The organism is Streptomyces corchorusii (genome assembly GCF_001514055.1).
GTDB lineage: Bacteria > Actinomycetota > Actinomycetes > Streptomycetales > Streptomycetaceae > Streptomyces > Streptomyces olivaceoviridis.
In genome coordinates this window covers 308,775-365,797 of record NZ_KQ948359.1, presented here as the reverse complement: position 1 = coordinate 365,797, position 57,023 = coordinate 308,775, and the positions used below count along the sequence as shown (strand labels likewise).

Below are 57,023 nucleotides of genomic sequence, written 5' to 3'. Positions count from 1 at the left end.
GGACGAACTCGCCCTCGCCGAAGTAGCCGATGTTGGAGACGGTGCCGCCGGGTTTGGTGATCTTCACAGCGGTCTGGAAGGTGATGTCCGCGCCCAGTGCCTCGATGGCGGTGTCGACCCCTTCTCCTCCGGTCAGCTCGTGGACGCGCTCGACGACATCCTCGCTGGTGAAGTCCACGATCTCATCGGCGCCGTACTCGCGCGCCAGCTTCTGCCGGCTGGGGACCGACTCGACCCCGATGACCCGGCCTGCGCCGCGGAGCCTGGCCCCCACCGTGGCCATCAGGCCCACCGGTCCTTGCGCGAGGACGGCCACGGTCCCGCCGATCGGGATGTTGCCCTTCTCCGCTCCCACGAATCCCGTCGACAGCATGTCGGCGCAGTAGACCGCCATCTCGTCACCGATGGAGTCGGGAATCCTGGCGAGATTGGCGTCGGCGTCGTTGACGTGGAAGCAGTCGGCGAAGACCCCGTCCTTGCGGTTGGCGAACTTGAATCCGCCGAGCGGTCCGCCCGACTGCGAAGGGAACCCGTTCTGGGACGCCAGGTCGCCCCAGTCGGGGGTGATGGCACCGACCAGCACCCGGTCGCCGGGCCGGAAGTCCTTCACCTCGCTGCCCACTGCGTGCACGATGCCCACCGCTTCGTGGCCCAGCGTCAGGTCCTTCCTCGGGCCGATGCCGCCGTGGACGGTGTGGGAATCGGAGGTGCAGATCAGGGCACTGGTCGTCCGGACCACCGCGTCGCTCGGACCCGGCTTTGGAACAGGCTTGTCCATGAAGCCCACCCGTCCGATTTCCTTCATCACGAACGCCTTCATCCGCCTGTCCCTCCTCTTCCGACTCACTGGTTGACCGGACAACCGTGAGCCGGTCGAATCGACTCCGGCGCGCGACAGCAGCCCGTCACTCCTGCCACTGTCGCAAGGTCCGAGCCCGCTCGCGACTCGACCGGACGAGGGCCCCGGTCAGCGGATCGCGGGCGTGCGGGGGAGGTTCAGCAGGACGGCCCGGTTGAGGTCTGCCCCGGGTGACACGCTGTCCCGGCACTGGCCTCGGCGGCGAAGGCGCCCCTGTTAGCGTGGGGCCACGCGCAAGGGCGGAGGACGCTGTGGGTGATGGCAAGCGCACCGATCGAGCCTTCATCGGATCGTTCACGTCGTCGGGCGGCCGCGGCATCGTGGTGGCCGCCGTGGACCCGGCAACGGGGGCGCTGACCGAGATCGGCGTCATCGACAGCCTGCCGGACCCGTCCTACCTGACTGTCGATCACACTGGGCCGGGACCGGTCCTGTACGCCGTCTCCGAGACGGCACACGGCTCGGTCGCCGCCTACGACATCGCCGGTCCCGAGCCCAGACCGCTCGGCGCCCCCGTGGCCGTACGAGGGGATTCGCCCACCCATCTCTCGGTGGTGCGCGGACACGTGCTGACCGCCAACTACGCCTCCGGCAGCGTGACCGTGCTCCCCCTCGCCGCCGGCGGCGGCCCGCGGACCGCAGGCGACGTGCGGCACTACACGGGCAGCGGACCGGACCCCGCACGCCAGTCCGGCCCGCACGCGCACCAGGTGCTGCCCGATCCCTCAGGACGGTGGGTGCTCGGCGTCGACCTCGGCGCTGACAAGGTGTGGATCTTCTCCCTGGACGCGCAGGAGGGAAGGCTGGTGCCGAACGGCGAGACGTCCTTGCCGCCCGGCACGGGTCCGCGTCACCTCGTCTTCCACCCGTCCGGAAGCCACGCGTACGTTCTCGGGGAACTCGATCCGACCGTCACCGTGTGCCGCTGGGACGCCGTCGCCGGCGTGCTCGAACCGGTGTGGACGGCACCCCTGTTCCCGGACGGCACCGACGAGGCCGTCTCCCCCTCGGCGCCGGTCGTCTCGCCCGACGGGCGCCATCTGTGGGCGGCGGTCCGCGGCAGCGACACCATCACCGTCCTGGCGCTCGACGCGACCGGCGAGCACGCGGAGCCGGTCGCCTCTGTGCCTTGCGGAGGCCGATGGCCGCGCGATCTGGTCCTGCACCCGTCCGGCACGCGGCTGTACGCGGCCAACGAACGCTCGGGCGACGTCACATGGCTGGACCTGGACCCCGCAACCGGCGTCCCGCGACGCGCGGGTTCCCTGCCGGTACCGGCGGCGTCCAGCGTCGTCTTCGTCTGAGGCACGTGCACACGCCCCCGGTCACACCCTGCCGCGGACGACGGCGACCGGGCAGTGCGCGTGGTGCAACAACGCCTGGCTGACCGAACCCAGGAGCATCCCGGAGAACCCGCCGCGCCCCCTGGCGCCGGCAACCATCAACTGGGCGTTCCTGCTCGCCTGGACCAGGACCTCACGGGTCTCGCCACTCAGCACCTCCTGTCGGACCGTCACGTCCGGATATCTCTCCGCGCGTCCGGCGACCGCCTGGGCCAGCAGGCGCTCCGGGCTCTCCACGCCCGTACCGGCCGGTTCGTGATCCGGCAGCCACGCGTGCACGGCGACGAGCTCGGCTCCCCGCGACGCCGCCTCCGCAAAAGCGAATTCGACCGCCTTGTCGCCCTCGGGGGACCCGTCGACGGCCAACACGACGGGCCCGGCGCCGTCCGGTTCCTCGCGGACCACCAGCACCGGACAGTGGCTGTGGGCGGCCACGGACACCGCCGTCGAGCCCAGCAACATGCCGACGAAACCCCCGATGCCCCGGCGGCCGACGACCACGAGGTCCGCGGCGCGCGACTCGGCCACCAGTACCGACACCGCACCGCCGATCATCACGGCGTCGCCGACCTCCACCCTGGGCGCCACACGCCGGGCGTCCTGTGCGGCGTCGCGCGCCAGCGTGTTGAGCGGGGACGGATCCAGCGGCGCGTACATGGGCCCGACCGGCCAGCTGAAGGCGTGCACCACACGCAGCTCCGCACCGCGCCGCTCAGCCTCCAAGGCGGCCTGAACCACCGCGGCATGACTCGACGACGAGCCGTCCACCCCTACGACGACCATGCTGCCCACAACGTCTCCTCACACGTCAGTACCGCTGGCCCTGGGCGAGAGGGGCCGTCAGTGGGTCGGATACGGCGATGCCGGCCCGGGCGGCCTCGGCGTCTGACGGATGGCTCGAACTCCGTTGCTCGGTGTGGGGTGGGGTGACGAACCGGTGTTCCGACCGCCACGCGGCAGTCAACGGGACGGCTCGGTGACCGAAGCGACCGGAGCGGCCGGGAAACCTTGGGGACATGTGCCATCCTTTGCGCCTTACGCGTGCGCCTTACGCGGCCAAGCACACCCATCTTCCGCGCCGCGATCGCGTCCGGCGAGTCGACCGTGGCCATTCGGCGACGCGGAGCTTTCGACGCCTTCCGGAGCTTTCGCCGCCTTCGGTGAGGGCCGTTCCGCATGCACAAGATCGCAGTCGCGCTACGGAACGTATGCGGCGATCCTGGCAGGGAGGCACGGCTGGCTTCGCATACTCCATTGTGCGTCGCCGACCGCGCCGACAGGGAGGTGATGACCCATGACAGCGGTACCCACCAAGACACAACGCGGGCGCGACAGCGCAACGCTCGACGGCGCCTCCTTGGCCGCTGGGGGCATGCTGACGTTCAGCGGGTCGCTCAGCATCCTCATGGGCGTATCCGGTATCGCACAAGACAGCCTGTTCGCCACCTCGTCCCGCTACACCTACTGGTTCGACCTGACCACCTGGGGCGTACTCCACCTCGTCGTCGGTGTGCTGCTCGTCATCACCGGTCTGGCGGTCCTGGTACACAAGAGCTGGGGGCGTGGGGCCGGCGCAGCGGTGGCAGCAATCAGCCTGATCACCCAGTTCATGTTCGTCCCACACTATCCGGCATGGGCCATTCCCATGATGACGCTCGATCTCCTGATCCTGTTCGCACTCACGAGGTTCCATATCGAAACCAGCGGCAGCCGGTAGACCGAGTACGGAAATGTCATCAGAGAAGCGTCTGCGACTCGGCTGCGCGCTCTCAGTGCGGGCGGACCAGGATCTTGACGTTCTCCTCCTTGTTGTCCACCAGTTCGTCGAAGCCGCTCGTGACGATGTCGTCGAGACCGATCCGGCCGGTGATGAACTGGTACGGGTCGACCCGGCCGCTCGCGACCAGGGAAATGGTCGCCGGGTGGTCGTTCGCATATGCGAGGCTGCCGAGCACCTTGACCTCGCGGAACACCAGATCGTTCAGTGCGACCCTGGCCTCGTGTCCCCAGATGGCGACGTTCACGCAGGTGCCGCCCGCGCGTGTGGAAAGGATCGCGGACTTGAGCACCGCGTCGATGCCGGCGCATTCGAAGGTCACGTCGGCGTTGCGGCCCTTGGTCAGTTCCGACACCGCCGTAGCGATGTCCGTAGTGGTCGGATCGATTATGTGGTCGGCGCCGGCCACGACTGCTTTGGCCTTGCGTACGTCCGCGGGCTCCACGACGATGATCGACTCGGTGCCGACCGCACGCAGAACAGCCGTGGTCACCAGGCCGATCGGTCCCGCACCGAACACGATGGCGGTGTCGGCGGACCGGGCGCCGGACAGCCGTACGGCGTGGTAGGCGACCGCGAGTGGCTCGATGAGCGCCCCCACGTCCGTGCCGAGTTCGCCGAGCGGGTGGATCCAGCGGCGTTCGGCTACGACGAATTGTGAGAATCCGCCTCCTCCGCCGGAGAGGCCGACGAATCCCAGCGACTGGCAGACGTTGTACATGCCGCGCAGACAGGGGTCGCACCGGCCGCACACGACGTAGGGTTCGACAACGACCCGGTCGCCCACGCGCAGGTCACCGACACCGTCACCGAGTTCCCGGACCACTCCCGCGAACTCGTGACCCAAAGTGATGGGCACGGTCTCGCCCGTCAGGGGGTGCGGCCTGCCTTTGGCCGGCGCGAAAATGGGCCCTTCCAGATACTCGTGGAGGTCGGTGCCGCAGATGCCGCACCATTCGACCTCGACCTTGACGGTGCCCGGCCGTGTCGCTGGTTCCTGTACATCGTCGATCCGGATGTCGCCCGGACCGTAGAAGCGTGCTGCCTTCATTCTCAGCTCCCTTGCTGGCGGGTGGATTTTGCAGCGGCATGGCGAGGGGTGGCCTTTGGCTCGGAATCCCTTTTATCGGTCGGTTTCGGCGGACCGTAGGAGCAGAATGAGAGTCCTTGCGCCCGCCTGGCTGTAGATCCCAACTTCTTGTAGTGGGCACTGGAATCCTCTGCGAACGCCCTCGCAGAGACGGGGATCACCGGGTCGTCGCGCTGATTACACGGGCTCGCCGGCCGGGCTCGACAGGGTTGCACGGAATTGCATGGAGTTGTTGCACGGCAGTAGCGCTCGGTTGATACTGCGGATACGCTCCCCGGCTGGCGCGACAATGCGGGAGGTGCAGTCGTGAGCGTGCACAGTGCGGTCCCTGCGGGCAGGAGCTTGCCCGATTACGCTCGGGACCTGGTCCGGATGCATGAAGCTGTCATCGGCGGGAGCCGCCCACCGCTGGCGCCACGTCCCCTCGTCTCCCGGTCGTGGACGCGGATGCTGCGGATGGGCCTGGCGGTGGGGGGCGGGAACCCGCGCGTTTCCGTGACGGAGGAAGAGATCGCACGCCGGCGGTACGAATCGCCCATGCGGAGCGCTGTCCAGGAGTTCATACAGATATTCGAAGCGAATCCGGGCGCCTCTCACATGCTGCTCGTGGTCGCGGACGCGGATGGTGTCATCCTCTGGCGAGCAGGTGCGTCACCGGTGCGGCGCCGTGCCGACGCGCTCGGTTTCACCGAAGGCGCGGTCTGGACTGAGACACAGGTGGGTACCAATGCGATCGGCACCGCGCTCGCCGAGGCCGCGCCGGTGGAGCTGCTCTCCGGTGAACACTTCGAGCAGGACCAGCATGCCTGGTACTGCACCGCCTGCCCGGTCCACGATCCTCGCACCGGGGATCTGCTGGGCATAGTCGATATCAGCGGTCCCGCCCTCACACTGCACCCGGCGATCGGCGCGTTGACCGAGACCGGGCGCCGTCTCGTGGAGGCCCAGATCTGGAGGCGTCACCAGGAGCGTCTTGAGCGGCTCCGGCAGTCGGCCGCACCGCTCCTGGCCGCCACGTCGGGTCCGGCGCTCGTGGTCGACGATCACGGGTGGGTCGCGCACAGCTCTGGCGTCGCCGTGGGCGCACGGATTGCCGCACCAGCCGCCAGGCAGACCCTTGCTGTGCCCGGTTTCGGCGCATGCATGCCCGAGCGCCTACCGAACGGCTGGCTCGTCCGGCCATTCGCCCGCGGGCGAGAGGTGCTGCTCCGACTCGACCTGTCCAACTCCCCGATGCTCCAGGTGCAGGCGGGTGACACGGGATGGCGTCGGCTCATCACCAAACGGCATGCCGAAATACTTGCGCTCCTGCACCGTGCGGGTCCCGCCGGCATGTCCGCGGAGGCACTCAGTCAGGCGTTGTTCGGCGATGCGGGTCACCTTGTATCGGTGCGTGCCGAGGTGTCGCGTCTTCGCCGCCAGCTTGGAGGGATCGTGGCGACCCGGCCCTACCGCCTCGCCGACGGTGTCCGACTGACCATCACCAAGGACGCCGGCGCCTGGTGACGCGGCGAACAGCGGGCTTCCCGCGCACCTCGTTGCCTCGCAGGCGGCCGGGCTGTTGGGCCTGTATCGCCGGTGGGTGATGCCACCGACGATGGCGCTACGGCAGGTGTGACGCCTCGGAGCCTCGCGTGTCACGCTGACCAGGCTGCCCCCTGCGTAACAGGGCGTCGCGCAACGGATCCGCTCACCGCCTTGGAGGCCGACGACACGATCACCGTCGTGTGTCCAGGCCGGGGCCTGCGGCTGCCCGAGGCGTGCTCGCCCGAGAGCGTGCGCCGGCGAGAGCACCTGGGGCCGGGCGTGGCGCCCGGCCCCTCTCTCGCCGTCAGCCGTGGACCACCGGTCAGCCGTGTGTGTGCAACGGCTTTCCGGCAAGTGCGAGGTGCGCTTCGCCCAGCGCCTCGGACTGGGTCGGGTGCGCGTGGATGAGCGGCGCGATCTGTTCGGGCAGGAGTTCCAGGTTGTAGATCAACTGGGCCTCGCCGATCAGTTCCCCGACACGATCGCCGACCATATGGAGGCCGACCACGCGTCCGTCGGGTGCTTTGACCAGCTTGATCGCCCCTGTTGTCTTGAGGATCTGGCTTTTGCCGTTGCCCGCGAGGTCGTACGTGAGGGTCGTGACGCCGGTTGCGTACTTCTCGCCGGCGGCTGCCTCCGTCAGCCCCACCGAGGCGACCTCCGGACGGGAGAAGGTCACCCGGGGGATGCCGGCCTCGTCAATGGGAGGTGGGTTCAGCCCAGCGATCGCTTCGGCCACGAACACGCCCTGCGCGAAGCCGCGGTGTGCCAGTTGCGGGCCCTCCACGATGTCACCCACGGCGTACACGCCAGGCAGGTTGGTTCGCAGCCGTTCGTCGGTGGCGACGAATCCGCGCTCCAGTTCCAACCCGGACGCCTCGTAGCCATGGCCGGCGGTGTTCGGCCCACGGCCCACGGCCACCAGCAGAATGTCACATGCGAGCGTGTCACCGGATTCCAGTGCGACGCGCACGCCGTGCTCGTCCTGTCGGGCGCCGGTGAACTTCACCCCGGTTTTGACGCGAACCCCGCGGCGCCGCAACGCGCGTTCCAGTTGTCTGGAGGAGAACTCGTCCTCGGCGGGCAGGAGGCGCGGCAGTGCCTCGACGATGGTCACTTCGGCACCGAAGGACGCCCAGACGCTGGCGAATTCGACGCCGATGACGCCGCCGCCGAGCACGACGACCTTCTCAGGGAGGTAGTCCAGCCGCAGTGCCTCCTCGCTGGTGATGATCCTTTCGCCCAGCTCAAGGCCGGGCAGCGACTTGGAGTGGGAGCCGGTGGCGAGGACGAGGTCGCGGCCGGTGCAGCGCATGCCCCCGACGTCGACGGTGGTGCCACCGACGAAGGTGCCACGCCCCTCGATCACGGTGACATCGTGGGCCTCGGCCAAGCTCTGCAAGCCCCTGTGGAGGCGGGAGACGACCGAATCCTTGTACGCGTGGACTCTCGTGAGATCGACACCTTCGAAGGCGGCCCGCACACCGAACTGCCCTCCATTGCGCGCGGTGTCGGCGACCTCCGCCGCATGCAGGAGAGCCTTGGTGGGGATGCAGCCGCGGTGGAGGCAGGTCCCACCGAGCTTCTCCTTCTCGATGAGGATCACGGACCGGCCCAGCGCGGCCGCCCGGAAGGCCGCGGCGTAACCGCCGGATCCGCCACCGAGGATCACCAGGTCGGCAGTGGTCACTTCGCTTCTCCTTGCCCGGCTTCCGGCAGTGGTCACTTCGCTTCTCCTCGTCCGGCTTGCTGCGTCTGCCGGTAGAGCCGTCCGGCCCGGTAGGAGGAGCGCACCAGCGGGCCGGCCATCACTCCCGCGAACCCGATCTCACGTGCGCGGTCGCGGAGTCGGTCGAACTCCTCCGGCGGTACCCACCGTTGGACCGGGTGGTGCCGCACCGACGGTCGCAGGTACTGGGTGATGGTCAGCAGCCGGCATCCCGCCGCGTGAAGATCGTGCAGCGTCCGCACCACCTCTTCGCCGGTTTCGCCCAGTCCCAGGATCAGGTTCGACTTGGTCACCAGCCCGGCCTCCCGCGCCCGGGCCAGCACGCCGAGCGAGCGAAGGTAGTCGAAACCCGGACGGATTCGCCGGAAGATCCTGGGCACCGTCTCCACGTTGTGCGCCAGCACCTCTGGACATGCGCCGAATACCTCGCCAAGGAGATCCGGTGTGCCGTTGAAGTCCGGGATCAGCACCTCGACCGCGGTACCCGGGTTGCGCCGGTGGATCTGCCGCACGGTCTCCGCGTACAACCACACGCCGCCATCAGGCAGATCATCCCGCGCCACGCCGGTGACCGTGGCGTACCGGAGCTTCATCGCGCCTACCGACTCGGCGACGCGCAGCGGCTCCGCGGCATCCAGCTCCGCCGGTTTCCCCGTATCGATCTGGCAGAAATCGCACCGGCGGGTGCACCGGTCCCCGCCGATCAGGAAGGTGGCCTCCCGGTCTTCCCAGCACTCGAAGATGTTCGGACAGGCCGCCTCTTCGCACACGGTATGGAGTCCCTCGCGGCGCACGAGCTCCTGGAGCTCGGCGAATCCCGGCCCTGTCCGTATGCGGGTCCTGATCCAGGAAGGTTTCCGTTCGATCGGGACGGCGCTGTTGCGGACTTCCAACCGCAGGAGCCGCCGTCCGTCCGGTTGCACACTGGTCATCGGCCCACGGTCCGATCACCGCGCCGCGCTCACAAGGTGTTGCAGCCGATTGCATCCGCCGCCGCGTGCAATTTCCTGCAACCCTGTGCCGCCGGGCCGCTTGCGCAGTCCCATGACCCTCGTGGCCGGAGGACGCCGGTCACATCGGATCGTGGAAGGGCCCTGCGGCATGACTGCGGTGGGCATTGTGGCCAACCCTGCCTCCGGCCGGGACATCCGGCGGCTGGTATCCGGCGCATCGGCTTTCCCGACAGCCGAGAAGGCCAATATCGTGCAGCGCTTGCTCACGGCGCTGGGCACGGTCGGCGTCGAGACGGTGCTGGTGTCCGTCGATCTCGGAGGGATCTCCGCGGCCGTGTTGAGGGCCGTGCGGAACCGGCCGGCGAGGAGCACGCCATGGCCGCACGTCCGCTTCGTCGATGACGATGCCATCACCGACAGCGCCCAGGACACGGCCAACGCGGTCCGCCGCATGGTCGAGGCCGGCGCCAACGTGATCATCTGCCTGGGTGGCGACGGAACCGCACGCGTGGCCACGGCGGCGTTGCTGGCCGGCCCCGGGTACGACGTGCCGTTGTTGTCACTGTCCACCGGCACCAACAACGCCTTCCCGCAGATGCGTGAGGCCACCGTCGCCGGCCTGGCGGCCGGACTGGTGGCCACCGGCGCCGTCGACCGAGGCGTCGCCGCCGGCCGGGCTCGCGCGATCGAGGTACGCACCGGCGAGCGGACCGAGCTCGCACTGGTCGACGTCGCGGTGTCCACAGCGCCCTATGTCGGCTCCCGTGCGCTATGGCATCCCGACGCCCTCACCGAGTTGTACTGCGCCTTCGCCGAGCCGGACGCGACCGGCCTGTCCTCCATAGCGGGCCTGCTCTGTCCCAGCCCGCGGGACGAGCCCGAGGGCATCGCGGTGCGTCTGTGCCCGGCGGAGCGAGCACCCGTCGTGGTCAACGCGCCGATCGCCCCGGGCCTGGTGCTTCCCGTCGGGGTGGCTGCCTGGCGGCCCCTGCGCACTGGCGAGCAGGTGGAGATCAGCACCCCCCGCGGCGTGGTGGCCTTCGACGGCGAGCGCGAACTGGAACTGGCCGGCACGACGGGTGCCACGGTGCGGCTCAGGGAGGACGGGCCGCTCTGCGTCGACGTCACCGCCGTGATGAGCCAGGCGGCACGTGCCGGCCTGTTCCGCAGCGACCGCACCACGGTCTGAGGACGACCAGACCGACAAGAGCCCTAGAAGAAAGGACCGTCAACGATGACACCCACTCAACCGGCCCAGGCCACGTCGGGGCTCGACGAGAAGGCGCTGCTGGAGGCGTATCGCACCATGCGCACCATCCGCGAGTTCGAGGAGCGGCTGCACCTTGAGTTCGCCACTGGCGAGATTCCGGGGTTCGTGCACCTGTACGCGGGCGAGGAAGCCTCGGCCACCGCGGTGTGTGCCCACCTCGACGAGCGCGACTCGATCGCCAGCACGCACCGCGGCCACGGGCACTGCATCGCCAAGGGCGTGGACGTCAAGGAGATGATGGCCGAGATCTACGGTCGCGTCACGGGGTCCTGCCGGGGCAAGGGCGGCTCGATGCACATCGCGGACCTGTCCAAGGGCATGCTCGGCGCGAACGGCATCGTCGGCGGCGGTCCGCCCCTGATCTGCGGCACCGCTCTGGCAGCCAAGCAGCAGGGGACCGGTGGCGTCGGCGTGGCGTTCTTCGGTGACGGGGCGAGCAATCAGGGGACCACCCTGGAAGCGCTCAACCTCGCCTCGGTGTGGAACCTGCCCGCCATCTTCGTGGCGGAGAACAACGGCTACGCGGAGGCCACGGCGGCCACCTGGTCGGTGGCCTGCGACAACATCGCCGACCGCGCCGCCGGATTCGGCATGCCGGGCGTGATCGTGGACGGCTTCGACTTCTTCGCGGTGTACGAGGCCGCGGGCGAGGCGATCGAGCGGGCCCGTGAAGGCGGAGGTCCCACCCTGATCGAGGTCAAGTTCACCCGGTACTACGGCCACTTCGAGGGCGACCAGCAGACTTACCGCGCCGACGAGGTGGCACGGGCTCGCGCGTCACTGGACTGCCTCCAGCAGTTCCGTGAGCGTGTCACTGCTTCCGGCCAGCTCGACGCGGCCGCACTGGACGGTGTCGACGGGGAAGTGGCCGGTCTCATCGAGGCCGCGGTGACGGAGGCCAAGCAGGCCCCGACACCGACCGCGGACGACCTCACCACCGACGTCTACGTCACCTACTGACCCCGAACACTTCCAGGAGCACGATCATGGCACGCACGATCAGCTATCGCGAGGCGGTCAACGAGGCGCTCAGGCAGGAGATGGAGCGCGACCCGTCCGTCATCGTCATGGGCGAGGACAACGCGGGCGGCGCGGGCAGTCCCGGTGAGGACGACGCATGGGGCGGTGTCCTCGGCGTGACCAAGGGGCTGTACGAGCGGTTCCCGGGAAGAGTGCTGGACACACCGATCTCGGAATCGGCTTTCGTCGGCGCCGCGGTCGGCGCCGCGACACGTGGCCTGCGCCCGGTGGCCGAGCTGATGTTCATCGACTTCATGGGCGTCTGCTTCGACCAGATCTTCAACCAGGCCGCCAAGTTCCGCTACATGTTCGGCGGCAAGGCCGTCACACCCGTGGTGGTGCGGACCATGTACGGAGCCGGTCTCAACGCCGCCGCACAGCACTCCCAGTGCCTGTACCCGGTCTTCACCCACATCCCGGGCCTCAAGGTCGTCCTGCCCTCCAGCCCGTACGAGGCCAAGGGCCTGCTCATCCAGGCCATCCGCGACAACGACCCGGTCATCTTCTGTGAACACAAGGCGCTCTACGACATGACCGGCGAGGTACCCGAAGACAGCTACACCATCCCGTTCGGCGAGGCCAACGTGGTCCGTGACGGCGATGACGTCACCATCGTCGCCCTCGGCCGCATGGTCTCGGTGGCCGAGGAGGCGGCGGCCGAGCTGGCCCGGCAGGGCGTCCAGGCGGAGATCATCGATCCGCGCACGACCAGTCCCCTCGACAGCGACACGATCCTGGAGAGCGTCGAGAACACCGGCCGGCTCGTCGTGGTCGACGAGGCCACCCCGCGTTGCAGCATGGCCACCGACATCTCGGCGCTGGTGGCGCAGGAGGCGTTCGGCGCCTTGCGGGCGCCGATCGAGATGGTCACCGCCCCGCACACGCCGGTGCCCTTCGCGCAGCCTCTGGAGCAGCTCTACATCCCGGACGCGCAGAAGGTGGCCAACGCCGTCAAGAAGACCCTGGACTGGAAGAAGTGACGGGCCCTGTGAGCACCGAAGACGCCATCGCGAAGGTCACCATGCCCAAGTGGGGCCTGTCGATGAAGAGTGGCAAGATCACCGGCTGGCTCGTGGCCGAGGGCGACGAGGTGGCCGAAGGCGACGAACTGGCCGACATCGACACCGACAAGATCACCGGGGTGCTCGAATCGTCGGAGTCGGGTGTCGTGCGGCGGATCATCGCCGAGACGAACGAGGACGTCCCCGTCGGCGGCACGATCGCGCTGATCGCTCCGGCGCACGTGCCGGAGGAACTGGTCGACGAGGCGGCCCGCGCCGCGCGCGAGGAACTGGACTCCGGCGCGGTCGAGGAGGTCGCCGGACCAGCCCTCGGAACAGTGCAGGTGGACGGCCGTACCCTCTCCTACGCGACCCTCGGCACCGCGGAGGAGACCGTGCTGCTCGTACACGGTTACGGCGGCGACAAGAACTCCTGGCTCTTCGTCCAGGAACCACTGTCGACCCGTGCGACCGTCCACGCGATCGACTTGCCCGGCCACGGCGACTCCACCAAGGACGTCGGCGACGGTTCCCTCGACACCCTGGCCGGCGCGCTGCTCGGCTTCCTCCGACAGCAGGGCATCGAACGCGTCCACTTGGTCGGGCACTCACTCGGCGGCGCCGTGGTCACCGCCGCCGCCGCCCGCGAACCCGGTAAGATCGCGTCGCTGACCCTCGTCGCACCTGCCGGCTACGGCGACGCCATCAACGCCGGCTACCTGCGTGGATTCGCCACCGCCTCCTCACGGCGGGAACTCAAGCCCCACCTGGTCCACCTGTTCGCCGACCCGGGGCAGGTCACCCGCCAACTCGCCGACGACCTGATGAAGTTCAAGCGGCTCGACGGCGTACAACAGGCGCTCGACAGCCTGCTCGGCACGCTTCTCGACGGCGACCGCCCGGGCATCGACGCCGCCGGCCTGCTCCAGAAATTCGCAGGCCCGGTACGAGTGGTATGGGGTCGCGCGGACCAGGTCCTGCCGGCCGCCAACGCAGCTGCCCTGGAAGGCCGCGCCCAGGTCACCTATGTCGACGATGCGGGGCACATGGTCCACATGGAACAGCCCTCTGCCGTGGTCGACGCCGTGACCGGAGTCCTGGACGGCTGAGGACGCGAGTCATCGTCTGCCGGAGGACGGAAAGCAGGCCTCCGGCAGACCGATGAATCACTCTCGGTCCTCCGCGGCAGCGAGCCGCGGGTCCTCCGCCGGAGACGATCCGCACCACCGCGGTAACGTCCGACGAGCTTGGGGCAGTGTTCCGGGTCAACGTCTTCGGCGTCATCCACTGCCTGCGGGTCAGTCGCGGCCGTACCTCCGGGACCGCGTCGCCGGCCTCGCTCGACGGGCAGTCTTTTGCCCAGCCGTCCCCGCGCAGCCAGGTTCCCTCACTCCGTGGCGGTCGCGGTGAGTGCCACGTCGACCCGTCGGCCGAGTGGACCTTGGCGTACCCGGACCTCCAGGGCCAGGAGCTCGACGATGGTCAGCCCCCGGCCGTGTTCGTCGGGGTCGGCGTCCCGGGGACGCCGTGGCCGCCCCGGGGCGCCGGAGTCCGTCACCGAGATCCACAGGACTCCCTCGTGCAGGGACAGGCGGACGGTCATGTCGTGACGGCCGTGCTCGGCGGCGTTCGCGGCGAGTTCCCCGACGATGAGCTCGGCGGACTCCCGATCGGCGGACGGGAACCGCCACCGGGTCAGGACGGCGACGACGCAGCGGCGCGCCACCGGAACCCACCGGGCCTCCGCCGGCAGGGCCAGGACGGCCTCGTGCGCGGGGGCGGTCCTGGCCTCGGGGCGGGCGGCGGGCGGCGTCCTCCGGTCACGGGAGACGATGGGCTGAGCGGCGGGCCGTCGTTCCTCAAGGGATCCGGCGGGCGGCTTTCTCGTCTCTCCGAGGGTTGTGGTGCACATGGTCGGCCCTGAGTCTGGCGGAAGAAGGGGACGTCGTGGTCGCGGGCTTCCTGGCGGTCCGACAGCTCTGGAATCACCCCGGCCCTGTGATGAGAGCCGAAGGCCGGCGGCCCCTTCGGGTGGAACCCTGATCACCAGGCCGTTTCAGACGCTACGCGGTTGCCCGGCGCTCCGTAGCTGGGCGACGGGGCGCCTCCGCCCTCTCCGGAAGGAGGGGCGTCCCGGCCCGGGTGGGACGTCGCGGGGCCGGACGGGTGGGTGTCCGGCCCCGCTGCCGCCGCCGCACGCGCCGGCGCGGTGGTCGTCCGGTGTCCCCGTACCGGGGCGTAGACGGGTCAGCCGTCGGTGTCCGCCCCGGTCGGCAGGGGTGGTTCCGCGGCGAGGCGTTCCCACTCCTCGTCGGTGAGGACCCGGGAGCGGAGCAGGAAGCGCACGCCCTCGGGGGCTTCGAGGGAGAAGCCGCTGCCCCGGCCCGGGACCACGTCGACGGTGAGGTGGGTGTGCCGCCAGTACGCGTACTGGTCGGCGCTCATCCAGAAGGGGGTGTCTCCAGCGACGTGGCCGAGCAGGACGTCCGAGGCCCCGACCCGGAACTCACCGCGGGGGTAGCACATGGGCGCGCTGCCGTCGCAGCAGCCACCGGACTGGTGGAACATCAGCGGACCGTGTGTCCCGGCGAGCCGCCGCACCAGGTCCTCGGCGGCCGGTGTCAGCTCCACGCGCCCGGTGCGGGCGGCCATCAGAAGAACCCGAGCTTCTGTCCGGAGTAGCTGACCAGCAGGTTCTTGGTCTGCTGGTAGTGGTCGAGCATCATCTTGTGGGTCTCGCGGCCGATGCCGGACTTCTTGTAGCCGCCGAAGGCGGCGTGCGCCGGGTAGGCGTGGTAGCAGTTCGTCCACACGCGGCCGGCCTTGATCTCCCGGCCGAGGCGGTAGGCGGTGTTGCCGTCCCGCGTCCAGACACCGGCCCCGAGGCCGTACAGCGTGTCGTTCGCGATCTTCAGGGCCTCGTCGACCGAGTCGTAGGTGGTGACCGAGACGACGGGCCCGAAGATCTCCTCCTGGAAGATGCGCATGTCGTTGGTGCCGCGGAAGATGGTCGGCTCGATGTAGTAGCCGCCCTCCAGACCGGCGACGGCGCGGGGGTTGCCGCCGGTGAGGAGTTCGGCGCCCTCCTTCTTGCCGATGTCGATGTAGGAAAGGATCTTCTCGTACTGGTCGTTGCTGGCCTGGGCGCCGATCATGGTGGCCGGGTCCAGCGGGTCGCCGCTGACGATGGCCTTGGTGCGCTCGACGCAGCGGGCCATGAACTCGTCGTAGATCGACGAGTGGACCAGGGCGCGCGAGGGGCAGGTGCACACCTCGCCCTGGTTCAGCGCGAACATCACGAAACCTTCGACGGCCTTGTCCAGGAAGTCGTCGTCGGCGGCCATCACGTCCGGCAGGAAGATGTTCGGGCTCTTGCCGCCCAGCTCCAGCGTGACGGGAATGATGTTCTCGCTCGCGTACTGCATGATCAGGCGGCCCGTGGTGGTCTCACCGGTGAACGCCACCTTGGCCACCCGCGAGCTGGACGCGAGCGGCTTGCCCGCCTCGACGCCGAAGCCGTTGACGACGTTGAGCACGCCCGGCGGGAGCAGGTCGGCGATGAGTTCGACCACCAGCAGCAGGCTGACCGGGGTCTGTTCGGCGGGCTTGATGACCACGCAGTTGCCGGCGGCCAGCGCGGGCGCCAGCTTCCAGGCGGCCATCAGGATCGGGAAGTTCCACGGAATGATCTGGCCGACCACGCCCAGCGGCTCGTGGAAGTGGTAGGCGACCGTATCGGCGTCGATCTCGGCGATGCTGCCCTCCTGGGCGCGGACCACGCCCGCGAAGTAGCGGAAGTGGTCGATGGCCAGGGGGATGTCGGCGGCCAGCGTTTCCCGCACCGGCTTGCCGTTCTCCCAGGTCTCCGCGACCGCGAGCCTCTCCAGGTTCGCCTCCAGCCGATCGGCGATCTTGTTGAGGATGTTCGCCCGATCCGTCGTGGAGGTGCGGCCCCACCCGGGTGCGGCGGCGTGGGCGGCGTCCAGGGCGAGGTCGATGTCGGCGGCGGAGGAGCGGGCCACCTCGCAGAACGTCTTTCCGGTGACCGGCGTGGTGTTCTCGAAGTACCGGCCCTCCGCGGGGGCGGCCCAGTCACCGCCGATGAAGTTGTCGTATCGCCGGGCGAAGTTGACGATGCTGCCGTCTGTTCCTGGCTGCGCGTACACCATGGCGGCTCTCCTCGGGGGACGTTGGTGCATTACGACGGCCCGCGCCGTCGTGATGCGGTGCACTCTGAACCCCCGAGGTTGGCGGGAGGTTGGCGCGCTGAGGGCGAGGCGTCAGTCGCGCAGGGCCGCGCCGAGGCGGCCGGCCGCGATGGCGCGACGGGCGTCCCGCGGGCCGAGCAGGCTCAGAGCGTGCTCGTGTACCTCCGCGTCGTACGGGGCCCGTTCGCCGTACCGCAGCGCGTGCTCCGGACGGGCGCTGGCGAGCACCGCCTCGCGCATCGCCACCTCAAGATGGGTGCGCCACTCGGCGATGCCCGGCGCCTCGGACCAGGAGAGCAGCGGGCCCCGGTACAACCGCACGGCGGTGTCCGCGTCCCCCTTCTCCAGCGCCCGCAGCACATCGACGGCGTCGCAGGACACCGGTGTGGTCAGCGTGTAACGACGGGTGGCGACACCGCCGTCGAGGGCGCGCCGCAGATGGGAGATCTCCGCCTTGAACGTGGACGCCGTCACCGGCCGGTCGCCGTACACGGCCTCGCGGAGGCGTTCGGGGGAGTAGCCGTCGGGTTCCAGGGCGAGCAGTGTCAGGATCTCCAGCTGCCGGGGCCGCAGGGGGAGGGGAACGCCCTTGCGTACGGCATGTCCGGCACCGAGGCAGGTGAGGTTCACGGGGTCGTTGTTACCGCTGGGGCGCAAGGAGGGTTCTGTGCGGAGCCGGGCCTCGACCGTGGCGACCAGCGAGCGCACCGTGGACATCGCGAGAGGGTTGGAGCGGTCCCAGGTGGTGGACATGTCGAGAACGCCGAGGACGCGTCCGTCCGGGCCGTGCACGGGAGCGCAGTAGCAGACCCAGTCGTGCAGGGCCGTCACCAGGTGCTCGGCCGAGAAGACGGAGCTGGGGCGGCCCGTGCGCAGCGCGAGGGACAACGCGTTGGTGCCCATGGCCTGCTCGTCCCACCGACCGCCCGGCGCGAAGTTGACACGCTCGGCCCGTCGGCGCATGGTCCGCCCGCCGCACGTCCACAGAATCGTGCCGGACTCGTCGGTGAGCGCGGTGACGAAACCGGCGTCCTCCGCGATGCTGCGCAACTCGTCGGCGAGGCCGTCGACCGGCCGGCGCAGCGGTGAGCCGCTCCAGCGGTGCTGCACGGCGCCCTCGTCCGTGACCGGGGCGCTGTCCCGGCACGGATCCACGCTGCTCAGCGAGCGGACCCACGATTCGGTCACGTCGTCGCGCACCGCTTCCAGACCGCTCGGTTTCGATCCGGCGGTCCTCATCTCCGGCACCAGGCGGGACCACTCGCTCTCCAGCGCCGCCCTGCGCCGCCGGAGGTCACTGCGTTGTGACATGTGCTTTCCCCTGTCGTCGAACGGGGACGACCGATTATTGTACGCAGGAACCGCGCCGGCACACCTGTCCGAGCGGTCCGCACCACCTGTCCGATCGGACAGGTGCCGTACCCCGGCGCACGCGCCTAGCGTGGTCTTCAGTTGGACGACAGTGTTATCGACCAACGCGGCGGTAAAATCAAGGTTGCATGTGCGTTGCGGGCTTCCCGCCCTTTGGAGGTCGCATGTCGCTCACGTCCCACCTCATGGTGGCGGGCGGTAACGATCCGAGTGCCGAATGGAGCCGCGACGAGGGCCACTGCGAGCTTCTGGGACCGCAGCGGACGAGCACGCAGGCCGTGCGGCAGTCCGCCCGGCTGACCAAGTTCCATGTGCCGGAGGTCGTGTTCGGGCCCGGTTCGCTCACGGAGCTCGGGCACTGCGCGCTGCGCCTCGGCGGTCGCCGGCCCTTCCTGGTCACCGACGCCGGGCTGATGGAGGCGGGCTGGGTGGACGAGGCGGTCGGCCATCTGCGCCGGGCCGGTCTGCGCCCCGTCGTGTGGGGTGATGTGACGCCCAACCCCAAGGACCACGAGGTCCAGGCCGGCTTCGAGCGGTACGCCGCCAGTGGCTGCGACGTGATCGTGGGGGTCGGCGGCGGCTCGGTCATCGACGCGGCCAAGGGTGTGGCGATTCTGTCGGGCAACGGCGGGCACGTCCTCGACTACGAGGGTGTGGACCAGGTCGTGCAGCCCATCCCCCCGACGGTGATGGTGCCCTCCACGTCGGGCAGCGGCGCGGACGTCTCCCAGTTCGCCGTGATCACCGACACCACCGAGCACGTAAAGATCACCATTGTGAGCCGCACGCTGGTACCTGAGATCTCGGTGATCGACCCGCGGCTGCTGACCACGATGCCGGACTGGCTCAACGCGGCCACCGGCCTGGACGCGCTGACGCACGCCATCGAGGCGTTCGTCTCCCGGGCGCACAATCCGCTGACGGACAACCACGCCCTGCACGCGGTCGAGCTGATCACCGCGAACCTGGTGCGCACCCAGGTCGCCCCCAGGGACTTCGGAGCCCGGCTCGCCATGGCCCAGGCCGCGCTGGAGGCCGGCATGGCCTTCACCAACGCCATCCTCGGCGCGACGCACGCCATGAGCCACCAGGTCGGCGGTCTGCTGGACGCCCCGCACGGCGTGGTCAACGGCGTGCTCCTGCCGCACGTAATCCGGTTCAACGCCGAGGCGTGGCCGGAGCGCTTCGTCGCGCTGGGCGCGGCGGCCGGCCTTCCGGTCTCCGGTGTGCCGGCGCGGGAGGTGGCCGAACAGCTCGCGGATCTGGTGCGCGCACTGGCGGACGACGTCGGCGTGCCGAAGGGACTGGCGAGCCTCGGGGTCGCGGAGCGCGACGTGCCGGTCCTCGCCCGCACGACGCTCAAAGACGCGTGTATGGCCACCAACCCCAGGGACGTCGACGTGCGGGACATGGAGACACTGTTCCGCGAAGCGCTGTAAGGCGATCCCGGTGAGCACCCCCGAACGCACGAACCGGACCGCCGACCTGGGCGTCCTCACCGGACTGCGGTCCGGCAAACGGTCCTTCTACCCGGCGTACGTCCGCTCCACCGAGCGGCTGGAGAGGACCGTGGAGGCGCTCGACGGCATCTCCCGCGCCCTTGTGCGCACGGCGGAGGGCCCGCGCGCCCTGGTCGAGGCCGTCGTGCGCACCGCGGCCGAGCACCTGCGCGCCCGCTGGCTGCTGCTGGCCGTCGCCGACGGCGCGCTGCGGGCCGCCCGTCCGCGCTTCCTGCTGTACGCCGACGACGTGTTCATCGACGACGAGACCCGGATACCCGCTGAGGTGCGCCCGCATCTGAAGCTGCTGCGCACCCGCCCCTGGGAGGCCCAGGAGCCCGACCGGGGCCGGGGCTGGGTGCGCGCGCCGATGACCCTGGACGACGAGCCGGTCGGCGGCATCGCCGCTGAGCCCGGCGCCGGTGTCGAGGTCGCCGACACGGACCTGGCCATCCTGCGGGTCCTCGCCAATCAGGCCGCTGTGGCGCTGCACCACACGTTTCTGTTCCACGCGGCGACCACCCTGCGCGGACGCGCCGAGGAACTGTCCGAGGCGGCGGAGCGGCAGGCCCGGGACCTGGCCGCGCGCAGCGCCGAACTGGCCGAGACGCAGGCGCGGCTGCTGGACGCGATGCAGCGGCAGGCACTCGACGACGAGCGGCGTCGCATCGCGCGCGAACTGCACGACAGCGTCTCCCAATACGTGCTCAGCGCCGGGATGACCGTCGAAGTGTGCCGCGCGGAACTGGCGGGCCTGGGCGGACCGGCCGCGGAGATCGCCGGCCGGCTGGCCGACGCCAAGGACCTCAACCGGCAGGCCGTGGAGCGGCTGCGTGCCGCGATCTACGCCCTCCACCACACCTCGCAGGAGCCGGCGGGTCCGCTCCCGGTGATGGTGCAGAGGCTGTCCACGGTGCACCTGCCCACGGAACTCGACGTCCGGGTACGGGTGGCGGGCAGTCCGGTGCCGCTGCCGCCCGAGGCCGAGCAGTCGATACTCCGGATGACCGGCGAGGCCCTGTTCAACTCCGCCACGCACGGCAAGGCCGGTCGAGCACTGGTGCGCTTGCGGTATCTGCCCGGGATGCTCGTGCTGACCGTGTCCGACGACGGCGGCGGCGACCCCGCGCAGCTGCGCCGCGCCTTGCGGGTGTCCCGGGCGACCGATCTCGCCGGACGCCATCGGGGACTGGCGAACATGGTGGCCCGGGCGGAGGAACTGGGCGGCAGACTGTCGATCCGCCGGTCGGCGATGGGAGGCGTCCTGCTGCGGGTCGACGTCCCGCTGCCGGTGGCGCGCGTCGGGGAGGCAAGGGATGACCACTGAGCAGCGGACGCACGCACCCACGCGGGCCTTGCGGATCGTACTCGTCGACGACCACGCCATCGTCCGGCACGGACTGCGGTCGATCCTGGAACGCGAGAGCGACCTGGACGTGGTCGGCGAGGCGAGCACGGCCGCCGAGGCGGCCGCCGTCGTCGAACAGACGCGTCCGTCGATCGTGCTTCTCGATCTGAAGCTGTCCACGGCGGCCGACACCGAGGGCTTGGACCTGTGCGCCCGGCTGACGCAGCGCCACCCCGAGCTCGCGGTGCTGGTGCTCACCACCTTCCTCGACGACTCGCTGGTCGTGGAGGCGATCCGGCACGGTGCGCGCGGCTACGTGGTCAAGGACGTGGACACCACCGAACTGCTGCGCTCCATCCGCGCGGTGGCCCGTAACGAGAGCGCCTTCGACTCGCACGCGGCCGCGGCGATGGTGCGCTCGATGCGCGTGCAGCCGGAACGGCCGAAGTTCACCGAACGGGAGCTGAGAGTCCTTCAGTTGCTCGCCCATGGGCTGAGCAACCGGGAGATCGGCGGGGAGCTGTACATCTCGGAGACCACGGTGAAGTTCCACGTCCGCAACATCATGCGCAAGATGGATGCGAGCAGCCGGGCGGAGGTCGTGTACGAGGCGAGCAAGCTGGGCGTGATCTGACGGGCCTCCCGGCTCCGGCCTTCGCCGGCCGCCGCAGGGCGTGGACCGCCACGGGGTCGCCCCACTGCGGGCGGTCGGCAGCACGATCGTGACCATGGCGCGGTTCGTGGGGGAGCGGCTCAGCCGGGCTCGATGACCAGCCAGCCGCCGTGGAAGGTGCCGACCGAGAAGCGGTGGCCCGTGCGGCGGCCGAGATCGGCGAGTTGCTCCGGGGAGAAGCACCGCACGTGGCCGTACGCGGCGGTCGGCTCGTCCTCGTACGGCACGGCCACCACCACCCGCCGCCGGGCCAGCCGCAGCGCCTCGTGGACGACGGCGTCACCGTGCCCGGCGCCGAGGTGCTCCAGCACGTGGATGACGGTGACGGTGTCCACCGAGCGGTCGGGCAGCGGCACCCGGGAGGCGTCGCAGACCAGCGCGTCGAGCGTGCGGCCCCGGGCGCGGGCCACGGCGTCCAGCAGCTGCATGGTGCCCCGGGAGAGGTCGGAGGCGATCACCGTCCGCCGCTCCCGCTCGGCGAGCAGCAGCGGCAGGAAGCCGAAGCAGGAGCCCAGGTCCAGCACACTGCCCGGGGCGACCAGGTCCAGCGCGCGCCGGTACACGGGCGCGAACCCGGCGATCGAGGAGTGCCCGGACGGCTCCGGGGCCCGCCAGCACTGCCGGATGCGGGCCAGCGTGTTGTCGTAGAAGGTGGTCCAGGCGGGCAGTGGTCCGTCCACGCACGAGCGCACCACCCCGGTGAAGACCCGCTCGAAGACATCGCTGCCGGACAGCCAGCCGGGGGCGAACAGCTCCTCGGCGAGCAGCCCGGCGAGGTCGTTGTCCAACTGCTCGGGGCGCAGCGAGTGGCCCAGCTCGACGCGGCGGCCACGGCGGCGCAGCGCGAAGTGCTCGGTACGGACGATCGGCGGGGGGACCGCGCGCCCGGGAACGTGCCCGTCGCGGATCACGCGGACCACGGGGTCGGCATACAGGCCGGGCGCGCCCGGTGCCAGCGGGTCGATGCGGCGCGCGGCGATCGCGCCGCGCAGGCTCGGGACACTCATGGCTGTGCTTCCCCTGACGGTGGGTGCGGTGTGTTCATCGGCCGGTCGCCTCCGTGGCCATCCTGTGGGCGGTGCGCTCCAGCCCGGCGAGGTCGGCGACCACCTGGACGCGGTCGCAGTACTCGGCGTAGCGGGGGAGGTCACAGGCGCCCAGGCCCCAGGAGTACCGTGGCTCCGGGGTCAGCCAGATGGTCTGGCGCACCCGTCGCGTGATGTCCGCGAACGCCTCGGTCCGCGGCGGATTGCCGTTGCCGCGGCCGTCGCCCAGCACCAGGAGCGTGGTGCGGCGGCCCAGTGCCGGGGCGTGTTCGGTCAGCAGCGTCTCGAAGGTCCGGCCGTAGTCGGACGTCGCGTCCACGTCCAGCAGACCGCCGGCCGGCAGCCCGTCGAAGACCAGCCCCAGCGCCCGCTCCAGCGGGTGCTCGGCGAACAGCTCGGTGATCTCGGTGGGTTCGTCCACGAAGGCGTAGCTGCGGACCTGTCCGAACAGGGACTGCAGCCCGTGCACCAGGTGGAGGGTGAAGCGCGCCGTGGCCCGCACCGACAGCGAGACGTCCGCGAGGATCACCAGGCGGGGCCGGTCCTCGGCGCGGGTGACGGTGACGGGCCGGAACGGTACGCCGTCGTAGCGCATGTTGCGGCGCATGGTGCGGCCGGGATGGACACGGCCCGTCGGGGTGTTGCGCTTGCGGCTGGTCAGGGCGCCGTGCACGGTGCGGCCCACTCTGCGCAGTGCCTCCTCCAACTGGCCGCGCTCGTCCTCGTCCACCGTTTCCAGGCGAGCTCGTTCTGCGATCCGGGCGGGCTCGACGGCCACGGCCCGCAGTTCCGCCAGCCGGTCGAGATGCCGCTTCAGCAGCTCGGGCAGGTTCTCGACGACACCCGCCAACTGCCGCTTGAACGCGTCGAGTTCGTGACGGTCGTCGGTCTCCTGGGTGAGCCAGCCGAGCAGGGCGTCCTGCTGGGCGACGGTGAGGGTGGTGTCGACGGGCTGCCCGGTCGCCGGCGCGAGCCGTCCGGGAATCCCGGCGCCGTGCAGCCGCTCGGTCTCCAGCTGGACGGACGGGCCGTCGTCGCGCCCGACGGTCGCGCCGTCCTCGGACAGCACGATCTCGTCGGTCATCGACGCCAGATCGATCTTGTTGGCTTCCTGGTGCAGGTTGTACTGCTGGGCCAGGTCCTGTTGGTCGAAGAAGTCGCGGATGTCGGACGGCTTGCCGTGGCTGTGCCCCTGCTGAGGGGTCTCGGACGGCTCGTCGGAGACGGTGAACGACTCCAGTTCGCCGGTGTCGGTCAGGTCGTCGTGCGCATGAGTGTGGCCGTGGCCGGCGGGGTCGCCCGCCACCGGGCGCAGGGAGAAGAACGCGGTGAACAACTCGTCGAACAGCGCGTGGTCGCGCCGGTCCTTCACGAGCGTCATGCGCAGTGCCTCGCGCAGCGTCTCGGGCCGGGCGAGCATGCCGGGCTGGGCCGCCCCGCGCATGGCGTCCATCGCCTCCGACACGGAGACTCGCAGCCCGAACAGCCGCAGGACGCGGACGAATCGGTGCACGCCGGCTTCCATGCACGCCTCCCTGGTCAGTTCGTACGGCGCCGCGTGACGGCGGCGAACGCCCGGGCGCCCTGGCCGGCGCCGGAGGTGGTGCGGTGCGCCGGTCCGGCGCCCGGGGCGCCGTAGGAGCCCTCGTCGTGCCGGCCCTGCCGGTCCGTGGCGGCCCGTACCGCGTGCCCGTCGGCCTCCTCCGGTTCTCCGTGCGCGGGGCCGTGATGGTGACCGCCGGGGTGGTGATGGCCGTCGTGGTGATGGCCGTCGTGGTGAGGGTGGCCGGGTTCGGGCAGTGTGCGGTTGGGGTCGACCAGGCGCGGCAGGACCTCCAGCGCGCGGTGCAGGTCGCGCTCGTACTTCAGCACCACGTTGGCGGTGTCGGCGAGAACCTCCGGGCCGAGTTCGTCGACGCCCAGGACCGCGAGGGTGCGGGCCCAGTCGACGGTCTCGGAGATGCTGGGGCTCTTGCGCAGCGGTAGCTCGCGCAGACCCCGTACCACGTCCACCAGATGGCGGGCGGTCGCCTCGGCAAGTCCGGTGTCCTTGGCCCGTACGATCTCCAACTCCCGCTCGGCGTCGGGATAGTCGAGGAAGAGGTGCAGACAGCGGCGCTTCAGCGCGGCCGACAGGTCGCGGGTGTTGTTGGAGGTGAGGACGACGAACGGGGGGACCTTCGCGGTGTACGTGCCGATCTCCGGCACCGACACCTGGTACTCGGCCAGGCACTCCAGGAGCACCGCCTCCAGTGCCTCGTCCGCCCGGTCGACCTCGTCGATGAGCAGGACCGCCGGCTGCTCGCCGCGCACCGCGTCCAGCAGCGGGCGGGGCGCGAGGAACCGGTCGGAGAAGAAGACGCTGTCCTGCTCCTCGATCCGGTGGACGGCGGAGGCCAGGTCGGGGGCGTCGGCCGTGAGGTCGCCGATCTTGTCCCGGAGCATCTGGGTGTACAGCAGCTGCTTGCCGTAGTCCCACTCGTACAGGGCACGGCTCTCGTCCTGGCCCTCGTAGCACTGCAGGCGCAGCAGCCGGCGCCCGGTGGCGGCGGCCAGCGTCTTGGCCAGCTCGGTCTTGCCGACGCCGGCCGGGCCCTCCAGCAGCAGCGGCTTGTCGAGCCTGGCCTGTAGGAACACGGTGGTGGCGAGCCGCCGGTCGGTGATGTAGCCGTGGGCGGCGAACCGCTCGGCGACGTCCTCGACCGAGCCGAACGCGAAGTTCTCGGGTGTGGCGGGCACGGTTCCTCCGTCCGATGGGGCGGGAGCGGGGGCGGCGTCCCAGGGCGCCCCCGCTCCCGGGCACGAGGTGCTCAGCCGAGCAGGTCGTCCAGGTCGCCGGTCATGCAGTGCTCGACGACGGGGCGCACCGTGTCGAACGTGCACTCCTTGGCGTTGCCCGGGGTGCAGGCGTCGCCGAGGACGTGGTTCGTGATGCGGTCGACGTCACCGGCGTCGCCCTTGATCACCTTGGCCTGCTCGTAGAACTTCGTCGGGCCCTGCCCGAGTCGGTTCTTGGAGTAGGTGTCCTGCTGGACATCGGTGAACTTCTCGGGGATGCCGACGTCGCGCAGCAGCCGGATGCCCGCGGCGAGCGCCGCCTCGGCGGCCCGCACCTTCGTCATGCCGTGCGTGTCCACGCCCATGGCCTCGGCGATGTCCGCGAACCGCTCGTAGTGGGCCGGCATGTTGAACGCCCACACCCGGGGCAGCGCGATGGCGTTGTTCAGGCCGTGGTGGGTGTCGTAGAACGCGCTGACCGCGTGCGAGATGGAATGGATGATCCCCAGGCCACCGGAGTTGAACGCCTGCGCCGCGATGTACTGCGCGTACATCATGCCCTCGCGCCCGGCCAGGTCCTGGCCGTTCCACACCGCCTGCCGCAGGTGCCGGGCCGTCAGCCGGATCGCGTGCAGCGCGTTGCCCAGCGACGGCTGGAAGTCCAGCCGGGAGACGTACGGCTCCGAGGCGTGCGCGAGGACGTCGAAGCCGCACTGCGCGGTGTAGTCCAGCGGGCAGTCGTAGTACAGCGTGGGGTCGTCGATGGCGAGGCTGGCCACCGAGGCGTCGTCGAAGGCCACGTACTTGTGCGGGTTGTCCGGGTCCGTGGTCGTGTCGGTGATGACGTACGCCCACGACGTCTCCGAACCGGTCCCCGCTGTCGTGGACACGGCGATGTGGGGCGGGTTCTTCGGGTTCTCGGACTTGTTGAAGCCCTCGAAGTCGTTGACGCTACGGCCGTCGTGGGCGACGGAGACACGGGCGCCCTTGCACGCGTCGTGCGACGAGCCGCCGCCGATCGACACGAACGAGTCGCACTTGTTCTCCTGGTACAGCGCCACGGCGTCCATGACGTTGTAGTCCTTGGGGTTCGACTCGACCTTGTCGTACACCACGACCTCAAGACCGTGGTACTTCATCGACTCGACGATCTTGTGCACCGTGTCGCTGCCGCGCAGACCGGTGGTCATCACCAGGGTGCGCCGGAAGCCGAGCTTCTTGGCCTCCGGGCCGATCAGCTCATGGGCACCCGGGCCCATCAGCGCCCTGGGGAAGGGGTGGAATTCCTTGATCGGGAACGGCTTGAGAAGTTCTTCGACCTGCATGATCGCGACATTCCTCTCCGCGGGGGACCGCGCGTGACTGCGTCGACTGCTCCGGTGCCGGCGGCGCATGTCCGGTGGGAGCACGGACGTGCCGGAGTCCGTGGCGTGTCTCACCCTCCGGGAACTCGCCGCGGCACGACACCGGCCGCTCGGACGGCTGCGCGGCGCGGACGGACGGGTGGCGCCCCGTCCGATCGGAGAGGGGCTGCGGTGGGCCGGGGTACACCTGTCCGACCGGAGGGGGCGAGGGCGGCCGGAAGCAGGGCGAGGCGGGCGCCGGCCCGGCCGTAGCGTCGAGTACGCCCCGGTCACCGCGAACGGCGGGACCGGCACGCTCCCCGACTTCCCTTCCCCCTCCGGAGGTTTGCCGTGAACGAGGACCAGATCAGGGTCGAACAGGACACCCTCGACGCCGTCGAGGAGGTCGTCGAGGAAGTCCTCGTCGAAGACGTCTCGATCGACGGCATGTGCGGCGTCTACTGAGGCCGCCATGACGTCCCAGGCGTTCGACGCGGCGCGCCCCTACCGGCTGAACCCCTCCGTCGCGCTGCGGCCCGAGCCGTTCGGGGCGCTCGCCTACCACTTCGGCAACCGGCGGCTGTCCTTCCTGAAGGCGCCCGAACTCGTCGAACTGGTCCGGGGACTCGACCGCCACCCCAGCGTCGGGGCCGCCCTCGCCGGCGTACCCGACGCCCGGCGCGGCGCGTTCCTGCGGGCGTTGGCCTCCCTGGCCGCCGCCGACATGATCATTCCCCAGCGCAGTGGAACCGGAGCGCGGTCATGACCACCCTGCACGATCCCCCACCCGCCGAGCGCGTACCCGCCCTCGTCGAGCAGTTCAAGGGCGGACTGAACGCCCCGATCTGCCTGACCTGGGAATGGACGTACGCGTGCAACCTGTCCTGTGCGCACTGCCTCTCGTCCTCCGGGCGGCGCGACCCGCTGGAGCTGTCCACGGACGAGATCACGTCCGTGATCGACGAGCTCCAGCGCATGCAGGTCTTCTACGTCAACGTCGGCGGCGGCGAGCCCACGGTCCGCCCCGACTTCTGGGACCTGCTGGACTACGCGGTCACCCACCAGGTCGGCGTGAAGTTCTCCACCAACGGGCTGCGCCTGACCCCCGAGCGGGCCCGGCGGCTGGCCGCGACCGACTACGTCGACGTCCAGATCTCCCTCGACGGCGCCACCCGCGAGGTCAACGACGCGGTGCGCGGCCGGGGCTCGTACGACATGGCGGTCCGGGCCATGGAGAACCTCGCCGACGCCGGATTCCGGGACTTCAAGATCTCGGTGGTGATGACCCGTCAGAACGTGGCCCAGCTCGACGACTTCGCCGCGATCGCCGACCGCTACGGTGCCCAGCTGCGCATCACCCGGCTCCGGCCCTCCGGACGCGGCGCGGATGTGTGGGACGACCTGCACCCCACCGCCGAGCAGCAGTACGACATCTACTCCTGGCTGCTCGGCCACGGCGAGCGCGTGCTCACCGGGGACTCGTTCTTCCACCTCAACGCGCTCGGCTCGGAGCCCATCCCGGGCCTGAACCTGTGCGGGGCCGGCCGTGTGGTGTGCCTGATCGACCCGGTCGGCGACGTGTACGCCTGCCCGTTCGCCATCCACGACGCGTTCAAGGCGGGCAACGTCCGCGCCTTTGGCGGCTTCGACCGGGTGTGGCGGGAGTCGGCGCTCTTCACCGAGCTGCGCCGGCCCTCCACCGGGGGAGCCTGCTCGGGCTGCCCCGCCTACGACACCTGCCAGGGCGGCTGCATGGCCGCGAAGTTCTTCACCGGCTTGCCACTGGACGGCCCCGACCCCGAGTGCGTCAAGGGCCACGGTGCCGCCGCGCTCTCCGCCGTGGCACGGGACTCCCTCCCGCGCCAGGGCAAGGACCACTCGCACCGGACGGTGCCGCTGGGCATGCCGGCCGTGCCGACCGCCCGCCCGGACCGGATGTGCGACGAGAACCCGCTGGCCGGGATGCCGGCGAACCCGGCCGTGTGATCCCGCCCGCATGACGACGAACGAGGACGAAGCAGAAGGAGACTGGTGATGAGCGGGTGGTTCGAGACGGTCGCCGAGGCCCAGCGAAGGGCGGGCAAGCGGCTGCCGAAGTCGGTCTACGGCGCACTGCTCGCGGGTTCCGAGAAGGGCACGTCCTACGACGACAACACCAAGGCGTTCGCGGAACTCGGCTTCGCGCCCCACGTCGCCGGGCTGTCGGCCAAGCGGGACCAGTCGACGACGGTCCTGGGCGAGCAGATAGCGCTGCCGGTGATCATCTCCCCGACCGGTGTGCAGGCGGTGCACCCCGACGGCGAGGTGGCCGTCGCCCGCGCCGCCGCGGCCCGCGGCACGGCGATGGGCCTCAGCTCCTTCGCGAGCAAGCCGCTGACGGACGTGGTGGCCGCCAATCCGCGGACGTTCTTCCAGATGTACTGGATGGGCTCGAAGGACGTTATGCTGCGCCGCGTCCAGCACGCCCGCGACGCGGGCGCCAAGGCGCTGATCGTCACCCTCGACTGGTCCTTCTCGCATGGCCGCGACTGGGGCAGTCCCAAGATCCCGGAGCGGCTGGATCTCAAGGCCGTGGCCCGCTTCGCCCCGGAGGCGCTCGCCCGTCCGCGCTGGTTGCTGGACTTCCTCAGGTCCCGCGGCCTGCCCGACCTGACGGCGCCCAACCTCACCGACCCGGGGCAGGACGCACCCACGTTCTTCGGAGCGTACGGCGAATGGATGCAGACCCCGCCGCCCTCGTGGGAAGACGTCCGCTGGCTGCGCGCGCAGTGGGACGGGCCGTTCCTGCTCAAGGGCGTCTGCCGGGTGGACGACGCCCTGCGCGCGGTCGACGCCGGTGTCACCGCCATCTCGGTGTCCAACCACGGCGGGAACAACCTCGACAGCACCCCGGCCCCGATCCGCGCCCTGCCGGCCGTCGCGGAAGCGGTGGGCAACCAGGTCGAGGTCCTGCTGGACGGCGGAATCCGCCGGGGCAGCGACGTGGTCAAGGCGCTGGCGCTCGGTGCGAAGGCCGTGATGATCGGCCGTGCCTACCTGTGGGGTCTGGCCGCGGGAGGGCAGAGCGGTGTGGAGAACGTCCTCGACATCCTGCGCGGCGGCATCGACTCCGCCCTGCTGGGCCTCGGCCGCTCCTCCGTCCATGAGCTGACCCGCGACGACGTGGTGATCCCGCCCGGATTCACCCGCACCCTGGGCGGGGCCTGAGATGCCGGCCGAACCCGCCCGGCCCGCGGGGGCCACAGGAGCGGGAAACCCGGCGTCGGCGACGGCCGGGCCGGGGACCCGGCTCGCCGACCTCGCCTGGCCGGACCTCACCGACCGCGGCCCCCTGGTGCTGCTGCCCCTCGGCTCCTGCGAACAGCACGGCCCGCACCTGCCGTTGGACACCGACACCGCCGTGGCCGCGGCGGTCGCCGGGCGGGCCTGCGGTCTGCTGCGGGGCGAGCTGGACGTGCTGGTCGCGCCGGCCCAGCCGTACGGGGCCAGCGGCGAGCACGAGGGGTTCCCCGGCACGGTGTCCCTCGGCCACGACGCGCTGCGCCTGCTCGTCACCGAGATCGGCCGCTCGATGCTGTGCTGGGCGGGCCGACTGCTCGTGGTGAACGGGCACGGCGGCAACCTGGTGAGCCTGGCCGACGCGGTGACCGGGCTGCGCGGCGAGAGCCGGGACGTCGCCTGGTGGCCCTGTCTGCCGCCGGGGTCCGACGCCCACGCGGGCCGTACCGAGACCTCGATGATGCTGCGGCTGAGGCGTTCGGCCGTCCGCGAGGAGCGGGCCGTCGCCGGACCGACCGACCCCGTCCACCTGCTGATGGACCGGCTCGTCACCGAATCCGTCCGAGGAGTCAGCCCGTCCGGAGTCCTGGGCGACCCCTCCGGGGCCCGCGCGAGCGAGGGCGAACGCCTCCTCGACCGTATGGCGGAACGCCTCGCCGCCGACATCAGGGCCTGGCGGGTCTCGGGGCGGGGCCGGCTCGGCTCGGCCGAGCAGCGGCCCGCCCCCGTACCCGCGGGAGCCGGGCGATGACCGGCCCCAGGGTCGCCGTGGTCACCGGTGCCGCCCGGGGCATCGGGGCGGCGACCGTGGCCGGGCTGGCCCGCGCCGGCTGGGCGGTGGTCGCCGTGGACCGCTGCGCCGACGACCCCGACGTGCCCTATCCCCTGGCCGAGCCCGCGCAACTGGACGCCCTGGCCGACACGTTCCCGCTGGTCCGCACGGTGCGTGCCGACGTCCGCGACGAGGCCGCGCTGCACGCCGCCGTCGAGACGGCCGAGCACGAGTTCGGCGGTCTCGACGCCGCGGTGGCCGCGGCGGCCGTCATGCTCGGCGGCGGCCCCGTGTGGGAACAGACCGACACGCAGTGGCGCACGCTGCTCGACGTGGACGTCATGGGCGTGGCCCACCTCGCCCGCGCGGCCGTACCCGCCCTGCTGCGCCGGCCGCAGCCCCGCACCGGGCGGTTCGTCGCACTCGCCTCGGCCGCCGCGCACCGCGGGCTGTGGGGGCTCGGCGCCTACTGCGCCGCCAAGCACGCCGTGGTCGGCCTGGTCCGCGGCCTGGCCTGCGACCTGCGGGACACCGGCGTGAACGCGGTCGCGGTGTCACCGGGCTCCACGCGCACGGACATGCTGCGGGCCACGGCCGACCTCTACGAGCTGCCGGAAGTCGACAAGCTCGCCGAACAGCAGCTCACCGGACGCCCTCTGGAACCCGAGGAGGTGGCCGCCGTGGTCGCCTGGGCCTGCTCCGCCGACTCCTTCGCCGTCACCGGCTCCGTACTGCACGCGGACGGAGGTTTCACCGCATGACACTCGAAGGGCGCCCCCGGACGCCCGTGGCGTCCGCGCCGGGCAGCCGGCTCGCCGCCCCCGCGCACATCACGCTGCCCGACGGGTTCACGGTCGAACTGGCCGCCGGGACGCACCGGTCGAGGGACGGCCGGCTCATGGTCGGCGGATCACCACTGCGGCTGGTCAGACTGACCGCCGCGGCGGTCCGCCGGCTCGGTGACGGCCGGTTCACCGTGACCGACCCGGCGAGCGCCGCGCTCGCCCGGCGGCTCCTGGACGCCGGCCTCGCGCACCCGCGCCTCGCCCCGGTGCCGGTCGGCGACACCACTGTCGTGATTCCCGTCCGGGACCGAGCCGACCAGCTCGCCCGGCTGCTGAGCGCCCTGCGCGCCGATCCGGAGACCTCGGACCTGCCGGTGCTGGCCGTGGACGACGGCTCCGACGATCCCGCTGCCCTGTCCGCCGTGGCCGGCCGGTACGGCGCACGGCTGCTGACCCACCCGAGCAACCGGGGGCCGGCGGCGGCCCGCAACACCGGGCTGCGCCACGCCCGTACCCGCTACGTGGCGTTCTGCGACTCCGACGTCGTACCGGAACCCGGATGGCTCGCCGTCCTGCTGGCGCAGTTCGCGGACCCCGCCCTGGCGCTCGCCGCACCACGGGTGACCGCACTGCCCGTGTCCGCTCCCGGGCTGCTGGACCGGTACGAGGAGATCCGCTCGCCGCTGGACATGGGCGCGGCAGAAGGACCGGTCGTGCCCGTGTCCGCGCTCTCCTACGTGCCGAGCGCGACCATCGTGGTCCGGCGGGGGGCCGTCGGCCCCGGCTTCGAGGAGGCCATGCGCGTCGGCGAGGACGTCGACCTGTGCATGCGGTTGCACGAGGCCGGCTGGCGGCTGCGGTACGTGCCCTCCGCCCGTGTGGGCCACCGGCACCGCACCGACCTGCGCAGCTGGCTGGCGCAACGGGCTGGATACGGCACGGGCGCCGCCGACCTGGCACTGCGCCACCCCGGCCGCGTGCCGCCGCTGTACGCCGCCCCCTGGTCGCTGGCCGCCTGCGCCCTGCTGCTGCGCGGCAGGCCGGCCCCGGCGGCACTGGCCGCGGCCCTGACGGGACTGACCGCTGTGCGCGTGGCCCGCAGGATGCCCGACGCCGACCATCCGGCCCGCGCGGGCGCCCTGCTCTCGCTCGCCGCTCTGCGCGGCACCGCCGAACAACTGCTGCGCTGCGCCACCCGGCACCACTGGCCGCTCGCCGTCGCCGCCGCCGCCGTCGACCGCCGCGCCCGGTACGCCCTGGTCGTCGCGGCCGTGGCCGAGGGGCTGCTGGACCATCACCGCTCGGGCAGCCCGCTTCCCCCGCTCGCCCACACGATGCTCCGTCGCCTGGACGACCTGGCCTACGGCTGGGGCGTCTGGCAGGGCGCCGTACGCCGCAGGACCGCGGCACCGCTGAAGCCCCGTCTCGCGCTGCGCATGGTGAGCCGCTGGACCGCGGCGCGGCCGTAGCCGCACGCCGCCGCACCAACCTCACGCCAACCCCGTCCGGCCACCGTGGCCGCACTCACCCCCTGGAACCGTCCCGGCACCTTGGAGGACCCACATGTCTCCGCGCTCCGACCATCGCGTCCGCCCCGGCTTCCCGCCCACCGCGGCGGGCGAAGCGGCGCCCGGACCGCTCGGGCAGGCCGGTGACGACCGTCTGGCCTTCTGGGCGCGGCAGGCGGAGCGGCTGCACTGGGGCACCGGGTGGACCAGGGTGCTCGACTGGTCGGACGCCCCCGTCGCCCGCTGGTTCGTCGGAGGCCGGCTGAACGTGGCGTACAACTGCGTGGACCGGCACGTCGAGGCCGGCCACGGCGACCAGGTCGCCTTCCACTGGGAGGGCGAGCCGGGCGATACCCGCACGATCACCTACGCCGACCTCAGGCGCGAGGTCTGCAAGGCGGCCAACGCCCTGCTCTCCCTCGGCCTGCGGGCCGGAGACCGGGTCGCCATCCAGCTGCCGATGATCCCTGAGGCCGTCTTCGCCATGCTGGCCTGCGCGCGACTCGGGCTGCCGCACAGCGTCGTGTTCGGCGGGTTCTCCCCGGCCGCGCTCCAGTCCCGCATCGAGGACGCCGAGGCGCGGCTGCTGATCACCTCGGACGGCCAGTACCGCCGGGGCAGGGCCGAGCCGATGAAGGCCAACACCGACGAAGCCACCCGGAACACGCCCGGCGTCGAGCACGTCCTGGTGGTCCGCCGCACCGGCATCGACGTGCCCTGGACCGACGGCCGGGACCTGTGGTGGCACGAGCTGGTGGACGCTCAGCCCGATCAGCACACCCCCGAGGACTTCGACGCCGAGCACCCGTTGTTCATCCTCTACACCTCCGGCACGACCGGCAGGCCGAAGGGCATCCTGCACACCTCGGGCGGCTACCTCACGCAGGCCGCCTACACCCATGGCACGGTCTTCAACCTCGATCCCGACGCCGACGTCTACTGGTGCACGGCCGACATCGGCTGGATCACCGGGCACTCGTACATCGTCTACGGGCCCCTCGCCAACCGCACGACATCGGTGATGTACGAGGGAACGCCCCACACTCCGCACGAGGGACGCCACTTCGAGATCATCGAGAAGTACGGCGTCACCATCTACTACACCGCCCCCACCGTCATCCGCACGTTCATGAAATGGGGCGAGGACATCCCGGCCCGCTACGACCTGTCGTCGATCGGTGTGCTCGGCAGCGTCGGCGAACCCATCAACCCCGAGGCGTGGCGCTGGTACCGCAAGCACATCGGCGGCGACCGGGTGCCGGTCCTCGACACCTGGTGGCAGACCGAGACCGGCACCATCATGATCGCGCCGCTGCCCGGAGGGCCGGCCGCGAAGCCCGGCTCGGCGCAGGCCCCGCTGCCGGGCATCTCCGCCAAGATCGTCGACGACCAGGGCAGGCAGGTCGGCAAGGGCGAGAGCGGCTACCTGGTGCTCGACCAACCCTGGCCGTCCATGCTGCGCGGCGTCTGGGGCGACGACGACCGCTACCGGGAGACGTACTGGTCCCGCTTCGCCGCGCAGGGCCACTACTTCGCCGGGGACGGCGCCCGCTACGACGAGGACGGCGACATCTGGCTGCTCGGCCGGGTCGACGACGTCATGAACGTCTCCGGGCACCGGATCTCCACCGCCGAGGTCGAGTCGGCACTCGTGTCGCACCCCGCGGTGGCCGAGGCCGCCGTGGTCGGCGCCTCGGACGCGACGACGGGCCAAGCCATCGTCGCCTTCGTCATCCTGCGCGGGGGCACCGCCCGGCCGGCGGGGGACGTCACCGATGTGCTGCGCGAGCACGTGGCAAAGGAGATCGGTCCCATCGCCAAGCCCCGGCAGATCATGGTCGTCCCCGAGCTGCCCAAGACCCGCTCCGGGAAGATCATGCGCCGACTGCTGCGGGACGTCGCGGAGAACCGCGAAGTCGGCGATGTCACCACACTCGCCGACGCCTCGGTCATGCAGTTCATCAACGCCGGCCCGGCCGACGGGTCCTCGCCGACCGGGTGACCGGCGCTGCGCGAAGGGAGGCGGACATGGGACACGCAAGCACCTCCACCGCTCGGGTCGTGCTCGTCACCGGTGCGGGCGACCTCGCCGCCGCCGTGGTGGGAAGCCTCGCGGAGCACGGCGCCCACATGGCGCTGGCGGGCCCCGACGCCGAGCAGGCCCACCGGGCGGCGCCTTCGGCAGCGCAGCTCCTGGCTCTGCCCTGCGGACCCGATGATCTGGCGGCGCTCGGGCGCGCCGTCGACACGGTCGTCGACCGTCTCGGCCGCCTCGACCACTTGGTGAACCTGGTCGCGGCCCCGTCCTCTCCCGGTCCGCTGATGGAAATGGATCCGCTGGCCCTGCGCGACATCCTGCACAGCGCCTTCGTGGCGCCGCTGGCCTGTGTGCAGCGTGCCTACTGGCGGTGGATGGCCTTGTACGGCGGATCGGTGGTCAACGTGGTCGCGGCCAGGGCACGAGGCGGGTCGCAGGACGTCGCCCTGGCCGGCCTGACCGAGCTGACCGAGTGGCTGGCCGCCGAACTGGCGCCCAGGGTCGACGTCCACACCCTCGTGCCCGGTCCCTCCCTGGACACCGGTGCGTACCAGGCAGGTGCGGCCGAGGCGGTGTGCGGACTCCTGACCCGCCGGACAGACTCCACGCACGGGCCGGTGCTCGTGCTCAGCGGGGATTCTGTCTGCCCTTCCCGGGCCTGGTGAGCGACGTACTCCCGCACGAGGGACGACCTGCCGGGCATCGACGTGAATCGATTTCCGCACCTGCTCCGGAACCGACTCGAAAGGTGTACAGCACTGATGCGACTCGTCCTCATCGGGCCCCCTGGAGTGGGCAAGGGCACCCAGGCGGCCGTGCTCGGCGAGCGGCTCGGCGTCCCCCACGTCTCCACCGGAGACCTGTTCCGGGAACACGTGGCGCGCCGTACCCCGCTCGGACGGGATGCCCAGCGTTACCTCGACACCGGCGAACTCGTCCCCGACCACGTCACCGGGGGAATGGTCCGGGACCGGCTCGCGCACCCGGACGCCCGGCACGGCTTCGTCCTCGACGGGTTCCCCCGCACGCTGCCGCAGGCGCGGGAGCTCGCCGCCATACTGAACGCTGCCGGTTCCGTACTGGACGCGGTGCTGGAGTTCACCGCTCCGGAAGAAGCCGTCGTGGCTCGACTGCTGGGCCGCGGCCGGCCGGACGACACCGAAGACGTCATCCGGCACAGGCAGCGGGTGTACCAGCACCAGACCGCACCCCTGCTCGCCCACTACTCGGCCATCCTTCTGACAGTCGACGCCGTCGGCCCGGTCGAGGACGTCACCATGCGGGCCCTGGCGGTCCTGTCGGATGCGCAACGACGGGCCGGGTAAGCCGTCCCGGCCACGCTCGACCGTGGTCCCGAGGAGGCTGGCGGCGACGGTTCCGGGGAGACTGGCGGGGGGTGGGGGAGCGGTCGTTCCGGCGGCATTTCGCGCACGCGGCCCGGAGAGGGACGTGCGCAGGCCGACAGCGGTACCTAGGGTGGGGAGTGCAGGCTGTGACACAGCCTGGAACGAGTGACGAAGCACGAATGACGCGCGACGCGGGGCCCGGTCCGCCGCAGGCCCGGCCGCGGGGAACGGCGACCGGCGCGGGGTGCGCACGCCGTCGAGTGTCGGGGATGGACCAGGGTGGTTCTGAACCATGAGCGATCTACATCGGCTTGAGCGCAGCCCGGCGAACCTGGACGGCGGCACCGTGCTCGCGGCGTGGGAACGGTTCGTGCAGGGCGAGGATCAGGTCCCGGACGTCCGGCCCCTGGTGGCGATCTCCTGGCATCGCTGCCGGGAGCAGTACCGGGTCGATCCCCACCTCACCAAGGCTCCGGTGGCCGTCGCGGAGCTCGACCATACGCCGGAGCGCGATGTCGTATTCGCTGAGCTGGGGTTCCGTGCCGCCTCCCTGGCACACGAGGTGGGCAACCTCGGTGGCGTCGTCACCGTCGCCGATGCCACCGGCCGGATCCTGGCCGAGTGGGGTGACCAAGCCACGCTCGCCAGAGCCGGCGACCCCCGTCTGGCGCCCTGGTTCTGCTGGTCCGAGTGCGCGGTCGGCACGAACGGCATGGGCACGGCGCTGGAGGCGCACGGCCCGGTGACGATCAGGGGTGCGGAGCACTGGTGCCAGGTGCTCCACGACTGGGTCGGCGCGGGCATCGCGGTGCGCGACGTGGTGACCAGGGAACCGCTCGCGGTCCTGCATGTCTGCCGCTGGCGCGGCCGGCTTCCCGCGTCGACGGAAAGCTGGCTGGCGAACGCGGCCGCCATGACCCAGTGCCCCCTGAAGAGGCGCGCCCGGGACAGCGGCGCCGAGTTGGTCGCGGCCTACACCCGGGCCAGGGCACAGTCCGGTGCGGCGCTCGCCGCGGTCGACACCGCGGGCAAGGTGGTGATCGCCGACGACATGGCAAGCGTGCTCCTGGGCGTCCCGGCATGCACCCCGGCGGTCGACCCCACGCTGCGGTGGAACCCCGGGCTGCCCGAACTGATCACTGCCGCCCGGTATGCCACGGGGCAGGCGGTCCACGATCCCGACTGGGTCGGCTCGACGCAGATCTTCGCCCACCTCGCCGACGAACCGACGTCGATCAGCATCCGGCCCGTCTTCTCCTCCGGACGCCTGATCGGGAACCTGGTCTCCTTCGGTGCCACCGACGGGGCGCAGTTGCCGCAGCCGGAGCGGGTCGTGCACCTTCGGGCGCAGCCGCGCCGGCTGGTCGCGGTGCGGGACAACCGGATGGTGCTGCTGCGGCTGCCGGAGGTCTTCTTCGCCGAATCGCAGGGGAACGACGTCTGGCTCTCCACCGACCGGGGGCGAGTGCGAGCCACCTCGCCGAGTCTGGACAAACTCGAAGGCGAGCTGGCGGACGTCGGCTTCCTGCGGGTTCACCGCCGGTACCTGGTCAACCTCAGCCGCGTCAGCGAGATGGACCGCGGGCTCAAGGGCGAGCTGTCCTTGGTCATGGACGACGGGGCGAGCGCCATGGTGCCGGTGTCCCGGCGGCACGCGCCGGCCTTGCGCCGTGCGCTGGGCATCTGAGTGTCCCGGCACGACCTCTGTTCCCGGAAGGATGAGTCCCGTGTCTGACAGTCCGGACGCCGTTGACGGCGGGATGAACGTTGGGGGCGCGGGCGGCCTCGGCCTCCCTGCCCCTGCCCCTGCCGGGCACCGCAGTCACGCGATGGGGGGCCCGAGCAACCGCGACTGGTGGCCGGACCGGCTCGACCTGGCGATCCTCCGCAAACACCCCGCGATGGCCGACCCCATGGGCGAGGACTTCGACTACGCCGCGGAGTTCCGGACGCTCGACCTCGACGCTCTGGCGCGGGACGTCGACGAGGTGCTCACGACGTCGCAGGAGTGGTGGCCGGCCGACTTCGGCCACTACGGGCCGCTCGTGATCCGGATGGTGTGGCACAGCGCGGGCACGTATCGCGTCGCCGACGGCCGTGGCGGCGCCGGCGCCGGCATGCAGCGTTTCGCGCCGCTGAACAGCTGGCCGGACAATCGCAATCTCGACAAGGCGCGCCGGCTGCTCTGGCCGGTGAAGAAGAAGTACGGCCGCAAGATCTCCTGGGCCGACCTGATGATCTTCGCGGGCAACCGCGCCCTGGAGACGATGGGCCTCACGACCTTCGGCTTCGCCGGCGGCCGGGCGGACGTCTGGGCGTCCGACGAGGACGTCTACTGGGGCCCCGAGCACGACTGGCTCGGCGACGAGCGCCACGGCGGCGTCCGGGAGCTCAAGAGCCCCCTGGCCGCCGACCAGATGGGCCTCATCTACGTCAACCCCGAGGGCCCGAACACCGTCCCGGACCCGGTCACCGCGGCCCGGGACATTCGCGAGACGTTCCGGCGCATGGGGATGGACGACGAGGAGACCGTCGCGCTGATCGCGGGCGGTCACACGTTCGGCAAGACCCACGGCGCGGCCGACCCGGTCGCCTGCCTCGGCCCCGAACCCGAGGGCGCCCCCCTTGAGGAGCAGGGGCTGGGGTGGAAGAGCAGCTACGGCACCGGCAAGGGCGGGGACACCATATCCAGCGGGCTTGAGGGCACGTGGACACCCACCCCGACGAGATGGGACAACAGCTTCTTCGAGACCCTGTTCGGCTATGAGTGGGACCTGGCACTGAGTCCCGCTGGGCTGTGGCAGTGGATCCCGAGAGACGGCGGCGGGGCCGGCACCGTGCCGGACGCCCATGATCCGTCGACGACACACGCCCCGACGATCCTGACGACGGACCTCGCGCTTCGGTCGGACCCCGTCTACGAGCCGATCTCGCGCCGCTTCCTGGAGCACCCGGACCAGCTCGCGGATGCGTTCGCCCGGGTCTGGTTCAAGCTGACGCACCTCGACATGGGCCCGATCCAGCGCTACCTCGGACCGCTGGTCCCCCGGGAGACGCTGCTCTGGCAGGACCCGGTCCCGGCCGTGGACCACGCGCTCGTCGGCGCCGCGGACATCGCCGCGCTCAAGAGCCGGGTCCTCGCCTCCGGACTGTCCGTCTCCCAGCTCGTCTCCACCGCGTGGGCGTCGGCCTCGACGTTCCGCGTCAGCGACAAGCGGGGTGGGGCGAACGGCGCGCGCATCCGCCTTGAGCCGCAGCGGGACTGGGAGGTCAACGACCCCGGAACGCTGGCACGAGTGCTGCGCACCCTGGAGGAGATCCAGGAGTCCTTCAACGGTTCCCAGACCGGGAACAAGAAGATCTCGCTGGCCGACCTCATCGTGCTCGGCGGAGCCGCCGCCGTCGAGCAGGCCGCCAGGACCGCCGGCCACGACGTGCGGGTCCCCTTCAGTCCGGGACGCACGGACGCGACGCGGGAGTGGACCGATGCGGAGTCCTTCGCCGCGCTTGAGCCGACCGCGGACGGGTTCCGCAACTACCGTGGCAAGGGCGGCCGGCTGCCGTCGGAGCACCTGCTGGTCGACCGCGCGAACCTGCTGGACCTGAGCGTGCCCGAGATGACCGTCCTCGTCGGCGGCCTGCGGGTGCTGGGCGCCAACCACCGGCAGTCGCCGCTGGGTGTCCTCACCTCGGTGCCCGGGTCGCTGACCAACGACTTCTTCGTGAACCTGCTCGACACGGGCACGGAATGGAGGCCGGCATCCGCGGACGCGGAAACCTTCGAGGGGCGCGACCGCGCCACCGGCGAGGTCAAGTGGACCGCCAGCCGCGTCGACCTCGTCTTCGGCTCGAACTCCGAACTGCGTGCCGTCGCGGAGGTCTACGCGAGCGACGACGCAGGGGAGAAGTTCGTGCGGGACTTCGTCGCCGCGTGGACCAAGGTCATGAACCTCGATCGGTACGACCTCGCCTGATCGACGCGCCGCGGTGCGGCTCGGCCGCTCCCAACGGTGGCACATCGGTGACGAACGGCGGATGGTGGCGGACGAACGGCATGAGTCGGCCCGCACCAGGACGCGCCTTGTCGGTGTGATCCGTCCGGCGTAGCGTGTTTCTTGAGTACAGATTTCACATCCTTTCCGCTGTTATTCATTCGCAAAGAGGAAATACAGGGAATCGGATGAGGGGAGAGAAACCCCGATGACGACGACCGCGCACGAGCGAGCCGACCTGCTGGACAAGCTCGGGTTGGCCACGCAGAACAAAGCAGCGCTGGGTCAAGTGCTGGGAACCGGAAGCATCGGGCAGGCCACCGAGGAGCCGGACGGCCGTATGAAGGCCACAATTCGCATCCACCCGGATGAGCTGACCTGGGATCCTTCCATTCTGGTCATGCCCCACGGAGGCGATATCGAGCTGGAGCTCGTCAATGACGACATGAACACGCACTGCGCACTTCTGCCGAGCAATGGCGACAGGAAGTTCATCTGGCTGGTGAACCATTCGCACGGGCACGCGCACCTCAACCTCGACGGTCCGGGCTACTACTGGTTCGGCTCGCCCACGGGCAACGACGAGGGCCGGGGGCTGACCGGGTCCATAGTGGTCCTGGGAGACGCTCCGCCGGAGGCTCGCCTCGACCGTCCCGAACAGCCGCGGCCGTAGGCAGAAGCAGGAGGTGGAGGAAATGACCGTCGACTACGCCGACTACGTCGACGCGGGTGAGGCCGTCGACCAGGGAACCCTGAACTACAAGACCCCGGGCGGAGACGTCGCGCCGCCGGTAGTGGCCGGTGTCGACTACGAGCGCATCCTCAACGCCCGCCAGGAGCCCCACAACTGGCTCACCTACTACGGCGCCTACAACGGGCAGCGGTACAGCCCGCTGGACCAGATCAACACGGAGAACGTCAAGCGCATGGTCCCCGCCTGGGTCTTCCAGGCCGGTACGACCGGACTGATCGCGGGCGCGTCGACCTACTCGTTCGAGGCCGCCCCGATCGTCGTCGACGGAGTCATGTTCCTCTCCGGCTGGGACGGCTGGGTCTGGGCGCTCGACGCCAAGACGGGTGTGGAGATCTGGCGGTACAAGCACGCGGTCCCCTTCGACGTGTCCTTGTGCTGCGGGAACGTGAACCGTGGGGTCGCCGTGGCCCAGGGGAAGGTCTTCTTCGTCACGGCGAATGCCCGTGTGCTCGCGCTCGACGCCACCACCGGCAGGCGGGTCTGGGACAAGACCTACGGGGACGTCCGGGCCGGGGAGAGCGCCACGCTCGCCCCGCTGGTCGTGAAGAACATGGTCATCGTCGGTAGTTCCGGCGGCGAGTTCGGCGTACGCGGTCACCTCGACGCGTTCGATCTCGAAACCGGCGAGCACCAGTGGCGCTGCTACACGGTGCCCAAGCCCGGGGAGCCCGGCTCGGAGACCTGGCCCGCCGACGGCGAGGCCTGGGCACGGGGCGGGGCGAACTGCTGGATCACCGGCACCTTCGACCCGGAGACGAACCTGCTGTACGTGGGCACCGGCAACCCGGCGCCCGACTTCGACGGAGAGGTCCGCGAGGGCGACAACCTCTTCACCGACAGCATCATCGCCGTGGACGTGGACAGCGGTCAGATCCGCTGGCACTACCAGTGCACCCCGCACGACGTGTGGGACTACGACAGCATCGGCGAGTGCATCCTGTTCGAGAAGGACGGGCGCAAACTGCTCGGGCACTTCGACAAGAACGGCTACTTCTTCGTCCTCGACCGCACGAACGGCGCGCGGGTCGGGATCACTCCCTTCGTCGACCGCATCACATGGGGGGCGATCACGAGGGACGGCCAGGTGACGGCCAAGGTGTACCCGGACAAGGAGGGAGAACCGGTCCACTTCTACCCGGGTCCGGCCGGTGCCAAGGAATGGACCCATGCGTCCTACAGTCCGAAGACCGAGCTCTTCTACGTCCCGGTCCAGGACACCGGTGCCACGGCCACCCGGCGGCGCCGGGAGTTCAAGGAGAGCATTCCCTACTGGGGCGCGGGCGTTCAGGTGGACATCGAGGACATGGCGGGGTCCGTCAGCGCGTTCGACGCCGATGGCGAGGAGAAGTGGCGCTGGCGCAACGAGCTCCCGATGTGCGCCTCGACCCTGGTCACCGGCGGTGACCTGGTGTTCGCCGGCGAGGCCTCCGGGGAGTTCAACGCGCTTGACGCCCGCACCGGGGAGCTCCTGTGGCAGTTCCAGTGCGGGAGCGGCCACCACAGCAGCCCGACCACCTACATGGTCGACGGCAGGCAGTACGTGGCCGTGCCGGTCGGCTGGGGCGGATGGGCCGAGGGATTCCTCCCCGGCATGCTCGGCGCGGGGCACGGCAGCGCCCTGATCGTGTTCGCCCTTCCGGAACCGTCGTAGGGCGTGACCGGAGCCTGCCGGATTCCGGCAGAGAGGAGGTGAATCCATGGAGTCCCAGCTCGCTGTGTGGGAGACGCCCGAGTTCGACGAGATCACGGTCGCGGCCGAGGTGACCATGTACCTCGCTCGGTTGGAGGACTAGCGGATGCGGGGCGGCGCTGGACCCGGTCCGGCGCCGCCCGACGGCTCGCGAGGCCACAGACGGCGGACGGCCTGCACGGAAGTGGCCATGGACGGCCCTGAGGTCCAGGTGGACAGGCGTGACGACGACAACCATCACAACCGGCGCCGACGGCTTCGTCGAGACGTTGCGGGCCCACTCGCGGCGCTACCACGACCAGCACCCGTTCCACGTCCGGATGAACGCCGGCAGGCTGAGCCGCCGGCAGATCCGGGGCTGGGTGGCCAACCGCTTCTACTACCAGGAGAACATCCCCCGCAAGGACGCCGCGATCCTCGCCAACTGCCCCGACCTGGAGGTTCGTCGGCGCTGGATCCGACGGATCGTCGAGCACGACGGCACCGCCGCGGGCGAGGGCGGCATCGAGGCGTGGCTGCGCCTCGCCGAGGCCGCCGGGCTGACCCGTGAGGAGGTCCTGGACCACCGGCACCTGGTACCGGGGGTGCGGTTCGCCGTCGACGCCTACGTGAACTTCGCCCGGACTCGCCCGTGGGTGGAGGCGGTGGCGTCCTCGCTCACCGAACTGTTCGCGCCCGACCTGATGGCGGCGCGGCTCGCCGCGTTCGAGCGGTGGTACCCGTGGATCGCCCCCGAGGGCCTCGCGTACTTCCGGGCCCGCCTGGAGCAGGCCCCCCGCGACTGCGAGCACGCCCTGGAGGTGGTCACCGCGCACTGCCTCTCCGCCGAGTCCCAGGCGCGCGCCGTCGACGCGCTGTCGTTCAAGTGCGACGTCCTGTGGAGCCTTATGGACGCCATCGACCAGGCCTACGTGGAGTGACCACCATGGACCCGACCCATACCGGCACGACCCGGAGCAGCAGCGCGACCCGGCCCGGCACCGGGGTGTCCGGCTCTGACCGGCCCCGGTTGGCGGCCCACGTCCGGCTCGCCTTCTGCCGGACCAGGCAGCAGAAGGTCCTGCTGCACCCCGAGACGGTGGTGGTTCTGAACGGCAGCGGCGCGGCCATACTCGAACTGTGCGACGGGCGGCACACCGTGGCCGAGATCGTGGGCGAACTGGGCGCGCGCTACGAGACCGTACCCGACGACGAGGTCAGGCAGTTCCTGGCCCGGCTCGTCGCCCGGCGCTGGGTGGAGCTCACCGATGGATAGCCCCCTCGGGCTGCTCGCCGAGCTGACCTACCGCTGCCCGCTGGCCTGCCCCTACTGCTCCAACCCGCTGAACCTGGCCGGCTACCAGGACGAGCTGACCACCGACGAGTGGCTGCGGGTGCTGACCGAGGCCGAGGACCTGGGAGTCATGCAGTGCCACCTGTCCGGCGGGGAACCGCTGCTGCGGCGCGACCTGGTGCGGCTCGTCGCGCACGCCCATGCCCTGGGCCTCTACGCCAACCTCATCACCAGCGCCCTCGGGTTCTCGCGTCCGAGGGCCGAGCAGTTGCGGGCCGCCGGTCTGGATCACGTACAGATCAGCGTCCAGGCCGACGAACCGACCGTGTCCGACCGGATCGCCGGGATCCCGTCCTTCCGGCGCAAGATCGAGGCGATGGGTGTGGTCAAGGAGCTGGGCTGGCCGCTCACTGTGAACGTGGTGCTGCACCGGCACAACATCGACCGCGTCGCCGACGTGCTCGCCCTGGCCGAGGAGGTGGGCGCGGACCGGGTGGAGCTGGCCAACACCCAGTACTACGGCTGGGCCTGGCGAAACCGGGCCGCGCTGCTGCCGAGCCGGGCCCAACTCGAAGCGGCCGAGACCGTCGTACGGGCCGCCCACGAGCGGTTGCGGGACCGCATGGACATCGTCTACGTCATCCCCGACTACTACAGCCGCTACCCGAAGCCGTGCATGGGCGGCTGGGCCTCCCGGCAGCTGACCGTGACGCCGAACGGCGACGTCCTGCCCTGCCCGGCCGCCCAGTCCCTGCCGCTGCCGCGGGCCAGTGTGCGGGAGGACCCGCTGGAGCGGATCTGGGCCGAGGCCCCCGTGATGACCGCGTTCCGCGGGACCGACTGGATGCCGGAACCCTGCCGGAGCTGCCCCCGGCGGGAGGTGGACTTCGGCGGCTGCCGCTGCCAGGCGTTCCTGCTCACCGGCGACGCCGCCCGCACCGACCCGGTCTGCTACCTGTCGCCCGACCACGGCCTGGTCGCCCGGGCGGTCGGGGCCGCCAACGCCGACTCGCGGGACGACGACCCTCCGCTGGTCCCCCGCCCGCACCGACCGGGTCTGCCGCCTGTCGCCCGGTAACGACCTGCCCTCCATGCCGAATCGCGGGTCTGCGATCCTCCGCTGCTCCGCCGACCCTCTGCCCGCAGGCCGGTCTGCCCCCCGGTGGAGCGGGTCAGTTGCCGAACCACAACGGCAGCGTCGCGGCGGCGATGATCAAGGTGACCCCGCTCATCAGGTCCGAGCGGATCCGGATGAGACGCGCCGCGGCCCGCCCGAGTTGCAGCCCGACCAGCGACAACACTGCCGTCATGCCGCCGAAGACGGCCGCCGAGAACCACGGCGAGAACCCAAGAACCCCCAGGCTCGCCCCGGCGAGCAAGTTGTCCAGGCTCAGTGTCAACGGGATGCCGAACAACGCCCACGGGTGGTCCAGTTCGTCCGGCTCGGGGTTGCGGAGGGACGAGATGACGAGGTAGAGACCGTACCCGCCGAGCGCGGACGCGCCCACCACATCGGCGACGCCCCCGACGGACTCGCCGATCCGGTGACCGATCAGCATCCCGGCGAGGGGCATGATCGCGTCCCACAGCCCGAAGGTCAGCGCGACCTGCACCGCGCGCTTCAATCCGAAGGGGAGCGTGCCGAGCGCGATCGATACCCGGAGATTGTCGAGACTGAGCACGAAACCCAGGGCCAGTATTTCCCAGATCATGGCGAATCGGCTGCCCGATGACGACCGGTGTCGGCGGAAACGACCCTGCCTGAACCAGCATGCACCATAATTCCAAAGTATATCCCGGACGGTTCGCGGAATGAATTCGGCAAGCCGATTTCCGTGGCATTTCCTGCGTCGCTCGCCCGACGACGACCGGCGCCCACGTGACCGTTCGTGGTGTCAAGTGGTCGTGAGCTGTCGCGAGTTGGCGGTCCCGTGGCGCATGCGGTAGATCTCGTGCACCAAGAAGCACAGATCGGGGGAGCCGATGGCAGCCGACAACGCGAACAACAACAGCACGCCGCCTTCGCCTGGTCAGGAGCCGTCCAGGCCGGACCGGCGCCCACCTGCGCCACCGCCCGTCGACCCGGCGATCACGGCGGCTCACATCGGCGCCCGCGCCTCGCACAGGTCAGCGTTGATCGGAGTCGGTGGCACATTGCTGGCCGCTGTGATCGCCGGCATCTTCGTCGTCGCCACCTCTGGCGACGACGACAAGCGGGAAGACGCGAAGCCCTCGGCCACGGTCGCCACGCATGCCGCGAAGCCCACCGCTTCCGCGCCATCGTCCCCGGAGCCCTCGGCCTCAGCCGACGCGGAGAGCCCCGAGCGGAGCGTCGACCCGGCGAAGCCCTTCCCGGGAGAGCCGCTCCCCCTGCGCCTCAACGGCGACAGCACGTGCGACTACGCCAGCCACATCGACTTCGACTCGTACCCCTTCGTCACCCGAGTCGACAGGTCCGAGCCCGACGCCGAGGACGCAGCCGCACCGGCGGATCTGAACTGGTACGGCTGCTCCCCGGTCGAATTCGGGACGGGGCGGGACAGCCGCGCCGGCGTCCTGTCGAAGCGCCAACCGTTCAGCAGGCAAGCCTGCGAGGCCGCCGCGAGCGGAGGTGGACTCGAAGAGATCCTCATGCACTCGAATGCAGTGGAGGAGGCCGGGATCATCGCGGGCAACTCGATCTGCGTGATCACGGACAAGGGCAGACTGGTGCGCGCCCAGATCGTCGAAGCCCCCTGGGCGCCGAACCTGTCCCTGAAGATCACCACGCTCTCGTAGCGCCGTCGTAGCGGACGGTCGGCCCGCGCCATTCCTTGAGCCGGCCCGGCTGTCCCGGGTCAGTAGGACGCCGGAGGCATTACCGAGCCGTTCGGCTGGATCTGGAGCGTGGGCGAGAGCGCGATCGCGGAGAGGTCGCCGTCCTTGGCCGCGAGTCGGGCGGTGGCCTGGACCGCTCCGTGCACGCGCGCGACGGCGCATCCCGGGAGGGTGAACCACGCCGTCGTGCCGGCCTCGGCCGTGACGGACACCTCGTCCTTTGGCGAGTCGCAGGGGACCGGGTGCTCCGCGCGGACGTACCCGAGGCGAAGGCGGAGCTCCTGGCGTCCCCCCGTGTTGCGTACCAGGACGCCGAAGTGGACCGCGTCCGCGGTGACGCGTGCGCAGGGGACCCATTCCACCGAGCCCACCGCCCTTGGCCGACGGGCGCAATACGTGTCCGGGTCCGTCCCGGTGAACGGTGTACCAGGTCCGGTGGAAGGACGGCCGTCGCCGCTCTCGGCGGTCGCCACCGTGCGGTCGGCAGCCGGCCCGTGGGGGGTGGGATCGTCAGCGAACCAGTTCTGGGCCCAGGCACCCACCACGCCCGAGAGCACAGCGGAGGCGACGACGGCCAAGGCCTTGCGCCACGTCGACCAAGGCGTGGAACCAGGCGGCTCCGGCGGCGGTGTGGTCATGAGAGGTGCCTGCTCCTCGTCGTGCGGACTGGCAGCGGTCATCGTGGCCGCTCGGCTTCACTTGGCGCATCCCGGTGCACCAGATCCGGCCACCGCGTGCGGGTCGGTGGTTCCGGGTGACGGGTTCAAGGGGACGACCGGCGCGTCAGCCACATCCCGGCGACGCCCAGGAGGACGATCCCGCTGACCACCAAGAGGCTGGTGTGCCCGAGGGCGCGTCCCGCCAGCCAGCCCGCAGCCGCGCCCGTGGCGGCGAGGGAGGCGACCTCCAGGATGCCGCCGATGCGCCCCCCGGTGCCGCCGCGCCACCGACGCACCACGAGGAGGGGGAGGCCCAGGCCGAGCGCACCGAGCAGGGCGATCAACGGCGCGTCCAGACCGGCCGGGATGGGCAGTTTGTAGGCCAGAGCCTGGATGGCGGTCAGAGCCATCAGGAGGGCGCCGATGATCGCGGTCTGGATCAGGGCGAGGTACTGCTGGTGGCGTTGCAGATGCTGCGTCGCGGTCTCCGAGGCGATTCGGGCGGTTTCGGCCACCTGTTCCCTGGCGATTTCGCTGTGGGCCACGTCGTCGTCGAGGACCTGGGCGAGGTTCGAGTGACACTCCTTGTCGCGTCCCACCGTCTTCGGGGTGCCGTCCGCGCACGTCCCCAGGACCTTCATGCCGTCGGCCGCGATCTCCAGATTGCGTAGCATCAGGCGCATGTCGCCGGTGGCCGCGTGCGCCAGCCTCTCCTCCGCAAGGAGCCGCTGCGCCCGGACGGCGATGCTCTCGCAGCGCGCCAGGTCGCGTCGGCCCATGCGTGTGCCGGTGGGGTGTGCCACGAGGACGTCCCGCCATTCCCGGGTCAGTTCCGCGCCCTGACGCCGCAGCCCGCGGAGGCGGCCGGCGATCGACGCCGCATCCGCAACGCGTACCCGGTACTGGTCCCGGACGATGGCGGCGTTGGCGAGATAGCGCGTCAGGGGCACGAGGCTGTCGTCGACGGTGGTCCAGGTCCAGTCGTCGAGCAGGCCCTCCTGCTCGTCGGTGGCGGGCCCGGTGGCGAGGAGTTCCCGGTCGGTGGAGAAGGGATCACCCCGCCGGGTCAATTCCCACAGGACCAGTTGACCGGTCAGGTTGACGGGGCGGGAGAGCTGGGTCTGCGGGGCCAGCTCTCGCCGGAGCTCTTCCCCCACGGCCGCGGGGTCCCCGGGCGTGGGCCCGCCCGGGAGGGTGAGCGAGCGGTGGACACGGACGGACCCGATGACCGTCCGCCCGTCGTCGGTGACGCGCCCCGCGGCAGCGGTAGCTCGCGCGCACGCCTCGTCCCAGTCCTGCGCGAGGGCGCGCAGCCGGGCGGCACTTTGCACACCGGTACGGCCGGGTCCTTCCTCTGCCGCCAGCATGACGGTGAGCCCGACCACGCCGTTCAGGCTGTAGAGCGTGGCCTGGCGTGTCGCGGTGGCGTCGGTCCGCTGGCACAGGGTCCGCCCGCCGAGGCCGGCCTCCAGGTCGGTGGGGAGGGAGAGGTCGCCACCGGGGGACGGGGTGCGGTCCATTCCGGCCTGCGCACAGGCGTCCCAGAGGAGGCCGAGGTGGTGGGTTCCCCTCAGGGCGAGCCGTTCCACTCCGAAGAAGTAGTGGAGGAGCAGTGCCTCGCGTGCGTAGCGCGCCTCACTGGTCATCCTGTTCCTCGGTCCGGTCTGCCGAGGTGTCCTCCGCGCCGATCCGTTCGACGAGCACGGCATGCCGTTCGAGGACCGGCTCCGGGGCACTGGTCGTGCCCGGCAACGCGCGCGGCCCGCGCTCCACCGGGATCAGATCCTCGACGCGGTAGAGCTCCCGCCGGAAGGTCTCGGGGTCGCCCCGGTCCAGGGCCTTGGCCATGGTCGCCAAGGACATCTCGACCTCCTGCCAGTCGGCCGGCGTGAGCAGCACGCGGGTGACGCTTCCCAGGATTTCGCGGGCCTCGTCCTGGAGATCGCTCAACTCGGCTCGCACAGTGCCCCCTTGGTAATGTCCCGGCTCCGGCCACAGAGTAGGGCATCCGACGGGACGCAACGGGGGCGGGAGATGGACCACACACGGGGGCTCAGCAGCGGGGAGCGGGTCCTGGGGCTCCTGATGGGCCTCAGAAAGGGAACGCTCGACGGCAGAGACCTCGGACTGCGCGCCTACGAGCGGCTGCGCGCGTGGGAGAAGGATTCCGATGACGTGCAGGCCCTCCAGGACGCGACGGTCATGTACGCGGAGGCTCTGCGGAGCATCCCGCGGAAGCATCCCAGCCGGTTGGGACTCATCGAGCAGTTGGCGGCGTGCCATCTCTGTCTGTGGATCGCCGGGGGACACCCGGACAATGTCCGGCAGTCCCTTGAGCTGATGGCGGAGGCGCTGCGTCTCACGCCCCCGGAGGCCGTCCAGGACTGGGCCGAGCGGCGCTGGTACACGATGCTGATCCACGTGCTGCGCTACGGCGCCACCAAGTACGCGGGCGACCTCCGGCACGCCGACGGTTTCCGCGGGGAGTTGGCACCGTTCCTGACCGGACCGTTTCGACACCCCTGGGAGCCCGACGTCCGGGCCGCGGTGTGTCTGGCGGATGCCCAGCTCGCCGCCGTGCAGGGCGACGCGGCCGCGTGCGCCGGGCTCGTCGACCGGGCCCGGCAGGTCCTCGGCGGAGCCGTGCCGCCCACTGGCGGGCGTCTGGTCGAGACCTGGGGCGTCCTCATCCGGCGTCGTACCCGTTCCCTGGCCATCGCGTACGAGGACACCGACGACGAGCAGGCACTGGCGGAAGCACTCGCCCTGGCCTCGTGCGGCATCGACGCCTTCGGGGCGGTCCCGGGCACCCCGGCCATGCTGCTCAGGTTCCGCGGCTGCCTCCGGGCCGCCCGCTACCAGTTCCACAGACGCCGTGACGACGCCCTCCTCGCGCGGGACGACTTCGATGCCTCCCTCAGTCTCACCGAGCCGTTCCACACCGAGGCGCGAGCCGAGACGCAGTGGCGGCTCGCCCGGCTCTTCGTCCTCATGTCCGACCACCGGCAACTGGACGCGGCGGATGCGGCACGCGTTCACACCCTGACCACACAGTCCCTCGCGGCCTTGCCTCCCGGGAGCGTGGAACACGCGCAATGCCTGGTAGCCGCGGCCGACATCCGGCGGGAGGCCGCACCCGACGGGTCCACGGAGCTCCTGCACGAAGCGGTGGGACTCTATCGACAGGCGCTGCCGGTCCTACAGGACACCACCACAGGCTGGGAGGTGCACAACAGGCTCAGCATCGCTCTCGGCGCCCTGTACAAGGCGAGGGGGGACCTCGGACACCTGGACGCCGCCATCGAGCACGCGGACCGTGCGCTCGCGCTGTGCCCCGCCCGAGCGGCTCCGCTCAACGCCCCCCTGCTGCACTCCACGCTGGGGGAATTCCTGCGCGTGCGGTACGAGCGGCTCGCGCGCCACGAGGACTACGATCGGGCGCTCGACCACACCCGGCACGGCTTGGAGCTGTCCCGCTATCCGGGTGGGGCGCCGCAGTGGGCGCTTCGCGTCTCCAACCACGCGCTCGTCGTCGCCCTCGGCGGCGGGGCCGAGAACCTCCAGAAGTCCGAAGACCTCCTGCACGAGGCGCTCGGCCACGCCAACCTGGAACCGTGGGAGAGGACACACCTGCACCTCAACCTCGGTGCCACGATGCGTGAAGCCGCCGAAGCCACGCAGGACCGGAAGCGGCTCCGGACCGCGATCCTCCATCTGGAGCGGGCCGAAGCCTCGGTAGCCGAAGGACAGGCCCTCCCCCTGATCCGACGCAACCTGGCCCTCGCGCTCCACACCCAGTGGCGGCTGGAGCACCGGGCGGCCTCGCTCGACAAAGCCCACGACCTGATCGAAGCCGCCCTCGCGGACACCCCTGCCGGATCCCCACTGCGGGCCCTTCTCCTGTCCGACCTGGGCGCACTCCTGGTCGCCCGCGCCCACCGGAGACTGGGCCCCGACGAGGCGATCCCCTCGCCCGGCGGCTCGGAGGCAGAGGAACGCGCGCGAGAGGACGTGGAGCGCGCCGTGGACGTACTGCGGGCGGCGCGGGCCGAGCCGGGCGCGGGCCTCGCCGAGCTGGGCCTGTTCGCCACGCAGCACGGCGAGGCCCTGTCCTTCCTCGGCCGGCTCACCGGCGATCCGGGGCTCCTGGAGGCATCGCTCAGAGCCCTTCGGGAGGCCGTGCGGTCGCTCGACGAACAGGGACCGCACTGGGTGCTGCCCGCCCTGTTCCTCGCCGACGCCCTCGCCGGCGAGGAACGGACGTCGAACGAGCACCGGTACGAGGCCGCGGAACTGTACGGGAAGGTCGCCAGGCACCCGATGGCCGCCCCGGCCACCCGGTGGCGAGCCGCCGTGGCCCGCGCCCGCATCCTCACGCAAGCAGCGGACTGGGCAGGCGCGCTCGACGCCTACTCGACGGGTATCGCGACCCTGCCGCAGATGGCTTGGGGCGGACTCGACTTCGACGACCGGTTGAACGTGCTGAGCAACACCTCCCAGACGGTCTCCGACGCCGCCGCCGTCGCCCTGGAGGCGGGAGCGCCGGAGCGGGCCCTCGAACTCCTCGAACACGGCCGCGGGTTGCTGCTCTCGTCCGCCCTGGACATGCGAACCGACCTGGAGGCGATCCGCCTGCGCGCCCCGGAACTCGCGGCCGACCTGGCGCTCTCGCGCGATGAACGGGCCTCAGGGGGTGTCCGCGCATCGGACGACGTCGGAATCCGACGACGCCAGAGCCAGCGCCGCTGGGACCGACTCGTCGACATGGTGCGCCAAGAGCCGGGTCTCGCCGACTTCCTGGAGCCCCTGCCGTATCAGGAACTGCTCGGCACCTCCAGCCACGGCCCCGTGGTCGTCCTCAACTCCAGCCCGCTGCGGGCCGACGCGCTGGTCCTCCACGACGGTCGGCTCACAGTCGTCCCGCTCACCCGCTTCCGGCACAACAAGGCGGTCCTGCGGGCCGACGCCCTGACCCGCTCGGTGCACAGGCCCGGAAACGGGGACGCAGAGGAACGTCTGGCGCGCCGCCCCTATCTGACCGACGTACTGGACTGGCTGTGGACGACGGTGGCCGAGCCCGTTCTCCGCGTGCTGCCACCGGCTTTGGCGCGGGACACGAACTCCGCACCACCACGCATCTGGTGGTGTCCGACCGGCGTCTTCAATCGGCTTCCGGTTCACGCCGCCACGCGGCTGCCCGATCCGTGCGAGCCGGACCAGGGGGGTACCGACAGCCTCGCCGACCGGTTCGTCGCGAGCCACACACCGACCCTGCGAGCCCTCAAGGCCGCACGCGCGGAGGCAGCCCGGACGGCGTCCCGTACGACATCGCCCGTGCTCCTCGTCGGAGTCGGCAAGACACCCCCGTACACGGAGCACCCCCCTTTGGACCACGTCGCCCTGGAGATCGACGCCGTGGCCGGACTGCTCCCGGCGGCTCGGACCCTGCGGGACGAAGAGGCCGTCCGGGACGTGGTCGTGCGACATCTCAGAACAGGCGGGTGGCTGCATTTCGCCGGCCATGGCGAGCAGGACACCGCGAGCCCGGACGGTGTGCTGTACCTGTGGGACCACTATCCCAGCGGATCGCTGCGGATGCAGGACATCGCAAGGCTCCACCTGGAACAGGCCGAACTCGCCTATCTGTCGGCCTGTGAGACCCACCGGACACCCACCGCCCATTCCGACGAGCCGGTGAGCCTCGCCGGCGCACTGCAACTCGCCGGCTACCGACACGTCGTGGCGTCGCAGTGGCAGCTGAACAGCCTGCGTGCGTCCCAGGTCGCCAGGGCCTTCTACACAACCCTGCTGCTCACGCCCGACGGCCACCCCCGACTACCGGGGCCGGAGGCAGCCGCTCGCTCCGCGCATGCTCTGCACACGGCGGTGGGGATTCTGCGGGCACGGCGTCCGGACGCCGTGGACATGTGGGCCGCGTATGTCCATATCGGTCCGTGACGGGGGTCCGTCAGGATCATGACATGGCGGGGGAGCCCGCCGCGCCCCGGTTTTCCAGCCCGTCACACCTCTCCCGTGCTGACCCGCACCCGTCGCGGTAGGCGCAGCGCGGCGCGCGGCGGTGCGTCACTGGCGGCCGAAGAACTCCACCTCGGCGATGGCCACCCGGCGGTCCGGCCGGGTGCCGTACGCGGCGTCCACCGTCAGCCGTACCCGCGTCACATCCGCCCCGTGGACCTCGAAGCTCTGCTGGCCGGGTGCGTCGTTGAGACGGAGGTTCTTGGTGGTGTGCTCGCCCCGCGAGGAGACGAGGGTGACGGTGATCTCCGACGGCCGGGCCTGGCCGAGGAACTCGTCCGGCTTCGTCGAGATCCCCGAAGTGACCAGCAGTTGGCGCACCCGTACCGGGTGTTCGAAGTCGGCTTCCAGGTACTGACCCGTACCCGGGCCCCGGGCGGCCGGTGCCCAGTAGCGGTTGTTGAAGCCGTCGAAGGCCGCCTGCGCCCGGTGGGACGACGCCTGGCTGGAGGCGCGCACGTGGACGGGGTGCAGGGGCTTCGGATCGCCGGTGCTGTCCTGCGCGAACGTGAACAGCTCGGTCAGCTCGGCACGGGCGAGCCACGCCGCGACGACGAGGACGATCAGGAACACCGGCAGTGTCAGTCGCGGCCGGCGCCACACCCGGAGCCTGGGCCGGCTCCCGGCGGCCAGCGGGCGCGGATCGCGGCTCGGCAGGATCCGGCGCCACCACGGCGGCCGGGCAGCCTGGTCGGGTGGCTGCGCGGGGTCGAGCAGGGTCCCGCAGCGTACGCACAACCGCCGTTCGTGTGGATTCTCCGCACGGCAGCTCGGGCAGGGGCGGCCGTGGCGGCGCGGCGGAGCGTCCGGCCGCGGCGGCGTCCGGGGCGGCGGGGCCGCGGGTGTGCCGGTGTGGTGGGCCGGTGCCTCGCCCGATGGGTGGTGCGGCGGGTCGTCGGGTCGCCGGGGGAGGACCGCGGGCGGCGTGGCGGACGGGGTGACCGGCCGGCGGGCGGCCGGGGGCGGCGTGGCCGGCGGGCGGGCGGCCGGGGGCGGCGGCGCCACCACAGTGGGGGCCTCGGGTCCGGGCGTCGCGGCCACGGTGGGGGTGTCGGGTCCGGGCGTCGCGGCCACGGTGGGGGTGTCGGGTCCGGGCGTCGCGGACGGGGGAGTCTCGGGGGGCCGCGGCGCGGCCGGGCCCGTGGTGGGGGACGGCTCCCCGCCCTGCTCCTTGTCCGCCCACTCCAGGAACGTCCGGCAGGACGCGCAGAAGCGGGCACCGGGCACATTGCGGTGGCCGCAGTCGGGGCAGACCATCACCGACCCGCCTCCTCCGCCGTCAGGACCTCCACCTCGTACCCGACGTGCGCGGGCACCTCGTCGGCCATCAGCTTCTCCAGCCGTGCCCGGGTCGGTGCCAGGGCCTGTGCGTCCGGCACCCGCAGCCGTACCCGTACCCAGGGCCGTGCCGAACCGGGCAGCGCCGACCCCGGCTCACTCGACCAGGACGTGGCGCCGCTCTCGCTGATCTCCGGTTCGATGCCCGTCTCCGCCCGGATCGCCGCGGCCAGCCCCGCCCGGGTACCCCGCTGCCGGTGCAGGGCCACCGCACCGGCCACCACGGCACGGCGCCGGTCGACCGGCCGTTCCCCGTCCACCTCTGCCGCCACCCAACCCGCCAGCCAGGCCAGCAGGTCCTCGGGCGCGGTGCGCGGATCCAGGTGTGCGGGCAGGTTGTCCAGGGTGAGCAGCACGGGTGCCAGCACCTCGTCCAGCGCGCTCAGGAACCCCGCGACGAAGGGCTGGTCCAGGTAGACCGCGGGCAGCTGGTGCAGCAGGGGGTGCGGTGTCGGCAGTCCGGGAAGTGTTCCGCGCACTCACGCCTCCCGCACCCGCAGCTGGTGTTCATAGCTGAACACCAGTGCGTGACGGTCGAGTTCGATCTTCGTGGAGGCCTCGCCGCGCTCTCCGGTGAGCGGGTCCGCCGGGAACAGCCGTACGTCCTCGACCAGGTCGACGCCGGACACCCGCTGCAACACCGCGAACACCTCCCCGGAGTGCACCGGCCGGCCGAACGGCCAGCCCTCCCCCTCCGGGCCGCCGGACAGCGGGTTGAAGTAGCCGTACAGGGCGGCCAGCGCCGCCTCCCGCAGCCGGTCGGCCGCCACCCCGCGGCCCGGCACCACCGAGGCGACCACGGTGACGCCCTGGTAGTAGGGCGGCTCCACGACCAGCCGGGTGCCGATCGGACGCCGCTCGTCCAGGTACGACGCGATCATCGCCAGGGTGTCCCGAGGGGGGATCAGCTCCTGGAACCGGATCCGGCCCTGCTCGTCGTCGCCACCGGCCGGTACCACCAACAGCCGTACCCCGGCACCCTGTTCGGGCGACTGCCCGTCCTCGGCCGGCCTCGCCGGGACGCATGCCACGCGGGCGGCGTCCGGCGCCACCTCACGCGCCAGCAGCTCGTAGTCGTGTGGCACCACCGCCCGGTGCAGGGTGCGCAGCGCCATCGGTCCCCGCACCCGCGCGTTCTCCACCGTCTCGCCGTCCACCCCGCCCAGCGCCGGACGGCGGTTCTCCACCCGTGCCACGAACGGCAGCGAACTGCGCAGCACCCGCAGCGCACCCCGGGCCACGTTGCCCCGCCGTCCGCCGCCCGTACGGTAGGACCGCACGCGCACCGGGGCGCCCTTCGGCGGCACCGCGCCGTACAGCCGCAGGGTGCCGTCGGGTTCCCGCACGGCGGGCCCGAAGTCCACCTGGCCCGAGTTGGGGTCCAAAGTGATGTGGCGGTCGTGCGGTGTGGAGTGCGCGAAGTCGTCCACCCGCGTCCACTCCACCCAGCCGTGGCCCTCGGCGACCTCCACCACGAACGGCGCCTCGCCCGCCACCACCGGCGGCCGGGCCACCCGGAATCCCTGCCCCGGCACCCCCTCCGACAGGCCCAGGACCTCCTCCGCGACCGTCTCGGCGTGCGCCGCCTCCACCGTGCCGCCGATGGTGAACGCGCTCGCCCGGCGGACTGTCGGGGACGCCACATAGGCGGGCTGGTCCGCCGCGGCCTCCACCAGACGGCAGCGCAGCCAGCCGGCGGAGTGCCCCGCCACCACCGAGGCGGTGTGCGCGGCCGGCACGTGCAGGATGACCTCCCCGGCCTTGTTGAACCCGCCGGTGTCGTCCTTCTCGACCTCGCACGGTGCCCAGGCGGCGCCGTCCCACGCCTCCCAGACCAGCGGCGGGCGGCGGGGGTCCACACCGACGCCGTCCACCCGGCAGTCCAGGCGCAGCACCACCGC

The 57,023-nt window shown here is 71.2% G+C and carries 50 protein-coding genes (2 of these 50 cut by a window edge); 30 read left to right on the top strand and 20 right to left on the bottom strand.

The annotated features are described in order from the left end of the window. Positions 1-820 carry the 5' portion of an NAD(P)-dependent alcohol dehydrogenase gene (locus AQJ11_RS25075; protein WP_059264459.1) on the bottom strand. The gene continues 230 nt to the left of window position 1, outside the view, so only the first 820 of its 1,050 coding nucleotides appear in the window; the start codon lies at positions 818-820; the stop codon falls past the left edge of the window. A 290-nt stretch (positions 821-1,110) separates the two neighbouring features. On the opposite strand from AQJ11_RS25075, the gene AQJ11_RS25070 reads away from it, so the two are divergent. Further along, positions 1,111-2,163, top strand: a complete 1,053-nt coding sequence (locus tag AQJ11_RS25070) for a lactonase family protein (RefSeq protein WP_059264458.1) — start codon at positions 1,111-1,113, stop codon at positions 2,161-2,163. 21 nt (positions 2,164-2,184) lie between these two features. On the opposite strand, the gene AQJ11_RS25065 is transcribed toward AQJ11_RS25070, so the two are convergent. Beyond that, entirely contained in the window at positions 2,185-2,994 is an 810-nt protein-coding gene (locus AQJ11_RS25065; RefSeq protein ID WP_244218347.1) for a universal stress protein, read from the bottom strand. A gap of 502 nt (positions 2,995-3,496) precedes the next feature. Here AQJ11_RS25065 and AQJ11_RS25060 point away from each other — a divergent pair. Continuing rightward, positions 3,497-3,919, top strand: coding sequence for a DUF7144 family membrane protein (locus AQJ11_RS25060; protein ID WP_244218346.1), 423 nt, complete (start codon positions 3,497-3,499; stop codon positions 3,917-3,919). 52 nt (positions 3,920-3,971) lie between these two features. On the opposite strand, the gene AQJ11_RS25055 is transcribed toward AQJ11_RS25060, so the two are convergent. Then, positions 3,972-5,030: a 2,3-butanediol dehydrogenase gene (locus AQJ11_RS25055; RefSeq protein WP_059264457.1), complete on the bottom strand. Its 1,059-nt coding sequence runs from the start codon at positions 5,028-5,030 to the stop codon at positions 3,972-3,974. Positions 5,031-5,606: 576 nt separating this feature from the next. Here AQJ11_RS25055 and AQJ11_RS25050 point away from each other — a divergent pair. Next, positions 5,607-6,575 (top strand): sigma-54-dependent transcriptional regulator family protein, encoded by a 969-nt coding sequence (locus AQJ11_RS25050; RefSeq protein WP_244218345.1) that lies wholly within the window; start codon positions 5,607-5,609, stop codon positions 6,573-6,575. A 343-nt stretch (positions 6,576-6,918) separates the two neighbouring features. Here the strand turns inward: AQJ11_RS25050 and lpdA are convergent, their stop codons facing one another. Together lpdA and lipA are read right to left on the bottom strand one after the other, a co-directional pair. Continuing rightward, the gene (gene lpdA / locus AQJ11_RS25045) at positions 6,919-8,286 is read right to left on the bottom strand and encodes a dihydrolipoyl dehydrogenase (protein WP_059264455.1); all 1,368 of its coding nucleotides are present in this window, start codon (positions 8,284-8,286) and stop codon (positions 6,919-6,921) included. 32 nt (positions 8,287-8,318) lie between these two features. After that, positions 8,319-9,257 carry a lipoyl synthase gene (gene lipA, locus AQJ11_RS25040; protein WP_059264454.1) on the bottom strand — a complete coding sequence of 313 codons (939 nt, stop codon included), beginning with the start codon at positions 9,255-9,257 and terminating at the stop codon, positions 8,319-8,321. Between the two features lie 112 nt (positions 9,258-9,369). On the opposite strand from lipA, the gene AQJ11_RS25035 reads away from it, so the two are divergent. The 4 genes from AQJ11_RS25035 to AQJ11_RS25020 are packed head-to-tail and all read left to right on the top strand — an operon-like array spanning position 9,370 to position 13,678. Further along, on the top strand, positions 9,370-10,467 hold the full coding sequence (locus AQJ11_RS25035) for an ATP-NAD kinase family protein (protein ID WP_244218344.1): 1,098 nt from the start codon (positions 9,370-9,372) through the stop codon (positions 10,465-10,467). A 45-nt stretch (positions 10,468-10,512) separates the two neighbouring features. Beyond that, the gene (locus tag AQJ11_RS25030; RefSeq protein WP_014671074.1) at positions 10,513-11,508 is read left to right on the top strand and encodes a thiamine pyrophosphate-dependent dehydrogenase E1 component subunit alpha; all 996 of its coding nucleotides are present in this window, start codon (positions 10,513-10,515) and stop codon (positions 11,506-11,508) included. A gap of 26 nt (positions 11,509-11,534) precedes the next feature. Beyond that, entirely contained in the window at positions 11,535-12,548 is a 1,014-nt protein-coding gene (locus tag AQJ11_RS25025; RefSeq protein ID WP_014671073.1) for an alpha-ketoacid dehydrogenase subunit beta, read from the top strand. 8 nt (positions 12,549-12,556) lie between these two features. Next, on the top strand, positions 12,557-13,678 hold the full coding sequence (locus AQJ11_RS25020) for an acetoin dehydrogenase dihydrolipoyllysine-residue acetyltransferase subunit (RefSeq protein ID WP_059264453.1): 1,122 nt from the start codon (positions 12,557-12,559) through the stop codon (positions 13,676-13,678). A gap of 278 nt (positions 13,679-13,956) precedes the next feature. On the opposite strand, the gene AQJ11_RS25015 is transcribed toward AQJ11_RS25020, so the two are convergent. The 4 genes from AQJ11_RS25015 to AQJ11_RS25000 form a co-directional block, all read right to left on the bottom strand. Further along, a complete protein-coding gene (locus AQJ11_RS25015; RefSeq protein ID WP_244218343.1) occupies positions 13,957-14,481 on the bottom strand; it encodes an ATP-binding protein in 525 nt (174 codons plus the stop codon). A gap of 335 nt (positions 14,482-14,816) precedes the next feature. Beyond that, positions 14,817-15,221 (bottom strand): DUF779 domain-containing protein, encoded by a 405-nt coding sequence (locus AQJ11_RS25010; protein ID WP_058079501.1) that lies wholly within the window; start codon positions 15,219-15,221, stop codon positions 14,817-14,819. Continuing rightward, positions 15,221-16,738, bottom strand: coding sequence for an aldehyde dehydrogenase (adh, locus tag AQJ11_RS25005; protein WP_014671069.1), 1,518 nt, complete (start codon positions 16,736-16,738; stop codon positions 15,221-15,223). Before adh ends, AQJ11_RS25010 begins: the two co-directional genes overlap by 1 nt. Positions 16,739-16,849: 111 nt before the next feature. Next, complete coding sequence (locus AQJ11_RS25000; protein WP_059264451.1) at positions 16,850-18,088, bottom strand: helix-turn-helix domain-containing protein; 1,239 nt, start codon at positions 18,086-18,088, stop codon at positions 16,850-16,852. 224 nt (positions 18,089-18,312) lie between these two features. Here AQJ11_RS25000 and AQJ11_RS24995 point away from each other — a divergent pair, with 224 nt between their 5' ends. From AQJ11_RS24995 to AQJ11_RS24985, 3 genes are read left to right on the top strand one after another with little or no spacing between them, the layout of a single operon-like run. Further along, a complete protein-coding gene (locus tag AQJ11_RS24995) occupies positions 18,313-19,587 on the top strand; it encodes an iron-containing alcohol dehydrogenase (RefSeq protein WP_059264450.1) in 1,275 nt (424 codons plus the stop codon). A gap of 10 nt (positions 19,588-19,597) precedes the next feature. Continuing rightward, the gene (locus tag AQJ11_RS24990; protein ID WP_059264449.1) at positions 19,598-20,974 is read left to right on the top strand and encodes a MadS family sensor histidine kinase; all 1,377 of its coding nucleotides are present in this window, start codon (positions 19,598-19,600) and stop codon (positions 20,972-20,974) included. Continuing rightward, entirely contained in the window at positions 20,964-21,629 is a 666-nt protein-coding gene (locus AQJ11_RS24985) for a MadR family response regulator transcription factor (RefSeq protein ID WP_058079497.1), read from the top strand. Before AQJ11_RS24990 ends, AQJ11_RS24985 begins: the two co-directional genes overlap by 11 nt. Before the next feature lie 119 nt (positions 21,630-21,748). On the opposite strand, the gene mftM is transcribed toward AQJ11_RS24985, so the two are convergent. The 4 genes from mftM to mdo form a co-directional block, all read right to left on the bottom strand. After that, the gene (gene mftM, locus AQJ11_RS24980) at positions 21,749-22,675 is read right to left on the bottom strand and encodes a mycofactocin oligosaccharide methyltransferase MftM (RefSeq protein WP_059264448.1); all 927 of its coding nucleotides are present in this window, start codon (positions 22,673-22,675) and stop codon (positions 21,749-21,751) included. A gap of 34 nt (positions 22,676-22,709) precedes the next feature. Continuing rightward, positions 22,710-24,239, bottom strand: a complete 1,530-nt coding sequence (locus AQJ11_RS24975; protein ID WP_059264447.1) for a VWA domain-containing protein — start codon at positions 24,237-24,239, stop codon at positions 22,710-22,712. A gap of 14 nt (positions 24,240-24,253) precedes the next feature. Beyond that, the gene (locus AQJ11_RS24970) at positions 24,254-25,453 is read right to left on the bottom strand and encodes an AAA family ATPase (RefSeq protein WP_059264446.1); all 1,200 of its coding nucleotides are present in this window, start codon (positions 25,451-25,453) and stop codon (positions 24,254-24,256) included. 71 nt (positions 25,454-25,524) lie between these two features. Beyond that, positions 25,525-26,817: an NDMA-dependent methanol dehydrogenase gene (gene mdo, locus AQJ11_RS24965; RefSeq protein ID WP_058079493.1), complete on the bottom strand. Its 1,293-nt coding sequence runs from the start codon at positions 26,815-26,817 to the stop codon at positions 25,525-25,527. 369 nt (positions 26,818-27,186) lie between these two features. On the opposite strand from mdo, the gene mftA reads away from it, so the two are divergent. From mftA to pqqE, 18 genes are all read left to right on the top strand, one after another. Beyond that, positions 27,187-27,300, top strand: coding sequence for a mycofactocin precursor MftA (mftA, locus tag AQJ11_RS24960; protein WP_059264445.1), 114 nt, complete (start codon positions 27,187-27,189; stop codon positions 27,298-27,300). Between the two features lie 7 nt (positions 27,301-27,307). Then, entirely contained in the window at positions 27,308-27,601 is a 294-nt protein-coding gene (gene mftB / locus AQJ11_RS24955; protein ID WP_014671059.1) for a mycofactocin biosynthesis chaperone MftB, read from the top strand. Next, positions 27,598-28,821, top strand: coding sequence for a mycofactocin radical SAM maturase (mftC, locus tag AQJ11_RS24950; protein WP_059264444.1), 1,224 nt, complete (start codon positions 27,598-27,600; stop codon positions 28,819-28,821). Before mftB ends, mftC begins: the two co-directional genes overlap by 4 nt. A 48-nt stretch (positions 28,822-28,869) precedes the next feature. Beyond that, positions 28,870-30,042 carry a pre-mycofactocin synthase MftD gene (mftD, locus tag AQJ11_RS24945; protein WP_059264443.1) on the top strand — a complete coding sequence of 391 codons (1,173 nt, stop codon included), beginning with the start codon at positions 28,870-28,872 and terminating at the stop codon, positions 30,040-30,042. A gap of 1 nt (position 30,043) precedes the next feature. Further along, the gene (gene mftE / locus AQJ11_RS24940) at positions 30,044-30,865 is read left to right on the top strand and encodes a mycofactocin biosynthesis peptidyl-dipeptidase MftE (RefSeq protein ID WP_059264442.1); all 822 of its coding nucleotides are present in this window, start codon (positions 30,044-30,046) and stop codon (positions 30,863-30,865) included. Then, entirely contained in the window at positions 30,862-31,647 is a 786-nt protein-coding gene (locus tag AQJ11_RS24935; protein WP_059264441.1) for a mycofactocin-coupled SDR family oxidoreductase, read from the top strand. Before mftE ends, AQJ11_RS24935 begins: the two co-directional genes overlap by 4 nt. Beyond that, a complete protein-coding gene (mftF, locus tag AQJ11_RS24930; protein ID WP_014671054.1) occupies positions 31,644-33,140 on the top strand; it encodes a mycofactocin biosynthesis glycosyltransferase MftF in 1,497 nt (498 codons plus the stop codon). Before AQJ11_RS24935 ends, mftF begins: the two co-directional genes overlap by 4 nt. Before the next feature lie 94 nt (positions 33,141-33,234). Continuing rightward, positions 33,235-35,181, top strand: coding sequence for an acetate--CoA ligase (acs, locus tag AQJ11_RS24925; RefSeq protein WP_059264440.1), 1,947 nt, complete (start codon positions 33,235-33,237; stop codon positions 35,179-35,181). Between the two features lie 26 nt (positions 35,182-35,207). After that, positions 35,208-35,882: an SDR family NAD(P)-dependent oxidoreductase gene (locus tag AQJ11_RS24920; protein WP_059264439.1), complete on the top strand. Its 675-nt coding sequence runs from the start codon at positions 35,208-35,210 to the stop codon at positions 35,880-35,882. Between the two features lie 96 nt (positions 35,883-35,978). Further along, a complete protein-coding gene (locus AQJ11_RS24915; protein WP_079082398.1) occupies positions 35,979-36,542 on the top strand; it encodes an adenylate kinase in 564 nt (187 codons plus the stop codon). Between the two features lie 313 nt (positions 36,543-36,855). Next, on the top strand, positions 36,856-38,250 hold the full coding sequence (locus AQJ11_RS24910) for a DNA-binding protein (protein WP_107120869.1): 1,395 nt from the start codon (positions 36,856-36,858) through the stop codon (positions 38,248-38,250). Between the two features lie 31 nt (positions 38,251-38,281). Further along, positions 38,282-40,537: a catalase/peroxidase HPI gene (gene katG, locus AQJ11_RS24905; RefSeq protein ID WP_279616953.1), complete on the top strand. Its 2,256-nt coding sequence runs from the start codon at positions 38,282-38,284 to the stop codon at positions 40,535-40,537. Positions 40,538-40,763: 226 nt separating this feature from the next. Beyond that, positions 40,764-41,228: an MSMEG_3727 family PQQ-associated protein gene (locus tag AQJ11_RS24900; RefSeq protein WP_014671048.1), complete on the top strand. Its 465-nt coding sequence runs from the start codon at positions 40,764-40,766 to the stop codon at positions 41,226-41,228. 22 nt (positions 41,229-41,250) lie between these two features. Next, positions 41,251-42,960, top strand: coding sequence for a PQQ-dependent dehydrogenase, methanol/ethanol family (locus AQJ11_RS24895; RefSeq protein ID WP_014671047.1), 1,710 nt, complete (start codon positions 41,251-41,253; stop codon positions 42,958-42,960). Positions 42,961-43,006: 46 nt separating this feature from the next. Then, a complete protein-coding gene (gene pqqA / locus AQJ11_RS24890; protein WP_030651866.1) occupies positions 43,007-43,102 on the top strand; it encodes a pyrroloquinoline quinone precursor peptide PqqA in 96 nt (31 codons plus the stop codon). Positions 43,103-43,220: 118 nt separating this feature from the next. Further along, positions 43,221-43,919 (top strand): pyrroloquinoline-quinone synthase PqqC, encoded by a 699-nt coding sequence (gene pqqC, locus AQJ11_RS24885; protein WP_059264437.1) that lies wholly within the window; start codon positions 43,221-43,223, stop codon positions 43,917-43,919. Positions 43,920-43,924: 5 nt separating this feature from the next. Then, the gene (gene pqqD / locus AQJ11_RS24880) at positions 43,925-44,254 is read left to right on the top strand and encodes a pyrroloquinoline quinone biosynthesis peptide chaperone PqqD (protein WP_059264517.1); all 330 of its coding nucleotides are present in this window, start codon (positions 43,925-43,927) and stop codon (positions 44,252-44,254) included. Then, positions 44,247-45,350, top strand: coding sequence for a pyrroloquinoline quinone biosynthesis protein PqqE (gene pqqE / locus AQJ11_RS24875; protein ID WP_059264436.1), 1,104 nt, complete (start codon positions 44,247-44,249; stop codon positions 45,348-45,350). Before pqqD ends, pqqE begins: the two co-directional genes overlap by 8 nt. Before the next feature lie 94 nt (positions 45,351-45,444). Here the strand turns inward: pqqE and AQJ11_RS24870 are convergent, their stop codons facing one another. Continuing rightward, entirely contained in the window at positions 45,445-45,954 is a 510-nt protein-coding gene (locus AQJ11_RS24870) for a manganese efflux pump MntP (protein WP_244218341.1), read from the bottom strand. Positions 45,955-46,405: 451 nt separating this feature from the next. Here AQJ11_RS24870 and AQJ11_RS24865 point away from each other — a divergent pair, with 451 nt between their 5' ends. Next, positions 46,406-47,050 (top strand): hypothetical protein, encoded by a 645-nt coding sequence (locus AQJ11_RS24865; RefSeq protein WP_244218340.1) that lies wholly within the window; start codon positions 46,406-46,408, stop codon positions 47,048-47,050. Positions 47,051-47,109: 59 nt separating this feature from the next. On the opposite strand, the gene AQJ11_RS51185 is transcribed toward AQJ11_RS24865, so the two are convergent. The 3 genes from AQJ11_RS51185 to AQJ11_RS24850 form a co-directional block, all read right to left on the bottom strand. Beyond that, positions 47,110-47,451 (bottom strand): hypothetical protein, encoded by a 342-nt coding sequence (locus tag AQJ11_RS51185; RefSeq protein ID WP_244218339.1) that lies wholly within the window; start codon positions 47,449-47,451, stop codon positions 47,110-47,112. Positions 47,452-47,852: 401 nt separating this feature from the next. Then, complete coding sequence (locus AQJ11_RS24855) at positions 47,853-49,394, bottom strand: CATRA conflict system CASPASE/TPR repeat-associated protein (protein WP_059264433.1); 1,542 nt, start codon at positions 49,392-49,394, stop codon at positions 47,853-47,855. After that, positions 49,384-49,710 (bottom strand): CATRA system-associated protein, encoded by a 327-nt coding sequence (locus tag AQJ11_RS24850; protein WP_244218338.1) that lies wholly within the window; start codon positions 49,708-49,710, stop codon positions 49,384-49,386. The genes AQJ11_RS24855 and AQJ11_RS24850 overlap by 11 nt, the downstream gene beginning before the upstream one ends. Positions 49,711-49,782: 72 nt before the next feature. Between AQJ11_RS24850 and AQJ11_RS24845 the strand changes: the two genes are divergently transcribed. Beyond that, the gene (locus AQJ11_RS24845) at positions 49,783-53,706 is read left to right on the top strand and encodes a CHAT domain-containing protein (protein WP_059264432.1); all 3,924 of its coding nucleotides are present in this window, start codon (positions 49,783-49,785) and stop codon (positions 53,704-53,706) included. A 126-nt stretch (positions 53,707-53,832) separates the two neighbouring features. Here AQJ11_RS24845 and AQJ11_RS51180 read toward each other — a convergent pair whose 3' ends face one another. The 3 genes in view from AQJ11_RS51180 to AQJ11_RS24830 are tightly spaced (each overlapping or abutting the next) and all read right to left on the bottom strand, a layout consistent with a single transcriptional unit that may run on beyond the window. Beyond that, positions 53,833-55,041, bottom strand: coding sequence for an NADase-type glycan-binding domain-containing protein (locus AQJ11_RS51180; RefSeq protein ID WP_398780513.1), 1,209 nt, complete (start codon positions 55,039-55,041; stop codon positions 53,833-53,835). Beyond that, a complete protein-coding gene (locus AQJ11_RS24835) occupies positions 55,041-55,601 on the bottom strand; it encodes a phage tail protein (RefSeq protein WP_059264431.1) in 561 nt (186 codons plus the stop codon). Before AQJ11_RS24835 ends, AQJ11_RS51180 begins: the two co-directional genes overlap by 1 nt. Beyond that, positions 55,602-57,023, bottom strand: the 3' portion of a protein-coding gene (locus tag AQJ11_RS24830; RefSeq protein ID WP_059264430.1) for a putative baseplate assembly protein. The gene runs 546 nt beyond the window's last position; only the last 1,422 of its 1,968 coding nucleotides appear in the window; the start codon falls outside the window, past its right edge; it ends in the stop codon at positions 55,602-55,604.

Excerpts from the sequence above, each read along its gene's own strand:
- AQJ11_RS25060 (WP_244218346.1), top strand. The coding sequence starts at position 3,497 with ATGACAGCGGTACCCACCAAGACACAACGCGGGCGCGACAGCGCAACG.
- AQJ11_RS25055 (WP_059264457.1), bottom strand. The coding sequence starts at position 5,030 with ATGAAGGCAGCACGCTTCTACGGTCCGGGCGACATCCGGATCGACGAT.
- AQJ11_RS25050 (WP_244218345.1), top strand. The coding sequence starts at position 5,607 with ATGCGGAGCGCTGTCCAGGAGTTCATACAGATATTCGAAGCGAATCCG.
- lipA (WP_059264454.1), bottom strand. The coding sequence starts at position 9,257 with ATGACCAGTGTGCAACCGGACGGACGGCGGCTCCTGCGGTTGGAAGTC.
- AQJ11_RS25035 (WP_244218344.1), top strand. The coding sequence starts at position 9,370 with ATGACCCTCGTGGCCGGAGGACGCCGGTCACATCGGATCGTGGAAGGG.
- AQJ11_RS25030 (WP_014671074.1), top strand. The coding sequence starts at position 10,513 with ATGACACCCACTCAACCGGCCCAGGCCACGTCGGGGCTCGACGAGAAG.
- AQJ11_RS25025 (WP_014671073.1), top strand. The coding sequence starts at position 11,535 with ATGGCACGCACGATCAGCTATCGCGAGGCGGTCAACGAGGCGCTCAGG.
- AQJ11_RS25015 (WP_244218343.1), bottom strand. The coding sequence starts at position 14,481 with ATGTGCACCACAACCCTCGGAGAGACGAGAAAGCCGCCCGCCGGATCC.
- AQJ11_RS25010 (WP_058079501.1), bottom strand. The coding sequence starts at position 15,221 with ATGGCCGCCCGCACCGGGCGCGTGGAGCTGACACCGGCCGCCGAGGAC.
- adh (WP_014671069.1), bottom strand. The coding sequence starts at position 16,738 with ATGGTGTACGCGCAGCCAGGAACAGACGGCAGCATCGTCAACTTCGCC.
- AQJ11_RS25000 (WP_059264451.1), bottom strand. The coding sequence starts at position 18,088 with ATGTCACAACGCAGTGACCTCCGGCGGCGCAGGGCGGCGCTGGAGAGC.
- AQJ11_RS24995 (WP_059264450.1), top strand. The coding sequence starts at position 18,313 with ATGTCGCTCACGTCCCACCTCATGGTGGCGGGCGGTAACGATCCGAGT.
- AQJ11_RS24985 (WP_058079497.1), top strand. The coding sequence starts at position 20,964 with ATGACCACTGAGCAGCGGACGCACGCACCCACGCGGGCCTTGCGGATC.
- mftM (WP_059264448.1), bottom strand. The coding sequence starts at position 22,675 with ATGAGTGTCCCGAGCCTGCGCGGCGCGATCGCCGCGCGCCGCATCGAC.
- AQJ11_RS24975 (WP_059264447.1), bottom strand. The coding sequence starts at position 24,239 with ATGGAAGCCGGCGTGCACCGATTCGTCCGCGTCCTGCGGCTGTTCGGG.
- mdo (WP_058079493.1), bottom strand. The coding sequence starts at position 26,817 with ATGCAGGTCGAAGAACTTCTCAAGCCGTTCCCGATCAAGGAATTCCAC.
- mftB (WP_014671059.1), top strand. The coding sequence starts at position 27,308 with ATGACGTCCCAGGCGTTCGACGCGGCGCGCCCCTACCGGCTGAACCCC.
- mftC (WP_059264444.1), top strand. The coding sequence starts at position 27,598 with ATGACCACCCTGCACGATCCCCCACCCGCCGAGCGCGTACCCGCCCTC.
- mftD (WP_059264443.1), top strand. The coding sequence starts at position 28,870 with ATGAGCGGGTGGTTCGAGACGGTCGCCGAGGCCCAGCGAAGGGCGGGC.
- mftE (WP_059264442.1), top strand. The coding sequence starts at position 30,044 with ATGCCGGCCGAACCCGCCCGGCCCGCGGGGGCCACAGGAGCGGGAAAC.
- AQJ11_RS24935 (WP_059264441.1), top strand. The coding sequence starts at position 30,862 with ATGACCGGCCCCAGGGTCGCCGTGGTCACCGGTGCCGCCCGGGGCATC.
- mftF (WP_014671054.1), top strand. The coding sequence starts at position 31,644 with ATGACACTCGAAGGGCGCCCCCGGACGCCCGTGGCGTCCGCGCCGGGC.
- acs (WP_059264440.1), top strand. The coding sequence starts at position 33,235 with ATGTCTCCGCGCTCCGACCATCGCGTCCGCCCCGGCTTCCCGCCCACC.
- AQJ11_RS24920 (WP_059264439.1), top strand. The coding sequence starts at position 35,208 with ATGGGACACGCAAGCACCTCCACCGCTCGGGTCGTGCTCGTCACCGGT.
- AQJ11_RS24915 (WP_079082398.1), top strand. The coding sequence starts at position 35,979 with ATGCGACTCGTCCTCATCGGGCCCCCTGGAGTGGGCAAGGGCACCCAG.
- AQJ11_RS24910 (WP_107120869.1), top strand. The coding sequence starts at position 36,856 with ATGAGCGATCTACATCGGCTTGAGCGCAGCCCGGCGAACCTGGACGGC.
- katG (WP_279616953.1), top strand. The coding sequence starts at position 38,282 with ATGAGTCCCGTGTCTGACAGTCCGGACGCCGTTGACGGCGGGATGAAC.
- AQJ11_RS24900 (WP_014671048.1), top strand. The coding sequence starts at position 40,764 with ATGACGACGACCGCGCACGAGCGAGCCGACCTGCTGGACAAGCTCGGG.
- AQJ11_RS24895 (WP_014671047.1), top strand. The coding sequence starts at position 41,251 with ATGACCGTCGACTACGCCGACTACGTCGACGCGGGTGAGGCCGTCGAC.
- pqqA (WP_030651866.1), top strand. The coding sequence starts at position 43,007 with ATGGAGTCCCAGCTCGCTGTGTGGGAGACGCCCGAGTTCGACGAGATC.
- pqqD (WP_059264517.1), top strand. The coding sequence starts at position 43,925 with ATGGACCCGACCCATACCGGCACGACCCGGAGCAGCAGCGCGACCCGG.
- pqqE (WP_059264436.1), top strand. The coding sequence starts at position 44,247 with ATGGATAGCCCCCTCGGGCTGCTCGCCGAGCTGACCTACCGCTGCCCG.
- AQJ11_RS24855 (WP_059264433.1), bottom strand. The coding sequence starts at position 49,394 with ATGACCAGTGAGGCGCGCTACGCACGCGAGGCACTGCTCCTCCACTAC.
- AQJ11_RS24845 (WP_059264432.1), top strand. The coding sequence starts at position 49,783 with ATGGACCACACACGGGGGCTCAGCAGCGGGGAGCGGGTCCTGGGGCTC.
- AQJ11_RS51180 (WP_398780513.1), bottom strand. The coding sequence starts at position 55,041 with ATGGTCTGCCCCGACTGCGGCCACCGCAATGTGCCCGGTGCCCGCTTC.